58 protein-coding genes and 2 tRNA genes (2 of these 60 cut by a window edge) are annotated in these 54,447 nt (G+C 67.7%); 32 read left to right on the forward strand and 28 right to left on the reverse strand.

Annotated elements, in window-relative coordinates; all coding sequences use genetic code 11:
* On the reverse strand, positions 1-571 hold the 5' portion of the coding sequence (locus tag V7S63_RS12295) for an aminotransferase (protein ID WP_336530421.1). It extends 812 nt beyond the left edge of the window; the window shows 571 of its 1,383 coding nt (coding positions 1-571); the start codon lies at positions 569-571; the stop codon falls past the left edge of the window.
* Positions 572-927: 356 nt separating this feature from the next.
* On the opposite strand from V7S63_RS12295, the gene V7S63_RS12300 reads away from it, so the two are divergent.
* Genes V7S63_RS12300 through V7S63_RS12310 form a run of 3 tightly spaced genes read left to right on the forward strand, consistent with a single transcriptional unit; the run spans position 928 to position 2,918 of the window.
* Entirely contained in the window at positions 928-1,458 is a 531-nt protein-coding gene (locus tag V7S63_RS12300; protein ID WP_336530422.1) for a hypothetical protein, read from the forward strand.
* 17 nt (positions 1,459-1,475) lie between these two features.
* Positions 1,476-1,874, forward strand: a complete 399-nt coding sequence (locus V7S63_RS12305; RefSeq protein WP_336530423.1) for a VOC family protein — start codon at positions 1,476-1,478, stop codon at positions 1,872-1,874.
* An 18-nt stretch (positions 1,875-1,892) separates the two neighbouring features.
* Positions 1,893-2,918, forward strand: coding sequence for a DmpA family aminopeptidase (locus V7S63_RS12310; RefSeq protein ID WP_336530424.1), 1,026 nt, complete (start codon positions 1,893-1,895; stop codon positions 2,916-2,918).
* A 2-nt stretch (positions 2,919-2,920) separates the two neighbouring features.
* On the opposite strand, the gene V7S63_RS12315 is transcribed toward V7S63_RS12310, so the two are convergent.
* The 3 genes from V7S63_RS12315 to V7S63_RS12325 all read right to left on the reverse strand — a co-directional run bounded on the left by V7S63_RS12315 (position 2,921) and on the right by V7S63_RS12325 (position 5,941).
* Positions 2,921-4,384, reverse strand: coding sequence for an amidase family protein (locus tag V7S63_RS12315; protein ID WP_336530425.1), 1,464 nt, complete (start codon positions 4,382-4,384; stop codon positions 2,921-2,923).
* Between the two features lie 232 nt (positions 4,385-4,616).
* Positions 4,617-5,465 (reverse strand): patatin-like phospholipase family protein, encoded by an 849-nt coding sequence (locus V7S63_RS12320; protein ID WP_336530426.1) that lies wholly within the window; start codon positions 5,463-5,465, stop codon positions 4,617-4,619.
* Positions 5,465-5,941 (reverse strand): MarR family winged helix-turn-helix transcriptional regulator, encoded by a 477-nt coding sequence (locus V7S63_RS12325; RefSeq protein ID WP_091837611.1) that lies wholly within the window; start codon positions 5,939-5,941, stop codon positions 5,465-5,467. The genes V7S63_RS12320 and V7S63_RS12325 overlap by 1 nt, the downstream gene beginning before the upstream one ends.
* A gap of 117 nt (positions 5,942-6,058) precedes the next feature.
* On the opposite strand from V7S63_RS12325, the gene V7S63_RS12330 reads away from it, so the two are divergent.
* The 3 genes from V7S63_RS12330 (at position 6,059) to V7S63_RS12340 (ending at position 9,403) form a co-directional block, all read left to right on the forward strand.
* Positions 6,059-7,681: a long-chain-fatty-acid--CoA ligase gene (locus tag V7S63_RS12330; RefSeq protein WP_336530427.1), complete on the forward strand. Its 1,623-nt coding sequence runs from the start codon at positions 6,059-6,061 to the stop codon at positions 7,679-7,681.
* A 99-nt stretch (positions 7,682-7,780) separates the two neighbouring features.
* The gene (locus tag V7S63_RS12335) at positions 7,781-8,530 is read left to right on the forward strand and encodes an SDR family NAD(P)-dependent oxidoreductase (RefSeq protein ID WP_336530428.1); all 750 of its coding nucleotides are present in this window, start codon (positions 7,781-7,783) and stop codon (positions 8,528-8,530) included.
* An 87-nt stretch (positions 8,531-8,617) separates the two neighbouring features.
* Entirely contained in the window at positions 8,618-9,403 is a 786-nt protein-coding gene (locus V7S63_RS12340; RefSeq protein WP_336530429.1) for a bestrophin-like domain, read from the forward strand.
* Positions 9,404-9,999: 596 nt separating this feature from the next.
* Here V7S63_RS12340 and V7S63_RS12345 read toward each other — a convergent pair.
* Both V7S63_RS12345 and V7S63_RS12350 read right to left on the reverse strand, forming a co-directional pair.
* Complete coding sequence (locus V7S63_RS12345) at positions 10,000-10,800, reverse strand: alpha/beta fold hydrolase (RefSeq protein ID WP_336530430.1); 801 nt, start codon at positions 10,798-10,800, stop codon at positions 10,000-10,002.
* 10 nt (positions 10,801-10,810) lie between these two features.
* The gene (locus V7S63_RS12350; protein WP_336530431.1) at positions 10,811-11,677 is read right to left on the reverse strand and encodes a LysR substrate-binding domain-containing protein; all 867 of its coding nucleotides are present in this window, start codon (positions 11,675-11,677) and stop codon (positions 10,811-10,813) included.
* 286 nt (positions 11,678-11,963) lie between these two features.
* Here V7S63_RS12350 and ilvD point away from each other — a divergent pair, with 286 nt between their 5' ends.
* The 5 genes from ilvD to V7S63_RS12375 all read left to right on the forward strand — a co-directional run bounded on the left by ilvD (position 11,964) and on the right by V7S63_RS12375 (position 19,113).
* Positions 11,964-13,805 (forward strand): dihydroxy-acid dehydratase, encoded by a 1,842-nt coding sequence (ilvD, locus tag V7S63_RS12355; protein WP_336530432.1) that lies wholly within the window; start codon positions 11,964-11,966, stop codon positions 13,803-13,805.
* Positions 13,806-13,833: 28 nt separating this feature from the next.
* The gene (locus tag V7S63_RS12360; protein ID WP_336530433.1) at positions 13,834-14,724 is read left to right on the forward strand and encodes a DMT family transporter; all 891 of its coding nucleotides are present in this window, start codon (positions 13,834-13,836) and stop codon (positions 14,722-14,724) included.
* Between the two features lie 102 nt (positions 14,725-14,826).
* Positions 14,827-16,881, forward strand: coding sequence for a caspase family protein (locus V7S63_RS12365; protein WP_336530434.1), 2,055 nt, complete (start codon positions 14,827-14,829; stop codon positions 16,879-16,881).
* 9 nt (positions 16,882-16,890) lie between these two features.
* Complete coding sequence (locus V7S63_RS12370; RefSeq protein ID WP_336530435.1) at positions 16,891-18,228, forward strand: hypothetical protein; 1,338 nt, start codon at positions 16,891-16,893, stop codon at positions 18,226-18,228.
* Between the two features lie 108 nt (positions 18,229-18,336).
* On the forward strand, positions 18,337-19,113 hold the full coding sequence (locus V7S63_RS12375; protein ID WP_091837595.1) for a DUF1499 domain-containing protein: 777 nt from the start codon (positions 18,337-18,339) through the stop codon (positions 19,111-19,113).
* Between the two features lie 108 nt (positions 19,114-19,221).
* Here V7S63_RS12375 and V7S63_RS12380 read toward each other — a convergent pair whose 3' ends face one another.
* Positions 19,222-20,160 carry an MBL fold metallo-hydrolase gene (locus V7S63_RS12380; RefSeq protein ID WP_336530436.1) on the reverse strand — a complete coding sequence of 313 codons (939 nt, stop codon included), beginning with the start codon at positions 20,158-20,160 and terminating at the stop codon, positions 19,222-19,224.
* A 109-nt stretch (positions 20,161-20,269) separates the two neighbouring features.
* On the opposite strand from V7S63_RS12380, the gene V7S63_RS12385 reads away from it, so the two are divergent.
* A complete protein-coding gene (locus tag V7S63_RS12385) occupies positions 20,270-20,896 on the forward strand; it encodes a biotin transporter BioY (RefSeq protein WP_199777420.1) in 627 nt (208 codons plus the stop codon).
* 77 nt (positions 20,897-20,973) lie between these two features.
* Here V7S63_RS12385 and V7S63_RS12390 read toward each other — a convergent pair whose 3' ends face one another.
* Positions 20,974-21,117, reverse strand: a complete 144-nt coding sequence (locus V7S63_RS12390; protein ID WP_158673395.1) for a hypothetical protein — start codon at positions 21,115-21,117, stop codon at positions 20,974-20,976.
* Between the two features lie 226 nt (positions 21,118-21,343).
* On the opposite strand from V7S63_RS12390, the gene V7S63_RS12395 reads away from it, so the two are divergent.
* Both V7S63_RS12395 and V7S63_RS12400 read left to right on the forward strand, forming a co-directional pair.
* A complete protein-coding gene (locus V7S63_RS12395; RefSeq protein ID WP_158673394.1) occupies positions 21,344-21,748 on the forward strand; it encodes a hypothetical protein in 405 nt (134 codons plus the stop codon).
* A complete protein-coding gene (locus V7S63_RS12400; protein ID WP_336530437.1) occupies positions 21,741-23,198 on the forward strand; it encodes a methyl-accepting chemotaxis protein in 1,458 nt (485 codons plus the stop codon). Before V7S63_RS12395 ends, V7S63_RS12400 begins: the two co-directional genes overlap by 8 nt.
* A gap of 376 nt (positions 23,199-23,574) precedes the next feature.
* Here the strand turns inward: V7S63_RS12400 and V7S63_RS12405 are convergent, their stop codons facing one another.
* Together V7S63_RS12405 and V7S63_RS12410 are read right to left on the reverse strand one after the other, a co-directional pair.
* A complete protein-coding gene (locus tag V7S63_RS12405) occupies positions 23,575-23,925 on the reverse strand; it encodes an Ig-like domain-containing protein (protein ID WP_143079735.1) in 351 nt (116 codons plus the stop codon).
* Positions 23,926-24,277: 352 nt separating this feature from the next.
* A tRNA-Pro gene (locus tag V7S63_RS12410) sits at positions 24,278-24,354 on the reverse strand.
* A gap of 192 nt (positions 24,355-24,546) precedes the next feature.
* On the opposite strand from V7S63_RS12410, the gene V7S63_RS12415 reads away from it, so the two are divergent.
* A tRNA-Gln gene (locus tag V7S63_RS12415) sits at positions 24,547-24,621 on the forward strand.
* A gap of 172 nt (positions 24,622-24,793) precedes the next feature.
* Positions 24,794-25,024 (forward strand): hypothetical protein, encoded by a 231-nt coding sequence (locus V7S63_RS12420; protein ID WP_100961822.1) that lies wholly within the window; start codon positions 24,794-24,796, stop codon positions 25,022-25,024.
* A gap of 134 nt (positions 25,025-25,158) precedes the next feature.
* Here V7S63_RS12420 and V7S63_RS12425 read toward each other — a convergent pair whose 3' ends face one another.
* From V7S63_RS12425 to mdlC, 6 genes are read right to left on the reverse strand one after another with little or no spacing between them, the layout of a single operon-like run.
* Complete coding sequence (locus tag V7S63_RS12425) at positions 25,159-26,223, reverse strand: TRAP transporter substrate-binding protein (RefSeq protein ID WP_336530438.1); 1,065 nt, start codon at positions 26,221-26,223, stop codon at positions 25,159-25,161.
* A 46-nt stretch (positions 26,224-26,269) separates the two neighbouring features.
* Entirely contained in the window at positions 26,270-27,604 is a 1,335-nt protein-coding gene (locus V7S63_RS12430; protein ID WP_091837575.1) for a TRAP transporter large permease, read from the reverse strand.
* Positions 27,601-28,149: a TRAP transporter small permease gene (locus V7S63_RS12435; RefSeq protein ID WP_336530439.1), complete on the reverse strand. Its 549-nt coding sequence runs from the start codon at positions 28,147-28,149 to the stop codon at positions 27,601-27,603. The genes V7S63_RS12430 and V7S63_RS12435 overlap by 4 nt, the downstream gene beginning before the upstream one ends.
* A gap of 51 nt (positions 28,150-28,200) precedes the next feature.
* A complete protein-coding gene (locus V7S63_RS12440) occupies positions 28,201-29,124 on the reverse strand; it encodes a ketopantoate reductase family protein (protein ID WP_336530440.1) in 924 nt (307 codons plus the stop codon).
* 8 nt (positions 29,125-29,132) lie between these two features.
* Positions 29,133-30,587 carry an aldehyde dehydrogenase gene (locus V7S63_RS12445; protein WP_336530441.1) on the reverse strand — a complete coding sequence of 485 codons (1,455 nt, stop codon included), beginning with the start codon at positions 30,585-30,587 and terminating at the stop codon, positions 29,133-29,135.
* Between the two features lie 17 nt (positions 30,588-30,604).
* Positions 30,605-32,218, reverse strand: coding sequence for a benzoylformate decarboxylase (gene mdlC, locus V7S63_RS12450; RefSeq protein ID WP_336530442.1), 1,614 nt, complete (start codon positions 32,216-32,218; stop codon positions 30,605-30,607).
* 79 nt (positions 32,219-32,297) lie between these two features.
* Between mdlC and V7S63_RS12455 the strand changes: the two genes are divergently transcribed.
* Positions 32,298-33,224, forward strand: coding sequence for a LysR family transcriptional regulator (locus V7S63_RS12455; RefSeq protein WP_336530443.1), 927 nt, complete (start codon positions 32,298-32,300; stop codon positions 33,222-33,224).
* A gap of 28 nt (positions 33,225-33,252) precedes the next feature.
* Here the strand turns inward: V7S63_RS12455 and V7S63_RS12460 are convergent, their stop codons facing one another.
* Together V7S63_RS12460 and V7S63_RS12465 are read right to left on the reverse strand one after the other, a co-directional pair.
* The gene (locus V7S63_RS12460) at positions 33,253-33,732 is read right to left on the reverse strand and encodes a DUF411 domain-containing protein (protein ID WP_091837565.1); all 480 of its coding nucleotides are present in this window, start codon (positions 33,730-33,732) and stop codon (positions 33,253-33,255) included.
* Between the two features lie 8 nt (positions 33,733-33,740).
* The gene (locus tag V7S63_RS12465; RefSeq protein WP_336530444.1) at positions 33,741-34,121 is read right to left on the reverse strand and encodes a heavy-metal-associated domain-containing protein; all 381 of its coding nucleotides are present in this window, start codon (positions 34,119-34,121) and stop codon (positions 33,741-33,743) included.
* Between the two features lie 81 nt (positions 34,122-34,202).
* Between V7S63_RS12465 and V7S63_RS12470 the strand changes: the two genes are divergently transcribed.
* On the forward strand, positions 34,203-34,751 hold the full coding sequence (locus V7S63_RS12470) for a chromate transporter (protein WP_336530445.1): 549 nt from the start codon (positions 34,203-34,205) through the stop codon (positions 34,749-34,751).
* A gap of 11 nt (positions 34,752-34,762) precedes the next feature.
* Positions 34,763-35,299, forward strand: coding sequence for a chromate transporter (locus V7S63_RS12475; RefSeq protein WP_336530446.1), 537 nt, complete (start codon positions 34,763-34,765; stop codon positions 35,297-35,299).
* A gap of 18 nt (positions 35,300-35,317) precedes the next feature.
* Here V7S63_RS12475 and V7S63_RS12480 read toward each other — a convergent pair whose 3' ends face one another.
* Positions 35,318-35,836 (reverse strand): thioredoxin family protein, encoded by a 519-nt coding sequence (locus V7S63_RS12480; protein ID WP_336530447.1) that lies wholly within the window; start codon positions 35,834-35,836, stop codon positions 35,318-35,320.
* 176 nt (positions 35,837-36,012) lie between these two features.
* Here V7S63_RS12480 and V7S63_RS12485 point away from each other — a divergent pair, with 176 nt between their 5' ends.
* The 3 genes from V7S63_RS12485 to V7S63_RS12495 are packed head-to-tail and all read left to right on the forward strand — an operon-like array spanning position 36,013 to position 37,800.
* Positions 36,013-36,321: a hypothetical protein gene (locus V7S63_RS12485; protein ID WP_336530448.1), complete on the forward strand. Its 309-nt coding sequence runs from the start codon at positions 36,013-36,015 to the stop codon at positions 36,319-36,321.
* Positions 36,318-36,698 (forward strand): ArsR/SmtB family transcription factor, encoded by a 381-nt coding sequence (locus tag V7S63_RS12490; RefSeq protein WP_091837552.1) that lies wholly within the window; start codon positions 36,318-36,320, stop codon positions 36,696-36,698. The genes V7S63_RS12485 and V7S63_RS12490 overlap by 4 nt, the downstream gene beginning before the upstream one ends.
* A 28-nt stretch (positions 36,699-36,726) precedes the next feature.
* Entirely contained in the window at positions 36,727-37,800 is a 1,074-nt protein-coding gene (locus tag V7S63_RS12495) for a YeeE/YedE family protein (protein WP_336530449.1), read from the forward strand.
* Positions 37,801-37,810: 10 nt separating this feature from the next.
* Here the strand turns inward: V7S63_RS12495 and V7S63_RS12500 are convergent, their stop codons facing one another.
* From V7S63_RS12500 to soxA, 3 genes are read right to left on the reverse strand one after another with little or no spacing between them, the layout of a single operon-like run.
* Positions 37,811-38,698, reverse strand: a complete 888-nt coding sequence (locus tag V7S63_RS12500; protein WP_336530450.1) for an MBL fold metallo-hydrolase — start codon at positions 38,696-38,698, stop codon at positions 37,811-37,813.
* Between the two features lie 18 nt (positions 38,699-38,716).
* Positions 38,717-39,328, reverse strand: a complete 612-nt coding sequence (gene soxX / locus V7S63_RS12505) for a sulfur oxidation c-type cytochrome SoxX (protein WP_336530451.1) — start codon at positions 39,326-39,328, stop codon at positions 38,717-38,719.
* 8 nt (positions 39,329-39,336) lie between these two features.
* Positions 39,337-40,170, reverse strand: a complete 834-nt coding sequence (gene soxA, locus V7S63_RS12510) for a sulfur oxidation c-type cytochrome SoxA (RefSeq protein WP_091837544.1) — start codon at positions 40,168-40,170, stop codon at positions 39,337-39,339.
* 171 nt (positions 40,171-40,341) lie between these two features.
* Here soxA and soxY point away from each other — a divergent pair, with 171 nt between their 5' ends.
* The 8 genes from soxY to V7S63_RS12550 all read left to right on the forward strand — a co-directional run bounded on the left by soxY (position 40,342) and on the right by V7S63_RS12550 (position 47,151).
* Entirely contained in the window at positions 40,342-40,806 is a 465-nt protein-coding gene (gene soxY, locus V7S63_RS12515; RefSeq protein WP_100961808.1) for a thiosulfate oxidation carrier protein SoxY, read from the forward strand.
* Between the two features lie 43 nt (positions 40,807-40,849).
* Positions 40,850-41,179: a thiosulfate oxidation carrier complex protein SoxZ gene (gene soxZ, locus V7S63_RS12520; protein WP_091837539.1), complete on the forward strand. Its 330-nt coding sequence runs from the start codon at positions 40,850-40,852 to the stop codon at positions 41,177-41,179.
* A 154-nt stretch (positions 41,180-41,333) separates the two neighbouring features.
* A complete protein-coding gene (soxB, locus tag V7S63_RS12525) occupies positions 41,334-43,031 on the forward strand; it encodes a thiosulfohydrolase SoxB (RefSeq protein WP_336530452.1) in 1,698 nt (565 codons plus the stop codon).
* Positions 43,032-43,074: 43 nt separating this feature from the next.
* Positions 43,075-44,349, forward strand: coding sequence for a sulfite dehydrogenase (gene soxC, locus V7S63_RS12530; RefSeq protein ID WP_336530453.1), 1,275 nt, complete (start codon positions 43,075-43,077; stop codon positions 44,347-44,349).
* On the forward strand, positions 44,333-45,070 hold the full coding sequence (locus V7S63_RS12535) for a c-type cytochrome (RefSeq protein WP_091837532.1): 738 nt from the start codon (positions 44,333-44,335) through the stop codon (positions 45,068-45,070). Before soxC ends, V7S63_RS12535 begins: the two co-directional genes overlap by 17 nt.
* Positions 45,070-45,387 (forward strand): c-type cytochrome, encoded by a 318-nt coding sequence (locus V7S63_RS12540; RefSeq protein ID WP_336530454.1) that lies wholly within the window; start codon positions 45,070-45,072, stop codon positions 45,385-45,387. The genes V7S63_RS12535 and V7S63_RS12540 overlap by 1 nt, the downstream gene beginning before the upstream one ends.
* 35 nt (positions 45,388-45,422) lie before the next feature.
* Positions 45,423-46,697, forward strand: coding sequence for an FCSD flavin-binding domain-containing protein (locus V7S63_RS12545; RefSeq protein WP_336530455.1), 1,275 nt, complete (start codon positions 45,423-45,425; stop codon positions 46,695-46,697).
* Positions 46,698-46,764: 67 nt separating this feature from the next.
* A complete protein-coding gene (locus V7S63_RS12550) occupies positions 46,765-47,151 on the forward strand; it encodes a c-type cytochrome (protein WP_336530456.1) in 387 nt (128 codons plus the stop codon).
* A gap of 6 nt (positions 47,152-47,157) precedes the next feature.
* Here the strand turns inward: V7S63_RS12550 and V7S63_RS12555 are convergent, their stop codons facing one another.
* The 5 genes from V7S63_RS12555 to V7S63_RS12575 all read right to left on the reverse strand — a co-directional run bounded on the left by V7S63_RS12555 (position 47,158) and on the right by V7S63_RS12575 (position 51,742).
* A complete protein-coding gene (locus V7S63_RS12555; protein ID WP_100961801.1) occupies positions 47,158-47,808 on the reverse strand; it encodes an ATP-binding cassette domain-containing protein in 651 nt (216 codons plus the stop codon).
* Positions 47,808-48,554: an ABC transporter ATP-binding protein gene (locus V7S63_RS12560; RefSeq protein ID WP_336530457.1), complete on the reverse strand. Its 747-nt coding sequence runs from the start codon at positions 48,552-48,554 to the stop codon at positions 47,808-47,810. Before V7S63_RS12560 ends, V7S63_RS12555 begins: the two co-directional genes overlap by 1 nt.
* On the reverse strand, positions 48,551-49,474 hold the full coding sequence (locus V7S63_RS12565; RefSeq protein ID WP_336530458.1) for a branched-chain amino acid ABC transporter permease: 924 nt from the start codon (positions 49,472-49,474) through the stop codon (positions 48,551-48,553). The genes V7S63_RS12560 and V7S63_RS12565 overlap by 4 nt, the downstream gene beginning before the upstream one ends.
* A 5-nt stretch (positions 49,475-49,479) precedes the next feature.
* Positions 49,480-50,379 carry a branched-chain amino acid ABC transporter permease gene (locus V7S63_RS12570; protein ID WP_336530459.1) on the reverse strand — a complete coding sequence of 300 codons (900 nt, stop codon included), beginning with the start codon at positions 50,377-50,379 and terminating at the stop codon, positions 49,480-49,482.
* Positions 50,380-50,449: 70 nt separating this feature from the next.
* On the reverse strand, positions 50,450-51,742 hold the full coding sequence (locus V7S63_RS12575) for an ABC transporter substrate-binding protein (RefSeq protein WP_336530460.1): 1,293 nt from the start codon (positions 51,740-51,742) through the stop codon (positions 50,450-50,452).
* A gap of 190 nt (positions 51,743-51,932) precedes the next feature.
* Between V7S63_RS12575 and V7S63_RS12580 the strand changes: the two genes are divergently transcribed.
* Both V7S63_RS12580 and V7S63_RS12585 read left to right on the forward strand, forming a co-directional pair.
* The gene (locus tag V7S63_RS12580; RefSeq protein WP_091837511.1) at positions 51,933-52,619 is read left to right on the forward strand and encodes a DUF2848 domain-containing protein; all 687 of its coding nucleotides are present in this window, start codon (positions 51,933-51,935) and stop codon (positions 52,617-52,619) included.
* A 58-nt stretch (positions 52,620-52,677) separates the two neighbouring features.
* The gene (locus tag V7S63_RS12585; protein ID WP_336530461.1) at positions 52,678-53,343 is read left to right on the forward strand and encodes a GntR family transcriptional regulator; all 666 of its coding nucleotides are present in this window, start codon (positions 52,678-52,680) and stop codon (positions 53,341-53,343) included.
* A 199-nt stretch (positions 53,344-53,542) separates the two neighbouring features.
* Here the strand turns inward: V7S63_RS12585 and V7S63_RS12590 are convergent, their stop codons facing one another.
* On the reverse strand, positions 53,543-54,447 hold the 3' portion of the coding sequence (locus V7S63_RS12590) for an amidase (RefSeq protein WP_336530462.1). It continues 445 nt past the right edge of the window; the window shows 905 of its 1,350 coding nt (coding positions 446-1,350); its start codon lies off the right edge, out of view; it ends in the stop codon at positions 53,543-53,545.

Raw genomic sequence — 54,447 nt, forward strand, 5'->3', positions numbered from 1 at the left:
CGCCCGGCTGTGCAAAGCGATAATGGTGCGGGGACGAGGTGTGCAGAATGCCAGGCAACGGCAGATCGAAATCGGTGTGGTTGGCCGGCAGGCCGGTCAGCGAAGCCGAAGCGACGGTGACGCCGTGATAGCCCTTTAGACGCGAGATGATCTTCTTCTTCTTGGGCCGGCCGAGCGCATTGTTCATGTACCAGACCAGCTTGACCTGGGTGTCGTTCGCGTCCGAGCCGGAGGCGCCGTAGAACACCTTGGAGATCGGGACCGGGGCGATCTCCTTCAGCTTCTCGGCCAGCTCGATCGCCGGGTCGTGGCTGCGGCCGGAGAAGAGATGGGTGAAGGGCAGCTTCTTCAGCTGCTCATAGGCGGTCTCCGCCAGCTCCTGGTTGGAATAGCCGAGCGAGGTGCACCAGAGCCCGGCCATGCCCTCGATATAGTCCTTGCCGGTGGTGTCGTAGACGAAGACCCCCTTGCCGCGCTCCAGCACCAGCGGGCCGACCTCGCGATGGGTGGCGAGGTTGGTGTAGGGGTGGACGAGCGTCTCGATGTCGCGGACGGCGAGGTTGGTCAGCATTCCCGGCTCCCGATGTTTATGCGTGATTTATGCGAGCATAGACCGCGGCCAGCGCAAGCGCTGAGCGATTTTCCTGCAGATCGGAGCAGAGTCTGGCGCGGGGCGGGGCCGGCGCGTCGGATTCTTGAGGCAGCTTCCAATCTGCAGCCCTCATCCTGAGGAGCGATCGCAGATCGCGTCTCGAAGGATGCTCCAGATGGTTCAGGAGCCCCTTGGAGCATCCTTCGAGACGCAGCCTGAAGGCTGCTCCTCAGGATGAGGGCTGAGAGGCGGGTATTGCGGCTGGAATCATTCCAAACCGGCTTGCCAGCCGCCGCGACGATGCGCATGGTTCTGCGCGCTTTCGAGAGAGCCCGATGATCGATCCCGCCCGTATGGTGAACCAGCCGGCGCCCGGCCGCGACTGCGGCACGTGCACATTGTGCTGCAAGGTCTATGATGTGCCGGCGGTCGAGAGCGTCGCCGGCAGCTGGTGCAGGCATTGCCTGCCCGGCCGGGGCTGCGGCATCCATGCGACGCGGCCGGATCATTGCCGGGCCTTCTTCTGCCTCTGGATGACGCAGAACTTCCTCGGGCCGGAATGGAAGCCCGACAAAGCCCGCTTCGTGCTGACCATGGACCCGGCGACCAACTGGCTCTTCGTCCAGCTCGACCCCGGCGCGCCGCGGGCCTGGCGCAAGGAGCCCTATCTGACCCAGCTGCGCCGCTGGGCCGCCGCCGGCAACCGCCCGGTGATCGTCTTCCTGAACAAGTCGGCGACCGCCGTCATGCCGACGCATGACGTGCCGCTCGGTATACTCGCTGCAGACGAGCGGCTGGTCCTGCGCGAGGAGCTCGCAGGCGGACGGCCGCGTGTGACCGTCGCGAAGGTCAAGGCCGCGGCGTGAGCGTGCCGGAACGGCCGATGCTGCATCACCTGTCATTCGGCGTGGCCGATATCGCGCGGGCCGCGGCCTTCTACGATGCCGTGCTCGCGCCGCTGGGTTACGTCCGGGTCTGGAGCGACCTTCGACCCGGCGAGGCCAATCAGGCGGTCGGCTACGGTGTTGCGGGCGGCGGTGACGGCCTGGCGCTGAAGCACCGCCCGGCTGGGCAGCGGCCGCCGGGACCGGGGTTCCACGTCGCCTTCGCGGCTCCCAGCCGGGAAGCGGTCGATGCTTTCCATCTGACAGCTCTCCAGCATGGCGGGCGCGACAATGGCGGGCCGGGCCTGCGCGCCCATTACGGCCCGCACTACTATGCGGCCTTCGTCACCGATCCCGATGGCCACAATATCGAAGCCGTGTTCAACACCGCCGTCTAATCGGAATTGGAGACTCGATTGAGCAAGCGGGCGCGGGACTATGGCCTGATCTGCGGCTCGCTGCCGCCGGGCCCGTTCAATGCGATCACCGATGTCGCCGGCGTTGCCGTCGGTCATCGCACGATCCGCGAAGGCGATATCCGCACCGGCTTCACTGCGGTGCTGCCGCATGGCGGCGACCTCTTCCGCGAGAAGGTGAGGGCCGGGGTCGATGTCATCAACGGATTCGGCAAGAGCGCCGGGCTGATGCAGCTCGCCGAACTCGGCCAGATCGAGACGCCGCTGCTGCTCGGCAACACCTTTGCGGTCGCGGCGGGGATCGAGGCGCTGGTCGGGCGGGCGCTCGCGACCAATCCCGAGATCGGCCGCAGCACCGGTACGGTCAATTCGCTCGTGCTCGAATGCAATGACGGCTTCCTCTCTGACATCCGCGCTCGCCGCCTGACGGTTGCCGATGCGGATGCCGCGCTCGATGCGGCCAAAAGCGGACCGGTCGAGGAGGGCGCGGTCGGCGCCGGCGCCGGCATGAGCGCCTTCGGCTTCAAGGGCGGGATCGGCACGGCCTCGCGATTGGTCCAGCTCGATGGCCGCAGCTTCACGGTCGGCGTGCTGGTGCAGGCGAATTTCGGGAATGCCGGCGACCTTGTCCTGCCGGATGGCCGCCGGCCGGTGCCGCCCGAGCAAGGCACCCAGCCGCCGGAGCGCGGTTCGGTGATCATCATCCTGGCGACCGACCTGCCATTGGAAAGCCGGCAGCTCAGCCGCATCGCCCGGCGCTGCGGCGCGGGCCTGGCGCGGCTCGGCGCCTTCTGGGGCAATGGCAGCGGCGACATCGCCATCGCCTTCTCGACCGCGGGCCGGATCGCGCATTTCGAGGAGGCCGATCTCGTCCCGCTCACCGCCCTCAACGAGAACCGGATCGACCTGGCCTTCCGCGCCGCGGCCGAGGCGACGCAGGAGGCGGTGCTGAACGCAATGCTGGCGGCACCGGAGACGGTCGGCCGCGACGGCAACCGCCGGCCGTCGCTGGCGGATTGTCTGTAGGCTCAGGCCGCAGCGACAGGCGGCACGCGATAGCCGCCGCCCAGCCTCTCCAGCATCGCCCCGACCGCGATCGCCGTCCGGTCCTCGCCGAAGGGTGCGATGATCTGCACGCCGGTCGGCAGACCGGCCTGCGAGAACCCGACCGGCGCGCTCAGCGACGGCAGGTCGGAGCCGGTGGCGAGGCTCGCCCAGCACAGGAAGTCGAGATAGGGCCGCTCTACGCCGTCGATGTCGAGCCGGCGGGCGTGGAAATCGGGCAGATGGTCGTGCTTTTGGCTTGCGACCGGGGCGGGCGGGCAGAGCAGCACGTCCCAGTTCTGGAAAAAGCGGGCCCATTGCCGCTTCAAGGCGAGGCGGCGCTGGTGGAGCTGCTGGTAGAGGCCGGGCGTCATTCTCGCGCCGCGCGCCTGCAGCGCCTGATGCGAGAGGTCGCCCGGCGCGAACTTCGCGGCCTGCGCCTGGATGCGGGCGCGCACCTTCGGCGGCAGGCCATAGGCGACGACAGCGTGATTCAGCAGCGCATAGACCTCATAGGCCTCGCTGAAGCGAAAGCCGGGGCGGGCGGCCTCGTCGACGATGGCGCCGGCCTCAGTGAGGCGTCGTCCGGCTTCGCGCACAGTGTCCGTGACCTCCTTCGTGACCGGCGCGAACGGCTCCTGCGCCCAGACCGCGACGCTCAGGCCCTTCGCCTCGGTCCTGCGCGGGGCTGGCAGGGGCGCTCCCGCTACATTCGGGTCGCGCGGGCCGGTCAGCACCGGCAGGATCAGGTCGAGGTCTTCGGTGGCGCGGGCGATCGGACCGGCGACGACGAGGTCGGCATTGCGCAAGGTGCGCCGCTCCGGCGGCGGCGGGATCAGGCCCCAGGTCGAGACCAGACCCCAGCTGGTCTTGAGGCCGAAGACGCCGCAGGCCTGCGCCGGCCAGCGGATCGAGGAGCCGAGATCGGAGCCGAGCTCGAAGGCGCTCATGCCCGTGGCGACCGCGACCGCTGCCCCGCCCGAAGAGCCGCCGGGCGAATACTCGGGATTCCACGGGTTGTTGGCGATTCCATGGGCCGGGTTGTAGCTCTGGAAGTCGCCGGAGAAGACCGGAACAAGCGTCTTGCCGAGGATCACCGCGCCGGCGGCGCGCAGGCGGGCGACGGCTGCGGCGTCCTCCACCGGGACGCGTTCCTTGTACGCGGGCAGGCCGCCGGAGGAGGGCAGGCCGGCGACGTCGAAGGCGTCCTTGATCGTGATCGGCAGGCCTTCGAGCGGGCGGGCTTGCCCAGTGGCGATGCGCCGATCCGACTCAGCTGCCATCGCCCGCGCGGCGTCGCGATCCTGCGCGACGATGGCATTGAGCGTGGGGTTCAGCGCGTCGATGCGGGCGAAGGTCGCCTCGAGCAGCTCCGTCGCGGTGAAGCGTCTGGCGAGGAGCTCGGCGCGCAGGCTCGTGGCGGAGGCGGTGAGATCGATCGAAGCCATCGGGAGGTCCGGCGGGTAGGGAGTTCGAGTCGTAGCCTAAGGTCGCTGATGGGGACAATGAAACGCGGGATCCCCTCTCCCGGATGGGAGAGGGGTAGGGGTGAGGGCCCGCCGCTGATCACTCAAACGCAACGGCACCGTGGCGCCTTCTGCGGATAGGGCAGGCCCTCATCCCTGCCCTTCTCCCACACGGGAGAAGGGTTCCCCGCGCCCCTCATTCACGTTCGTAGCCTTATCCCGCCTTCCGCCGCTCCATCGCCCTCAGGAAATCCTCGCCGTCCTTGACCCCAAGCTCATAGGCGAAGCGGATGCCCTCCCAATTCCGGATGGTGAACTGGCTGACCGGGATCACCTGCGAGGGCCGGACATAGGTGCGGTTCTGAACCTGCGGCACCTGTGCGAAGGGGCGCGTCAGCAATACCAAAGTCTGTTCGCCGGCCGCCTCCATCTCGGCGAGCGCCCAGGCCGGGGCGCTGTCGACCAGTCCGCCATCGAGCGCGGCGCGGGCGCCGATATTGCCGGCCGGCATGAACGGCGGCACGGCGGCGCTCGCCATCAGCGCGTCGACCAGCTGTTCGGGATCGGCGCAGTCGGCGATGCGGATCAGGTCGGGCCGGAAGCCGAGCTTGCGCCCGACCGTCGGATGGACCGGCCGGCGGAAGCGCTTCTCGAGCTGGTAGGCGCCGATGCCGATCGTGGTGATGACCGGAAGCGGCCAGAAGCGCGGCGGCCGCGAGATCGCGATCAGGAAATCGGCCTGGGCCTTCAGCGCCGCCAGACGCTCCGGCGTGAACAGGCTCGCGAGCATGCTGCGATACATCTCCGCTACCGGGAAGAGCCGGCCGCCACGGCGGAAGGCGGCCCAGTCGACCTCGGAGGTGCGGCCGGTGCAGGCCTCGCGCAACATCTCGCGCACGGTCGGGCCCAGCCCAAGCGCATTGTAGAGCATCGCCCCGGCGCCGGCGCTGGCGCCGACGATGCGGCGCGGCTTCAGGCCGATCTCAGGCGCGACGGTCTCGTAGAAGCCGCCCTGCCAATAGCAGCGATTGCCGCCGCCGGCATAAGCCAGGCCGGCGAACATCAGGGCGCGTCAATGGCGCGGGCGCGCTCGCGCCAGGCCAGGACCAGCCGATCGAGCTCGGCGAGGTCGTCATGCGGGAGCTTGCCGAGTGTCTGGGCGACATAATCGCGCTGCGTCGTCATGCCGGCCTCGGCGAGGCGCCGGCCCTCCGGTGTCAGGTGCATGGCATAGGAGCGCCGGTCGCCGACGATGGCGCGGCGCTCGACGAGGCCGGCCTGCACCAGGCGGTCGACCAGGCCGGAGACATTGCCCTTGGTGACGTAGAGCCGCTCGGCGAGCTCGCTCTGGCTGATGCCCTCGCGCTCGGTCAGGGTCGAGAGCAGGTCGAATTGCGGAATGGAGAGACCGAGCTCGCGGATGCGCGCGGTCATCTGGCCGAGCATGCGCTGATGCAGGCGCATGAAGCGGAACCAGACGCGGTCCGGCTCGATGGGTTCCGGGGCGGGGATTGGGCGCGGCACTGACAAGGCGTTCATCCCTAGATCGTTTACTTGTAAACTAACTCATCTCCTAGCGGGAGGCGAGGGCTTTCGCCGCGAGCCGTCCGCTGGCTATGCTGCCAAAAAGCGAAGCAAGACGACAGGGAGAAACGCATGCTCGGGCTGATGCAGAATTGGCCGCTGCTGATCCATCGGATCATCGATCACGCGGCGATCCAGCACGGCACCCGCGAAGTCGTCTCCCGCAGCGTCGAAGGGCCGATCCGGCGCACGACCTATGCCGATATCCGCCAGAGCGCGCTCAGGATCGGCAAGAGGCTGACGCAGGAAGGCATCCGCCTCGGCGACCGCGTCGCGACGCTCGCCTGGAACACAGACCGGCATCTGGCACTCTGGTACGGCATCAGCGGCATGGGCGTGATCACCCACACCGTCAATCCGCGGCTCTTCCCCGAGCAGATCGCCCAACTGATCGATCATGCCGAGGATCGGCTGCTCTTCCTCGACCTGACCTTCGTGTCGCTGATGGAAGACCTGCAGGACAAGCTGCCGACCGTCGAGCGCTACATCGTCCTGACCGATGCCGCGCATATGCCGCAGACCTCGCTCCGGAACGCCGTTCCTTACGAGGACTGGCTGGCCGAGGCCGACGACGATTTTGCCTGGGCGACGTTCGACGAGAACACCGCGGCCGGGCTCTGCTACACCTCGGGCACGACCGGCGGGCCCAAGGGCGTGCTCTATTCGCATCGCTCCAACGTGCTGCACGCCATGGGCTGCGCCCAGCCGGACTATATGGGCCTGTCGGCACGCACCGTCGTCCTGCCGGTGGTGCCGCTCTTCCACGCCAACAGCTGGTCGCTCGCCTTCTCGGCGCCGATGACCGGGGCGAAGCTGGTGATGCCTGGCATGAAGCTCGATGGGGCCTCGCTGCTGGAATTGCTCAACGATGAAAAGGTGACGCTGACCGCGGCGGTGCCGACGGTGTGGCTCGGCCTGCTGCAGCATCTGGAAGCGACCGGCGGCAAGCTCGACACGCTGAAGCGGGTCGTCATCGGCGGCTCGGCCTGTCCGCGGGCGATGACCGAGGCCTTCGAAAAGACATACGGCGTCACCGTCGATCATGCCTGGGGCATGACCGAGATGAGCCCGATCGGCTCGTTCTGCTCGATCAAGCCGGTCTATGACGGGCTTGAGGGCGATGCGCTCTACGACCTCAAGGTCAAGCAGGGCCACCCGCAGTTCGGCGTCGAGTTCCGCCTGACCAATGACGAGGGCACCGACCTGCCCTGGGACGGCAAGACCTTCGGGCGCCTGAAGGTGCGCGGGCCGGCGGTCGCCGGCGCCTACTACAAGCACGATCAGCCAATCCTCGACGAGCACGGCTTCTTCGACACCGGTGACGTCGCGACCATCGATCCCCATGGCTACATGCAGGTCACCGACCGCTCCAAGGACGTGATCAAGTCGGGCGGCGAATGGATCTCGTCGATCGAGTTGGAAAACCTCGCCATCGGCCATCCCGACGTGGCTGAAGCCGCGGTGATCGGCGTCGCCCATCCGAAATGGGACGAGCGCCCGCTCCTCGTGATCGTGCCCAAGCCCGGCAGGACGCCCGGCCGCGAGGAGATGCTCGCCTTCATGACCGGCAAGGTCGCGAAATGGTGGCTGCCCGACGATGTCGTGCTGGTCGAAGCGATCCCGCATACCGCGACGGGCAAGATCCAGAAGACGGCGCTGCGGGAGATGTTCAAGGAGTATCGGCTGCCGGGGTGAGGGGAGGCCTGCCATGCGCGGGCAGCGGGCGGCGGCCCTTGCGGCGAAGCCTCGCGCCGCAGCTATATAGGCCGGACATAGCAGCAAGGAATCGTCCGCATGGCCAAAGACTTCGCCGGCAAGCGCGTGATCGTCATGGGTGGCAGCCGAGGCATCGGGCGCGCGATCGCGCTGGGATTCGCCGAGCAGGGTGCTTCGGTCTCGATCTGCGCGCGCAATCCGGGGCCGCTCGAAGCGACGCGCCGGGAGATCGCGGCGCTCGGCGTCGCAGCCCATGGCTCAAGCGTCGATCTTGCCGACGCCAAGGCGATCGAGGCCTATGTGCCGCAGGCGGTAGCCGCGCTCGGAGGCCTGGATGTGCTCGTCAACAACGCCTCCGGCTTCGGCCATGCGGATGACGAGGAGGGCTGGGCGGCCTCCCTCAACGTCGACATGATGGCGATCGTCCGCGGCAGCCATGCGGCGGTCCCGCACATGAAGCCGGGTTCGTCGATCGTGAACATCTCCTCGATCTCGGCGCTGCGGGCCTCCTCCCGCTCGGCGCCCTATGGCGCGATCAAGGCGGCCGTAATGCACTACACGGCGAGCCAGGCGAAGATGCTGGCGAAGCAGGGCATCCGGGTGAACGGGGTCGCGCCCGGCTCGATCGAGTTCTCCGGCGGGACTTGGGAGGACCGGAAGACCTCTAACCCCGAGCTCTACCGGGCGACCCTTGCCAGCATTCCCTTCGGCCGGATGGGCAGGCCGGAGGAGGTCGCCGAGGTCGTGCTCTTCCTCGCTTCCGACAAGGCCGGCTGGGTCACCGCCCAGACCATCGTCGTCGATGGCGGGCAGCTCGTCGGGCCCTGATCCGGGCAAAGGCAATGAACGGCTTAGGCAAGGCGAGGCTCATATCGACCGGGCGTCCCGATCCATAGGCCGAGCCAGGGAGATCGCATGGAACTCCTCTTGGTCCTCGCATTTCTGGCGCTGTTCAGTCTGAGCGCGCTGGCAGGCATCGCCTTGCGCAAGCGCCTGCACGAGCGTCACCTCACCAGCGAGAACATGGATTCGATCAGGCTGGTGACCGGCCTGATGGTCACCTTCGCGGCGCTGATCCTCTCCCTGCAATTGTCGACGGCGCGGAGTCGCTTCGACGTGACGAGCAGTCACCGCTCCGCCTATGCGGCTCGGCTCGCCAATCTCGATCAGTGCCTGCGCCTGTTCAAGGAGGCCGCCGATCCGATCAGGCTGAAGCTTCGGCGGTACACGGCTGCGGTGATCGCGAGCACCTGGCCGCACGAGGCGGCGTCGACGGTCGCGGGCATGCCGGACATTGCGGGCATGGCTCTTCGCGGCGAGGACCGGACGCTGTCGCGCTTGATCAGCGAGATCGGGGCAGAGGTGGATGCGCTTCCGACCACGGGCCTCGAGAACACCGCGACGCGCTGCCGTGCAGCCTTTGCGCAGGTTTCGTCCGCCAGATGGAACGTCATCGAGGATGCGATCGCCCCATCCGGGGATTTCTTCATCGGCATATTGAGCTTCTGGCTCAGCCTGGTCTTCCTGAGCTTCGGCCTGCAGATTCCGCGGCGCGCTCTCAGCGCCATCGTGCTGGCGATCGGGGTGCTCTCCGTCTCCAGCATCATGTTCGTGATCGTCGACCTCAGCCTCCCCTATCAGGGCGTGTTCCACGTCCCCAGCACTGCGATGCGCGAGGCACTCGCGGACATGATGCGATAGGGCGACCTCTTCGGCACGACCACGGCCCCGCCGGCTTCCGCCGCGGGGGTCTGAGGGCGAGCGCAAGCCCGAGGGGAGCGCGGGGTCCGGTTGCGGCAGCGTTCCGCCACCATGTCGAATGTCGATGTCGAAGTGTCGAGACGGCAGACGCTCACCGCCTCCGAACCCCGCGCGCGATTCTCTTCAAGGTGCCGCACCGGGCCTTCAGGTCGGGCAGGACCTGGCTTCGCCCGGACGAGGCCCCTCCGCCATTCCAGCCCGCGACGGCTGTTCAGGACGGACACCGCTCTCCCGCCCGGCCGCACGATGCCTCGCGACAGCCCCCTTGGTCGGACGGGACGGGGGGAAGAATACGACAGGTTCCAGGGGCGGGGATTGATTGGGACGTTGTCCCCGGGGTGTTCCCCTTCTCCCCTTGCGGGAGAAGGTGGCGCGAAGCGCCGGATGAGGGGTCGCACTGCCCCTTCGGCGGCGGCCATGACAAGATGCTAACCCCGAAAGTCGGCGCGACCCCTCACCCCAGCCCTCTCCCGCAAGGGGAGAGGGGGGCTGTCACGGTTCCGTCGCCATTTCTGGCGGGGAATGACGGCAGGAGGCTAATCGTCCACCTGCAGAGCCTCGGCCACAAACCCCGCGATCGCCTCAACCAGCACATCTTCCGCCTCGCGATGCGGGACATGGCCGATCCCCGGCAGGATCAGCGCCTCGCCGCGTCCTTCGGCGATACGCTGCGGATGGCGGGCCGAGCCGTATTCGTCGAGCTCGCCATGGATGGCGAGGACGGGGCAGCGCACCCCGGCCAGCGGCCGGTCGATCGTCCAGCTCGCGAAGGCGGGCGAGAGCCAGGTCTCTATCCAGGCGTCGATCACCCAGCGCGTCTTGTCGCCGTGATAGCGCGCCAGCCGCGCGATGTTGCCGGGACCCTTGAGGTCGCGCTGCGCCACCCTGATACCTTCCAGCGTCCGGTCCTCGACGAAGGCCTGGGCGGCAACTGTGACGAGTGCCCGGCAACGCCCCGGCCACTGTGCCGCGGTCTCCACCGCCATGCCGCCGCCGACGCTGTGGCCGCAGGCGATGAAGTCGCCGATGCCGAGCCGGTCGCAAAGCTGCGGGACGGTGCTGCGCCCTTCCTCGCCGACGAAGTCGAGGCCGAGCCTGCCGGGATGCGGATCAGAACGGCCGAAGCCGAGGCGGTCATAGGCGACGATGCGCCGACCGGTTGCGGCCGCGAGCGTCTCCGGGAAGCGGCGCCAGAGCTCGACGCAGCCGAGCGAGTCGTGAAGGAGCAGGATCGGCGCATGTCGGCCGGTTTCAGGGTCGGATGGGATCCAGCTGCGTGCGAACAGCTGGTGGTCGCCGAGCTGGAGGAAGACGTCGTGCTCCTCGATGGTCTTCATGCCGGCAAGCTCATCCGCTCTGGTCCTTCAACGCCTCGGCCAGGAAGCCTGCCAGCGCTCGCACCGCCGGCGTCGGCCGACCCGGAGCCAGATGCAAGGCGATCTCCGAGGCGGGCAGGGGAGGCAGGCCATCGGCCTCGCCGAGCAGGCGCAGCCCTTCGCGTGCCGTGCCGGCCTTGACCACGGTCAGCGCCGCGCCAGCGGCGGCGACCGCCTCGACCGCGCCGATGCTGGAGGAGGAAAACAGGATGCGCCAGGGCCGGCCGGCCTCGTTCAGCGCCGCGAGCGCCCATTCGCGATACATGTTCGGTGCTTTCAGAAGCGCCAAAGGGAGCGGTCCGGCAGGAGGGACGTCGTGCCGGTCGGACCAGGCCCAGGCGGTGCGTTCGCTGCGCAGCACCTCGCCGCTGCCGTCGCCCGCCTTCTGCGTCGCCAAGACGAGGTCGAAGGCCTCGCCGAGGCTGCCGATCAGGTCGCGGGTGAAGCCGGTGGTGACCTCGAGCTCGACTTCGGGATGCGAGCGGGCGAAACGGGCGAGCGTCTCCGGCAGCACGATGGTGGCATAGTCGTCCATCACCGCGAGCCGGACGCGGCCGGAGACGTTTCGTGCCCGAACGACGTCGAGTGCTTCGTCATGCAGCGCGACGATGCGGCGGGCGTAACCGAGGAAATCCTCGCCGGCGCGCGTCAGGAGGACCTCCTGCGGCGAGCGCTGCAGCAGGGTCTGGCCGGCGATCTCCTCAAGCTTGCGCACCTGCGTCGAGATCGTCGACTGCGTGCGGGCGAGCGCGGCGGCGGCGCGGGTGAAGGAGCGCAGTTCCGCAATGGTGACGAAGGAACGCAGCAGGTCGATATCGATATTGCGCAGTGCCGTCACCCCGTTCTCCCTCCGCCCTCATCCTGAGGAGGGCGCGTAGCGCCTGTCTCGAAGGATGCTCCAGCTTGCCACTCGAGCCTCCTGGAGCATCCTTCGAGACGAGATCCATTCGGATCGCTCCTCGGGATGAGGGCTGAGTTTCCATTCGGCTTGCAACCCCTCTCGCGCCCGCAGCATGGACGGCGCCGATCATCCAAATCGAATAATTCAATTTTGGCTCGCCGGGCACGCCCGCTAGCTATAGGGCGAGCCCTTCTGTTCGGACGTAGCGTCAACGAGGTCAAGCATGCCGAGGCTGAGATCCGCCACCACCACCCATGGCCGCAACATGGCCGGCGCCCGCGGCCTCTGGCGCGCCACCGGCATGAAGGACAGCGATTTCGGCAAGCCGATCATCGCGGTGGTCAACTCGTTCACCCAGTTCGTGCCGGGCCATGTCCACCTCAAGGACCTCGGCCAGCTCGTCGCACGGGAGATCGAGAAGGCCGGCGGCGTCGCCAAGGAATTCAACACCATCGCGGTCGATGACGGCATCGCGATGGGCCATGACGGCATGCTCTATTCGCTGCCCTCGCGCGAACTGATCGCCGACAGCGTCGAATACATGGTCAACGCCCATTGCGCCGATGCGATGGTCTGCATCTCCAATTGCGACAAGATCACTCCCGGCATGCTGATGGCGGCGATGCGCCTGAACATCCCGGTCGTCTTCGTCTCGGGCGGGCCGATGGAGGCCGGCAAGTACATCGCCGAAGGCGTGCTGAAGAAGGTCGACCTCGTCGACGCCATGGTCGCCGCCGCCGACAGCAAATACTCGGACAGCGAAGTCGAGGTGATCGAGCGCTCGGCCTGCCCGACCTGCGGCTCCTGCTCGGGCATGTTCACCGCCAATTCGATGAACTGCCTGACCGAGGCGCTCGGCCTCGCGCTGCCTGGCAACGGCTCGACGCTGGCGACCCATGCCGATCGCAAGCGCCTCTTCGTCGAGGCCGGGCACCTGATCGTCGACATCGCCAAGCGCTATTACGAGCAGGACGACGAGAGCGTGCTGCCGCGCAATGTCGCGAGCTTCAAGGCGTTCGAGAACGCGATGACGCTCGACATCTCGATGGGCGGCTCGACCAACACCGTGCTGCATCTGCTGGCGGCGGCGCATGAGGCGCAGATCGACTTCACCATGGCGGATATCGACCGGCTCTCGCGCAATGTGCCGGTGCTGTGCAAGGTCGCCCCGGCCGTCGCCAATGTGCACATGGAGGACGTCCACCGCGCCGGCGGCATCATGGCGATCCTCGGCGAACTCGACCGGGCCGGGCTGCTCGACACCTCGCTGCCGACCGTGCACAGCGCCACGCTGGCCGAGGCGCTGGAGCGCTGGGACATCCGGCAGACGCAGAGCGAGGCGGTGCGCTCCTTCTACAGCGCCGCGCCCGGCGGCGTGCCGACGCAGACCGCCTTCAGCCAGGACCGGCGCTACGAGGAGCTCGACCTCGACCGCGAAAAGGGCGTCATCCGCGAGAAGGCGCATGCGCATTCGCAGGATGGCGGCCTCGCCGTGCTCTACGGCAATATCGCGCTGGACGGCTGCATCGTGAAGACGGCCGGCGTCGACGCCTCGATCCTGACCTTCTCCGGCACGGCGGTGATCTTCGAGAGCCAGGACGCGGCGGTCGAGGGCATCCTGAACCGCAAGGTCAAGGAAGGCGACATCGTCCTCATCCGCTATGAGGGGCCGCGCGGCGGGCCGGGCATGCAGGAGATGCTCTATCCGACCAGCTATCTGAAGTCGAAGGGCCTCGGAAAGGCCTGCGCGCTGGTCACCGACGGGCGCTTCTCCGGCGGCTCCTCGGGCCTGTCGATCGGCCATGTCTCGCCCGAGGCGGCCGAGGGCGGCGCGATCGGCCTGGTCGAGAGCGGCGACGTGATCGAGATCGACATCCCAAGGCGCAGCATCGTGCTCAAGGTCTCCGACGAGGAGCTGGCGCATCGCCGCGCCGCGATGGAGGCCAGGGGCAAGGACGCCTGGAAGCCGGTGGCGCCGCGCAAGCGCAAGGTCTCGACCGCGCTGAAAGCCTATGCGGCGCTGGCGACCAGCGCGGCCAAGGGGGCGGTGCGGGCGATCGACTGAGGCGACCCGAGCCAGCGGAGGCCCCGGCATGAGCGAGCTGTGGGGGGTGGTGGCCGCGGCGGCGTCGAGCGCGCTTGGAGGAACCTCCATCGCCGCGACCCGCTATCTCGTCGGCCATCTCGATCCCCTCGCGATCGGCTCCTTCCGCTTCGGCATCGGCTGCCTGCTGCTCGCGCCGGTCGCCCTGCTCGGCGACCGGAGCTGGCCGGATCGCCGCGATTGGCTCCAGACCGCCGGGCTGGGGCTGCTCTTCTTCGCGCTCTTCCCGATCCTGTTCAACGCCTCGCTGATCCATACGAGCAGCGCGCGCGGGGCGCTGGCGCTCTCGACCTTGCCACTGCTGTCGCTGGTCGTCGGCGCGGCGCTCGGGCGCGAGCGTTTGACAGCGCGCAAGACCGCCGGCGTGCTGATAGCGATGGCCGGCGTCGGCTTCGCGCTGCTCTCAGGGCTTGCCGATGCACCGCCGCAGGCCTGGCGCGGCGACCTGCTGATGATCGCGGCGGCCTTGTGCATGGCGCTCTACGGCATCTGGTCGAAGCCGGTGATCGGCCGCTGCGGGCCGATTCCGTTCACGACGGTGGCGATGGCGGTCGGCGCCGCGGCTCTGGTCCTGATCTCGCTGCTGCGCGGCAGCTTCGCTGCGGTGGCGCAGTTCGCGGTCCCGCAATGGTCCGCGGCGCTTTATCTCGGCGTAATCGGCGCTGCCCTGACCTTCTATCTCTGGGCCTTCGCCCTAGGGAAGGCGTCGCCGACCAGCGTCGCGGTCACCGTCACGGTCAACCCCGTCACGGCGTCGCTGGTGGCCGCCGTGTTGCTGAACGAGCCGATCGGCTGGAATCTCGTCACCGGGATCGTCGTCGTCGGGATCGGCATCTGGCTTGCGACGACGGATGGACAAGGCGTTCGCGCGAGCGGTTAGGCTTGCCCGGCGTCACATCTTCGCCACGGATCGTCCGGACAAAAGCCGCATCGACAAATCGACGCGCCAGCGCGGCACTGCGCTGGCGCTGGGATTCTGGAGGTGGCCTTGCCGGCGTTCCTGATCGTAGCCCTGCTTTGGCTCGGGCTCCTCTCGCCTTCGATCGCGCAGGCGCCGCCGGTCACCCTTTCGGACAACGCCGACTCGATCGCGGTGGTGGTCGGCAACAAGACCTATAAGCAGACCAGCACGGTCGACTTCGCCCATAACGATGCCGAGGCGATCAGGACCTACCTCACCGGCACGCTCGGCTTTCGCGAGCAGAACGTCTTCCTCATGAAGGATGCGACGCTCGGCGAACTCACCCAGATGTTCGGCAGCGAGGCCAATCCACAGGGCGGCAAGCTCTGGCGCAGCGCGGTCGAAGGGCGCTCCAACGTCTTCGTCTACTATTCCGGCCATGGCGTGCCTGATCTCGCCACGCGCCAGCCCTTCCTGTTGCCGCAGGACGGCAATCCCAATGCCAGCGAGAGCGGCTACGCGCTGCAGACGCTCTACCGGAATCTCGAGCTGGTCAGGCAGAAGATCGGGACGCAGCGCCAGCTGATCGTGATGATCGACGCCTGCTTCACCGGCGAGACCGGCCGCAAGGGCGAGAGCCTGCTCGCCGTCTCGGCGCCGGGGTTTACGCCCGCAAAACCGCGTACAGGCGGCGGCATCATCAAGCTGGTCGCGACCTCAGGCACGACTCCGGCCAATTGGGACGCCAACCAGAAGCTCGGCCTGTTCACCAGCCGCTTCCTGATGGGCGCCGCCGGGCTGGCGCAGCCGGCCGGCGCGCCCGAGACCGGCCCGCTCGCCTGGTCCGACCTGCAGCGCTATCTCAAGGATAGCGTCGAGGCGGCGGCCCGGCGCGACAGCGGCCGCGAGCAGGCGCCGGAGATCGACCTCGCCTCGATCGCACTGCCGGTGGCGCAGCCGGTGCCGGCGGTGGCGCGCGCGGTCGCATTGGCGCGGGACGAGGCCAACTGGCAGCGGGCCAAGGCGGCGGGCGAGCGCAGCGCGCTCGAGGGTTACGTCGCGCGCTGCGGCGAGACCTGCCAGTACCGCGAGGCGGCGATGGCGCTCTTGCTTGAAAAAAGCCGCAGTGGCGAGGCCGCCACCGACGAGCAGAACTGGGTCAGGCTCGGGGGCTCCGGGCGCTACGAGGACTATCTCAAGGGCTGCGGCACGGTCTGCGCCTATCGCTCCCTCGCGGAAGGCTATCTCGGCCGGACCGACGCTTCCCGCGATCCGCGCGTGCAGGACTGCGACGAGCTCGCCGGCGATCCCAACGATCCCGACCGGCGCGAGGGCGTCAAGGGCGTGAAGTTCGCGCGGATCGATGCGCGCGCCGCGATCGCGGCCTGCAAGCAGGCGGCGGAGCAGCAGCCGCAGATCAGGCGGCTCTCCTACCAGCTCGGGCGCGCCTACGACAAAGCCGAGCGCTACAAGGACGCACTGGCTGCCTACGACAAGGCGGCAGATGCCGGCAGCGCCGCGGCAATGAACAATCTCGGCGCGCTCTACGAGAATGGGCAGGGCAGCAAGGTCGACCTGCAGAAGGCCTTCGGCCTCTATGAGCAGGCCGCCGGCACCGGCAACGCCATCGCAATGAGCAATGTCGGGCGCATGCTGCAATATGGCCGCGGCCGGCCGCGCGACGAGGCCGCGTCATTGCGCTGGTACCAGAAGGCGGCGGAAGCAGGGGATGCCTTCTCGATCGCCAAGCTGGTGCCAGCCTATCTCGAAGGGCGTCCGGGCTTTCCGAAGAATCCGCAGAAGGGTTTCGACCTGTTCCGCCAGGCCGCCGACAAGGGCGACCCGATCGCGATGGTCTCGATGGCGACGCTGATCGACAACGGCTTCGGCTCCTTCTTTCCCGGGACGAATTCGCTGCAGATGCTGATGAAGGCGCTGGCGAAGGGCGAAGCCGGCGCCGCGGCGATCTCGGCCAGCGACGTCTCAGAGCAGAAGCTGAAGCCGGACACGGTGCGGGCCTTGCAACGGGCGGCACAGAAGGCCGATCATTACAGCGGCGCGATCGATGGCCGCTTCAATCCCGTTTTTGTGCGGGCGCTGGATGGTTATGCGCGGTCGCTGGAGCAGGAGCACTAGAACCCGGCCGTGAGCGGTTTGCTGCGCAGCCTTTTCGTCACCGGACTGCTCGTCTCCGGAGCCGGCGCCGCGCGTGCCGATGCACTGTCGGCCTGGCTCGACACCATCGCCGCCTGCGCCGGCAAGCGCGATCTCTCGCTGGCCGTAGTCGGCTTCGATGCCGGCCAGCAGGTTCTGTCGCGCACCCAGGCCGACGAGGTCCGGCTCGCCATCGAGAGCCGGCTGCAGAGCGAGGGGCGGGTGAGGCTGGCGGCGAGCGCCGACGTCGCTCGCATCAAGACGCTGCGCGACAGCCTCAACCTGCAGAAACCGGGCGAAGCCGAGGCGCAGATCCGGCGGGCGTTCGACGGCGACGCCAGCGTCTTCTTCACCGAGCCGGCGCGGCAGGAGGACAAAGCGAGCTTCCGCCTGCAGGCGATCACGAAGACAGGTGACTGCAAGGCGACGAGCGAGCCGGTCGAGATCGCGATCAGGACCAAGCCCGGCGTGGTCGATATCGACCAGGTCATGAGCCGGGCGGTCGACAACCTCGTGCGGGCCGCGCCGGAGCTGAAGCGGGTCGATATCTGCCCCTTCGCCGCGGCGAGCGGCTACAGCACCTGCAGCGCCGCACTCGGCGAGCGGCTGCTGCTCGCGCTCGACGCCGAGTCGCGCTCGGACGATCGCGTCCTGCGCGGCCGGCCGCTGGAGATCCGCAAGGCCGCGCCCGGACAATGCGCCGCTGTTGGCGCCGAGGTGATGACGCGCGGCCGCTTCGACAGGGATCGCAACGGGCAGAGCTGGATGGAGCTCGAGTTCCGCCGCGGCGATGCCGTGCTGGCCCCGACGGGGCGCAATCGCATTCCGGTCGAGGGACTAGGCTGCGACCCGGCGGTCAGGCCCTTCCTCGAGCATGTCGCCGCTACAGCCGGCTCGGACCGGGCACGGCTCGCTTTGCTGCCGGCGGCTTCGCCCTTTGTGAAAGGGCGGCGGCTCGATGTCCGCATCGAGGGCAAGGCTGGCACGAAACTCTATTGCTGGGTGTTGGCGCCGGACGGCACCGCGTCGGTCGTGCTGCCGGTGCGCGGCGGGGAGGGCCGGAGCGTGCTGCGTGCCGGCGGCCAGTCCTATCCCTATGATTTCGGGCTGACCGACATCGTGCTCGACGCCGCCTTCGAGAACCTCTTTGCCTGCTTCGGCACCGACGCCGAGCTGCCGGCAGCCCTGCGCGAGCGCTGGCTCAAGGCGGCGCCGAGCGCGAGCGAGGACGCGGCGACGCTTGCGCCGGACGAGGTGCTCGACCTGCTGGAGAAGCTGCGGGCTGTGCCGGGCGTGGTCGAGGCGACGGTGCCGATCGTCGTGCGCTGACATTCGGTCGAGGTCATCCCGGGTCTGCGCTGCGCTCCGCCCGGGACGCCCTGGTCAGTTTCAAGTGCTCCCTTGTTTTCTTCCCGAGCCTCAAGCACTTAAGAGCGCATGCACCGGCGGCTTGTCTTCGAAGAGCCAATCTCACGCGCGGCGATCTGGAGCCGGCGGCTGGCGCTGTTCGGGCTGACGGTCGTCGTGCTCGCGGTGCTGATCTTCCGCTTCGGCCAGCCTTCGCTCGAGCGGCTCGCCCCGATCGCCGGCGCCTACGTCTTCGTGCTGCTCGCCTCCCTGCTGGCGCTCGCGGCCTTCGTCAGGATCTGGCAGGAGGGGCATCGCGGCGTCGGCATTGCCGTGCAGGCCTTCCTGCTCTGCCTGCTGTTGCTGGCGCCGGTCGCGTATGGCGGCTTCCAGCTCGCGACCCTGCCGTTCCTCGCCGACGTCTCGACCGATATCGACGAGCCCCCGGCCTTCAGCCGCTCGCGCGTGGCCCTGACGGCGCGCGAGGGGCGGGTGCCGCCGGACGTTCCCGCCGAGCGGCGCAGGGCGCAGCGCCAGGGCTATCCGAAGGCGCTGCCGATCGTGCTCGAATTGCCGGCCGAGGTCGCCTACGACATCGCCCGCAAGGCCTGCGTCACGCTTGGCTGGCAGGTGCTGGAAGGGGCCGCGCCCGGCGGACGCAGCGGGGCAGGGCGGCTCGATGCGATCGCGCGTTCGCGCGTGCTGCGGCTTTATGACGACATCACCATCCGCATCCGGCCACGCGCCGATGGCAGCCGGATCGACATCCGCTCGGCCTCGCGGCTGGGCGGCTTCGATTTCGGCGCCAATGCCAGGCGCATCGCCGCCTTCGAGGAGGAGGTGAAGCTGCTGGTGGAATTGCGCTGAGCTGCATTGCCGTCATTGCGGGCGCCGCGAGGCGATCCAGGGAGAGGTAGAGCACAGCCGCCTCTGGATTGCTTCCTCGCTACGCTCCTCGCAATGCCGGTTGAGCGCTCAAGCCAGCCGGTAGCGGCTCGCCAGCAGCGGCGCCCCGTCGTCGCAGATGACGACGCCACGCTCGACCAGGTCCTCGAGCTGCGCCAGCACCGAAAGCGAGGCGGCGCCGAGCAGGCGGGGTGGCAGCTCCTGATAGATCGGCGGCACCATCTCGGCGATCGTTTCGTCGCCGGCCTGCAGACGGCTGACAATGGCCGCCTCGCGCAGGCGCCGGTGCTGCACTAGCCCGCGCAGAAAGCGCTGAGGCTCCCGCACCGGGCCGCCATGGCCCGGCCAGTAGAGCCGGTCCTCGCGGCCACGCAATTTCTCGATCGAGGCCATGTAGGCGACCATCGAGCCGTCGGGCGGGGCGACGATCGTGGTCGACCAGGCCATGACATGATCGCCGGAGAACAGGGTGGTCTCCTCCGGCAGGGCGAAGGCGAGGTGGTTTGCGGTGTGCCCGGGCGTTTCCAATGCCTGGAGCGTCCAGCCCGGGCCCGAGACGGCGTCGCCCTCGGCCATGATCAGATCGGGCGCATAGTCCCGGTCGGCAGAGGCGTCGAGCGGGTTTATCTCGCCGAGGACGAGTTCGCGCGCCGGCCGGTGCAGGCCGCAGCCGACGATGCGCGCGCCGGTCGCCGTCTTCAACGCCCGCGCTGCCGGGGAATGGTCACGATGGGTGTGGGTGATGACGATGTCGGTGACGGTCTCGCCGGCGATCGCCGCGAGCAAAGCCTCGACATGGCCGGGATCGTTCGGGCCGGGATCGATGATCGCGATGCGCCCGCGGCCGACGATGTAGCTGCAGGTGCCGGTGAAGGTCATCGGCCCGCCATTGCCGGCGATCAGCCGGCGCACCAGAGGCGAGAGCTGGACGAGCTCGCCGGAAGCCGCACCGGGATCACGGTCGAAATCGAGCGGCTCGTCGGTGGTGTCCTTGTCGGCGCTGGTCATCTGCACATCCGGAAGCGAACATGATCACCGGCTTGTCGGCCGGCGGGCCATTTCCTATAGACGAACGAACCGGGCGTCGACGGCGCTCGAAGAAGAAGGACGAGATCCGATGGCCGAGACGCTGCCACTGCCCGCCACCTCCATGGTCAACGCGGCCCTGCCGGCCTTGTCCGATCCGCGCACGCGCGTCCTGCGCAATGTCGCGCTCGCCGTCGTCGGCAGCCTGCTGATCATCGCCGCCGCCAAGGTCAAGGTGCCGTTCTGGCCGGTGCCGATGACGCTGCAGACGCTGGCGGTGCTCGGCCTCGGCGCCGCCTATGGCGCGCGCCTCGGCGCCGCGACCGTCGCGCTCTACATTGCCTATGGCCTGTTCGGCCTGCCGGTCTTCACCAACACCCCGCCGGTCGCGGCCGGCCCGCTCTATCTGCTCGGACCGACGGGCGGCTTCCTGATCGGTTTCGTTGCCGCCGCGGCGATTGCCGGCTGGGCCGGTTCGCGCGGCGCTTCGCTCTGGCGCCTTGCCGGCGGCGTGGTGCTGGCCGAGATCGTGCTGATGGCCCTCGGCTTCGCCTGGCTGGCGCTCGGTGCGCAGATGGCGAGCGGGGCGACCGGCATCGGCTTCGCCAAGGCGTGGGCGGCGGGTGTCGAGCCCTTCCTGCTCGGCGACCTGATCAAGGCGGCGCTGGCTGCGAGCCTGGTCGGTGCCGGCTGGTCGGTGCTGAAGCGCCGCGGCTGAGCCGATAGGCCCAACCGAATCAGAAAGCCGGGGCGTTGCCCCGGCTTTTTTGTTGTCTTGAAGCGTTTCGTGCGGTGTCAGCCGGCCGGCTTCTGGCCGGTGCAGACCTTCTTCACCGGCTGCAGGAACATGTCGAGTTCCATCATGTTGCCGCAGCGGTCGCAGCCGGCGAGCAGCGTCGTGAGGCCGAGGACGGCGATGAGGCGGAAGGCGGATTTCATGCGAGCGCGGCTCCAGATTGCGGCGCGAGCATAGCGAAGCGACCTGCTGCGCGCCACTGCGCGGCTCCCCGGTCCTGGAATGCCGGGGACGTCCTGCTCGGGAGATAAGGCGGTCGAGCGGGGATTTCTCGGTTTCTACCCAGGCTTGCAGGCGAGACGCTGCGGCGAGGCCGTTTGTTCGTGTACATCCAGATCTGGTCAGGAAGTGAACGCTGGTTCACAGTAATTGCTGCCGTTTACCTGTTGTAAAGCCCAGCAGACGCACTCTTTTGGACAGTTTCTCAACTGCGGATCGGATGCCGGGGGGCACGCGATGCGTGAAATCGGCTTCGGCCTGGTGTTCAGCCTGGCCATGGCTTTGAGCGCCTTCCTCGTCGCGGCCTGGCCGGTGCCGGGGCAGCCGATCGCTGCCTTCTTTCCCAACGGCACCTCCCAGCCGGAGATGGCGCGCGCCGTCGCGGAGGCGGGTGGCAGCATCCTCCAACTGGACGCCGCGGCGGCCGTCGCGATCAGCGTCGGCGATGGCCGCGACTATGCCGCTTCGCTCTACCGGGCCGGTGCCTGGCTCGTGATCGACGGTTCGCTGGCTCAGTCCTGCATCCGTCAGGCGAGGAGCCTTGCAAATGGGTGAAGTCGAGCGCCTCAGGACGCGGTTCGCCAGGTTCCTGATCGCGATCCTCTGGGCCAATGTCGGACTGCTTCTGGTCGCAACGCCGGCCGGCGGGCCTGCCCAGTCGAACCTCATCGTGATGGGTGCGGCTCTCGCAATCCTGAGCACCCTTGCCTGGCGCATCGACCGCATCGGCTGGGTCACACGCCAGGTCACCAGCGTCGCGCTCATCGGCCAGGTCATGCTGCTGGTCTATGCCTTCGCCGGACATCCTTACCAGGCCGACCTGCACATGTATTTCTTCGCCATGCTGGCGGTGCTGGCCGGCTGGCTGGACTGGCGCATCTTCCTGCCGGCGACCCTCGCCATCACCGCCCACCATCTCGCGCTGAATGCCTTCAACTCGATGGGCGTGTTTCCCGGCGGCAGCGACATCAAGCGGGCTTTCCTGCACGGCGCCATCGTGACCGTCCAGGCGGCCGCGCTGAGCTGGATCGTCTGGGCGCTGCGGCAGGCGGTGGAATCGTCCGAACGGGAGCGAAGCGAGGCGCTGGCGGCTCGCTCTATCGCCGACGAGGCGCGCCGGGACGTCGCCGAGACGACGGCGCGGGCAGCGCATGAGCGGCGGCGCATCCTGCATGACCTCGCCAACGAGTTCGAGCGCAAGATCGCCGGCATCGCGCGGGCCGTAATCGCCTCGATCGCCTCGCTCAGAGCCGCATCCGTGCAGATGCGGACCGGTGCCGAAGAGGTGTCCCAGCGCTCGGTAGCCGCATCGAAGGCGTCGCGCTCGTCGTCGTCGAACGTCGTCGCCATCACCGCGGCGACCGCGGAGCTCGCCAGTTCCTTCACCGAGGTCGACCGCCAGGTGAACGAGGCCGCCCGGCTCGTCGGCGACACCACACGGCAGGCGCTGACCGTGCTCGACAGGGTCGGCGATCTCTCGCGCAAGGTCGACGAGATCGGCAACGTCACCAATGTCATCTCGACCATCGCCCGGCACACCAACCTGCTGGCGCTCAACGCCTCGATCGAAGCCGCCAGGATCGGCAATATGGGCGGCGGATTCGCCGTGGTCGCCCATGAGATCAAGGGGCTTGCCGACGAGACCTGGCGGGCGACCGAGCAGATCCAGAGCCAGATCGACGCGATCGGCCTCTCCGGCGCCGACGCGATCGACGCGATCGACGCGATGACGGCGACGATCGACACGCTCAACCAGATTTCGATCGCGGTCGCCGCTGTCGTGGAGAAGCAGAACGTGGCGACGGCCGGCATTGCCGAGAATGTCAGGCGCGCCGCGGATGAAACGGTCACGGCAGGCGGGCATATCGACATCGTCAGCCGTGTCGCCGAGGAGACCGGCGAGGCGGCGAATCACGTGGCGGACTCGGCCGATGTGCTGTCGCGTCAGTCGGCCGACCTCGACAATGAAGTCGCCGATTTCCTCGGCCGGATCCGGGCGGCGTGAGGGCGAGCCACCTTGCTGGCGTGCTGCGGCCATAGGAGCCGAACGGGCTGGTGCCGGGATCGCCAGTGTCGGGCGGGCTCCTCGAAACCGCCGGGACATCCGCCCAAAAACGAAAAAAGCCCCGAAGGGCTGTTTCGCAAGGTCTGATGGTGGCCGCAGACGTGCTGGAGCGTCTCCAAGGTCATGCCGAGCAGCCGGGTAGAGCGTAGGGATCAGCGCGATTCTGCATGCTCCAGGTCGCGGCGCATGCGGTACGGGCTCTGGACCATCTGGCGAGAGCTCCCCGCCGTGCGGGTGCTGCCATTGCCGGGCTGGCGCCCCGCGGTCGCCTGGCCCTCGTAAGGGCTGGCGCGACTTTAAGGAGTCGGCCAGGCTCCTACCGGATTGTCGCATTGTAAGTCAGGCGCGCGCAGCCGGAGCCTCTCAGCGAACTACCGCATATGTAAACGACAAACGAGTCTTTCCCTCTGAACCCTTTATTCGGTTTGTAAAAGAACGAGAACTCTCCGGACTGGGAGAGATTCCCGTTTGTCGGCTCCTTCATAATAACGGCTTTCTCAAAAACCATCTCAGTATTTCTGCTATGAAACGGATTGTTGTTAATCGGGGCGAAACCGTATCGGCAGCCATTTTCATCCATTTCGGTAGCAAGCGTTATCTTGCTATTTTCTTCAAAATAGAATGGCGGCCCTTGGGTGTGGCAATTTTCACGATGAAACTGCGCCATGGAATAGGTCGTACTCACAAGTAGAAAAACTACTCCAATGCCCAAAATTCTCAGCATGATTGGCGAGCTCCGATCATGTCGATATTCTTCGCATTTATTTTATAGGGTCAAGCGCCGTGCCGACGGAGAGATCATGCGCCGGGCTGAGATCCTGGCTCAGCAGATACTGAAGCAACGACCGGCAATGAAGCGAACGCCGCGCACTGTTCTGTGACCTGCCGAATGAAAGGACCGGGCCGTCGTCACCGAGAGGTGGCGGCGGTCTCTTCGTTTCTGTCGGCAATTCTGCCGGTCAAAGAAAAAGGGCCGATCCGGCCCTGTCTCTAACTACTTGCGATATCTCGGGAAATTTTGGTCGGAGTGGCAGGATTTGAACCTGCGACCCCCTCGTCCCGAACGAGGTGCTCTACCAGGCTGAGCCACACTCCGATCAACTGGTGGCCGGCTTATAGCCAGCCGCTCGCCGCAGCGCAACAGCCAAGGGCACGGGTCGCGCGATCTTTTTCGGAAGAGCTCCGGCGCCAGGCCCCGGCTATGCGAGGGGCTCTGCGGATGTCACCCCCGGACAGGACGATCCGCTGTTGCGCGTCGCTGCGACGCGCTCTAGAACGCAGCGCAGATTGGGGCGTCGCCAAGCGGTAAGGCAGCGGTTTTTGGTACCGCCATTCCCAGGTTCGAATCCTGGCGCCCCAGCCACGCTCTCCTGACGGTCTTGGCTGGTCGCACGCGACTTTTTGCGCCCTGCGATGTCCGCCTCCGACCCAAAACGGTCATTCGCGAGTGCCATCGCGCCGTTTACAACGTCCGGTCGGCTTGACTCTCTCAGCTCGCATGTTCTCATTATGTTCTCAAATTGAGAGTGAGAACCATGTCAGCGCTGCCAGCCGACCAGCGGGTCGAGGACGCGTCCCTCGACGCCGAAATCACGGGGATGATCGCCGAGTTGCTCGAAGAGCACGGCTCCGAGCTCGCGGCGCTGCGGGCGCTGGCGCACGACTTCCTCGTGCTGCTTGCCGATGCCGATCGCTCGGTGTCGCGTGGCTATCTGCGCGGGCTGTTCTCGGAGGGTGCGCGTCCCATTCACCGAGAGGACGAATGAGGGTGGGGGCGCTCGCGGATGGAGATCGGCAGAAGCATAACGGAGAGGGAGCCCTGACCCCTTCCGCCGCGACGTCCCGATCATCGCCGGCGCCGATGATCGGCGGCCGGCTTTCATCGCAATAGTGCTCCGGCTTACTTGCCGTATTGCTGGATCAGCGCGCGGGCCTCCGCGAGCAGCTTCTTGCCGTCCGCACCCTTGGCGCTGACCTCCTTGACCCACTCCTCCTCGACCGAGGCGGTGGCGTCGACCCAGCGCTTGTATTCGTCCTGCGGCAGGTCATAGAAAACGCCGCCCAGATCCGCCGCCTGCTTCTTGAAGGGCTCGACCACCGCGTCGAAGCCAGTCTCGCCAGCCCAGGCCGAGGTCTGCGGCCCGCTATTGGCGTCGATCACCGTCTTCAGATCGGCCGGCAGGCTGTCGTATTTCGCCTGGTTCATCCCGAACAGGAAGATCGTGTTCGAGATGCGGGGAGCTCCGGCTGGCACGTTGAGATGGTATTTGGCGATCTCGGCGAGCTTGATCGCCGGCGAGCCCTCCCACGGCACCGCCGCGCCGTCGACGACCCCCTTGGCGAGCGATTCCGGGACGGCCGGCAGCGGCATCTGCACCGGGGTCGCGCCGAGCGCGGCGATCATCTTCGAATTGGCGCGCGTCGCGGCCCGGATCTTCAGCCCCTTGATGTCGGCAAGCGTCTTCGGCTGCTTGCTGGTGAAGTGGAAGAGCGCGCCGTCATGGACATGCATGAACAGGCGCTTCACGCCCCTGTACTCGTCCTGCGCGTTCTTCTCGACATAGTCCCAGAAAGCGCTGCTGCCGGCCTTGGCCGTCACCACCATCCAAGGCAGCTCGAAGACCTCGGATTTGGCGAAGCGGCCGGCCGCATAGGTCGGCACGGTCCAGATCGCGTCGACGACGCCGTCGCGCACCTGGTCGAAGAGCTGCGCCGGGGTGCCGCCGAGCTGCATCGCCGGGTAGATCTGGCATTTCAGCCTGTCGCCGGATTCCTTGGCGATCTTGTCGCACCAGGGCTGGATCAGCTTGACCTGCGCGCTCGAGGTCGAGGGCAGGAAATGGTGGACGCGGATGACGACCTGCTGCGCCGAGGCCGGGGTCGCCGCCAGCAGGCCTGCCAGCCCGCCGACAGCCAACAGGCCATTGCGGAACCGATTGAGGATGGACTTCCGTTGCTTGCTCATGCTGCACCTCCCTGCGTGGTTGTTGTCTGCTTCTCGGTGAACGGCCTCACAGCGCGCCGAATGCCTTGACCAGGACGAGCGAGATCGAGGGGAAGGCGACGAGGAGGACGATGCGGACGAGGTCGGAGGCCAGGAAGGGCATCACGCCCTTGAAGGTCTCGACCAGCGGCACGTCCTTGGCGAGGCGGTTGATGATGTAGACGTTCATCCCGACCGGCGGATGCACCAGGCCGATCTCGACCACCATCAGCGCCAGGATGCCGAACCAGATCGACTTGTCCTCGACCGACATGCCGTAGAAATCGAGCCCGACGATCATCGGATAGAAGATCGGGATCGTCAGCAGGATCATCGCCAGCGAGTCCATGACGCAGCCGAGCAGGATGTAGATCAGCAGGATCATCGCCAGCACGAAGAGCGGTGCGAGGCCGCTGTCCTTGACCCAGCCTGCGAGCTCGGCCGGCATCTGCGACAGAGCGAGCGCCGTGTTCAGCATGTCGGCGCCGAGCAGGACGAGCAGGATCATCGCCGTCGCCTGCGCCGTGCCGAGCGCGCTGTCGATCAGCCCGCGCCAGCGCATGCCGCCGCTGATCACCGCGATCGCGCCGCAGGCCGCGGCGCCGATCGCGGCAGCCTCGGTCGGCGTCGCCCAGCCGCCATAGATGCCGACGATCACCAGCACGAAGACGAGGATCACCGGAAACACGCCGGCCAGCACCTTGAGCCGCTCCGGCCACGGCACGCGCGGGCCGGCCGGGCCTGCCTCGGGATTGCGCCGCACGATCAGCTGCACCACGAACATGTAGCCGAACATCGCGATCAGGCCGGGCAGCACGGCGGCCATGAACAGCTTGCCGATCGATTCCTGCGTCAGGATCGCGTAGATCACCAGCGGCACCGAGGGCGGGATCATGATCCCGAGCGTGCCGCCGGCGGCGAGCGCGCCGGTGGCGAGGCTGCCGGAATAGCGGTAGCGGCGCAGCTCGGGCAGGGCGACCTGGCCCATCGTCGCTGCGGTTGCCAGCGAGGAGCCGCAGATCGCGCCGAAGCCGGCGCAGGCGCCGATCGCCGCCATGGCGACGCCGCCGCGGCGATGGCCGATGAAGGCGCTGACGCAGCGGAACAGGCTCGCCGACAGGCCGCCATGGGTCGCAAACTGGCCCATCAGCAGGAAGAGCGGGATGACCGTCAGGTCGTAGTTCGACAGGCGAGCATAGGGAATGGATTTCAGGATATTGAGCCAGGGCGCCCAGTTGCCGCCCATCAGGTAGACATAGCCACCGGAGCCCGCGACGAACATCGCGATGCCGATCGGCACGCGGAACGCCATGAGCGCCAGCAGGCAGGCGAAGATGGTGAAGCCGATCGAGATTCCGCTCATCGACGGGCCTCCTCGCGATGCAGGGCTTCCTGGGCATGGCGTGTCGCCATGTAGAAGCCGGCCAGCGCCAGCATCGCAAAGCCCGGCGCCATCGCGATCTGCGCCCACCAGATCGGAATATCGAGGATCGCCGAGGTTTCGCCATCCTGCCGGGTGCCGATCGCGCCGACATAGACGCGCCAGGTCAGGACGGCTCCGACCAGCCCGACCAGGAGCGAGCCGAAGGCGTCGAGCAGGTGGTTGACCCAGGGCGGGGCCGCGGCGGTGAAGAAGTCGACCTTCACGTCGCCATGGTTGAGGTGGCAATAGGCAAAGAAGGCAGCGGAGGCGGCAGCGGCGATCATCTGCAGGAGCTCGACATCGCCGGGGACCGGGGCGGAGAACAGCTTGCGGCCGACGATCGAGACGATCGACATCGCGACGAGCCCGACGAAGAGCAGCCCGCCGACGATCGCCAGGACTTTCGCGACGGCCAGCAGCACGCGCCCTGACGGCCCGAAGACGATCGGATCGTTCGCCGGTGCGCCCGGCACGGGTTCCTGCATCTGCGCTTCTCCCCTCATTCCTGCCGGCGCGAGTTGTCCCGCGTCCGGTCGTCAGGCGGCGTGCTCCGCCAGTTTCACCAATGCGTAGAGCGTCTCGGTCCGTGGAACGGCGATGCCGTGCCTTTCGGCGGCACGAACGATCGCGCCGTTTAGCGTCTCGATCTCGGTCGGGCGTTTCGCCAGCAGGTCCTGCAGCATCGAGGGCTTGTGCCCGCCATGGTGGTCGAGCGCATGGTCGATCGTCGCATGCGTCCGCTCGGGCAGGACCGCGAGCCCCTCCGCCTGCGCTACGGCGAGAGTCTCGCTCGCGACGGCATGGGCGAGCCGCCGCCCTTCGGCCGCAGCGCCAAGGCCACCGACCGTGCGCTGGGTAACCGCGCACAGGCTGTTCAGCGCCACATTGAAGGCGACCTTTTCCCAGATCGCGACGACCGCATCGGGATCGACCGTGCAGGGCAGCCCGGCCGCGTCCAGCGCTGCCGCCAGCGCAGCGAGTGCGGCGTTCTCGCTGCCATCGGCCATGACGACGCGGGTCTTGCTCTCACCATGCGAATGCACCTCACCGGGCGCGACGAGATCGGCCGGGACGGTGGTCATGCCGATGGCGATGCGCGAGGCGTCGGCGAAGGCCATCAGCTTCTCGGCGTTCCCGAGCCCGTTCTGCAGGCTGAGCAGGCGGGTCTGCGGCCCGATGAGATGCCTGGCAGCCGCGAGCGCGCCTTGCGTATGCATCGCCTTGGTGAAGACGATGAGCCAGTCCGGCTGTCTTGTCGCCTCCTCCGGCCGCTTGATCGGGATCGCGAGCCGGCGCTCGCCGGCATCGTTGCGGATCAGCAGGCCCTGGTCGCGAACCGCGGCGATCTGGGCCGGGTTGACGTCGATGAGCTCGACCGCATGCCCGGCTTCGGCCATGAGCCCGCCGAACAGCGATCCCATCGCGCCGGCGCCGAGTATCGAGATCCGGATCGGGCTCATCTGCACGTTTAGAACGGGTAGTGGCGCTGCGTGGTCTGCAGCGTCAGCCAGCGCAATTCGGTGAAGGCCTCGATGCCGGCGCGCCCGCCGAAGCGGCCATAGCCGCTGTTCTTGACGCCGCCGAAGGGCATCTGCGCCTCGTCGTGCACGGTCGGGCCGTTGACATGGCATATGCCGGATTCGATCCGCGAAGCGACACGCCAGCCGCGCGCCGTGTCGCCGGTGAAGACGGCGGCCGAGAGCCCGTAAGGATTGTCGTTGGCGCAGGCGATCGCCGCCTCCTCGCCGTCGACGCGCACGATCGCCTTGACCGGGCCGAAGCTCTCCTCGCCATAGATCCGCATAGCCGGGGTGACATGGTCGAGCAGCGTCGCCGGGAACAAGGTCGTCTCCGACTTGCCGCCGCAGACCAGCGTCGCACCCTTGGCGAGCGCGTCGTCGATCAGGGCGTTGCAGCGCTGGGATGTCTTCATGTCGACGACAGAGCCGAGCACCACTGGTCCCTTGCGAGGATCGCCGAGCGGGAGGCTCTTTGCTTTGGTCGCTAGCCGGGTGACGAAATCGTCGGCTATCGCACTATCGACCACGATGCGCTCGGTCGACATGCAGATCTGGCCGGAATTGGCGAATGCGCCGAAGGCGATGCCGGTGACCGCCGCGTCGAGATCGGCATCATCGAGGACGAGCGCTGGCGCCTTGCCGCCGAGCTCCAGCACCACCGGCTTCAGATGCTCGGCGCAGAGCTTGGCGATGATGCGACCGACATGGGTCGAGCCGGTGAAGTTGACGCGCCTGACCGCAGGGTGCGCCACCATCGCCGCGACGACCTCGGCGGCATCCTCCGGCGCATTGGTGACGAAGTTGACGACGCCCTCGGGCAACCCCGCCTCCTGCAGCGCCGCGATGATCAGCCCATGGGTGCGCGGGCAGAGCTCCGAGCCCTTCAGCACGACGGTGTTGCCGCAGGCGAGCGGCACGGCGACGGCGCGGGTGGCGAGGATGACCGGTGCGTTCCATGGCGCCATGCCGAGCACGACACCGGCCGGCTGACGCACCGCCATGGCGAGGCTGCCAGGCACATTGGAGGGGATGACCTCGCCGCTGATCTGCGTTGTCAACGCGGCGGCCTCGATCAGCATGTCGGCGGCGAGATGGACGTTGAAGCCGGCCCAGATGGCGGAGGCCCCCGTCTCCGCCGACATCGCCGCCGTGAAGTCCACAGCACGCGCCTCCAGCGCATGCGCGCCCTTGACCAGCAGTTCGCGACGCTTCGCGGGGGGCGTCTGCGACCAGGCCGGGAAAGCACGGGCGGCGGCCTCGACCGCAGCGCGGGCATCGTCCGGCGTCGCCGCGGCGGCGCGGCTGGCGACCGAGCCGTCGAGCGGATTCAGGCGCTCAAAGACGCGCCCGCCGGTCGCCGCGACCGCCTTGCCGTCGATCAGAAGGTTGATGGTCTCGGTCATCTCTCAATCCTCGAAGCTCAGGCGATCACGATGTCGATCAGGTTCGGGCCGGGCGCAGCGAAGGCGGCGCGCAGGCGCGGAGCGAGATCCTCGGGTCGCTCGACCCGCTCGCCCGGCACGCCCTGCCCACCGGCCAATTGCGCGAAATCGAGGCCCGGCAATTCGGTCCCGGCCGGCTTGTCGTTCGGCGCGTAACCGAAGACCGGCGCGAAATCCTGAAGCGCCGCATAGCGACGATTGTTGAGGATCAGGAAGGTCATCGGCAGGTCGAGCTGGGCGGCGCTGTAGAGCGCCTGGATCGAATAGAGGCTGGAACCGTCGCCGATCAGCGCGATCACCCGGCCCGGCAGCTTCATCCGCCGGCGTGCCAGAGCGATGCCGACCGCTGCCGGCATGCTGTGGCCGAGACCGCCGCTCGCCATGGTGTAGAAGCTGTCGGCGCCGTTCATCGGCAGATAGGTCTGGATGGTCGAGCGGGTGCTCGGCGCCTCCTCGACCACGACGTCGTCGGCATGGCGCTCCCGGTCGATCACCGAGAGCGCATAGGCGGCCGACATCGGCACGCCGGGCGAAGGCAGCGGCGGGACGGGGCGGGTCAGCGCCGCTTCGCGCTCGGCGTTGGGAGCGCTCGCGTTGAGCAGCGCCCGCACGCCGAGGTCCAGGCTGGCGACGACGCTGTCGCCGACCGGCGCCCAGGCGGCCTGCTGCGGATCGTCGACGATCTGCGCGAGCTGCGCTCCTGGTGGAACGTGGGGTCCGTCACCCTCGACATGATAGGTGAAGGCCGGCGCCCCCAACACCAGGATGAAGTCGTGCGGCGCCAGGCGCTCGACGATCTTCTCGCGCATCGCCGGCAGGAATCCGCAGAACTGGGGATGACGCTCCGGAAAGCCGCAGCGCGCACACATCGGTGGGACATAGACCGAGGCCTGATGGCGCTCGGCGAGCGCGACGACATCGGCGACGGCCAAATCGCGGGCGACGCCGGCGCCGACGACGAAGGCCGGCCGTTTGCTCGCGTTGAGGCGTTCGGCGATCGCGGCGATCGCATCCGGTGCCGGCGCAAGCGCCTGGCTGACGCGGCGCGGCAGGACGAGTTCGCCCGGCTGGTCCCAGTCATCGGCAGGGATCGAGATGAAGACCGGGCCGCGCGGCGGCTGCATCGCGATGTGATAGGCCCGCGCCAGAGCGAGCGGCAGGTCGGCACCGCGCGCCGGCTCGGTCGCCCATTTGACGTAAGGCTTCGGGAGCTCGGTCGCCTGCACCGAGGCGAGGAACGGGTCGAAGGGCAGGATCGAGCGGGCCTGCTGGCCGGCGGTGATCAGCAGCGGCGTCTGGTTCTTGAACGCCGTGAAGATGTTGCCCATGGCATGGCCGACGCCGGCCGCCGAGTGCAGGTTGACCAATGCCGCATTGCGCGTCGCCTGGGCATAGCCGTCGGCCATCCCGACCACGACTGCTTCCTGCAGGCCGAGCACATAGCGGAAGTCCTCGGGGTACTCGCGGAACATCGGCAGTTCGGTCGAGCCGGGATTGCCGAAGACCGTATCGATCTTGAGCTGGCGCAGCAGGTCGAGCACGGCGTCGCGGACGCTCGGGCGAGAAGGGGAGGATGGGCTGTCGGCTGGCATGCGCGTCCCTCGGATCGCAGACACTGTGGCGGCACACTGGCCATTGCTCAATTAGATGAAGCGACTAAGTATTATTCGCATGGCGAATATCGATGCGATCGACCTGAACCTGCTGAGGCTGTTCGATGCGGTGTACCGCACCCGCAATGTCAGCCGCGCCGCCGAAGAGCTCGGCCTCTCGCAACCCGCGACCAGCCAGGCCCTGACGCGCCTGCGGCTGCTGCTGCGTGACCCGCTGTTCGAGCGCGTCGCCGGCGGCGTCAGGCCGACCGCCCGCTCCGAGCGTCTCGCGCATTCGGTCCAGGCGGGGCTGGCCCTGTTGGAAGCCGGCCTCACCGAGGGCGAGCGTTTCGACCCTGCCACGACGGATGCCGAGCTGCGCCTGCATCTCAGCGATATCGGCGAAGGCCGCTTCCTGCCGCCGCTGATGACGACCTTTCGCGAGATCGCGCCGAACCTGCGCATTGTCGCGCGCGCCTGGCCGCATGAGGCGATCTCCGAGGCGCTGGACAACGGCCAGCTGCATTTCGCGCTCGGCTTCCTGCCGACTGTGGGCGGCACCGCCCATGCGGAAATGCTGAGCGATCGCTACCAGGTCTTCGTGCGCGCCGACCATCCGGTCACCCGCCAGGCCGTCGATGGCGCCTTGAGCGCCGACGATATCGCGAAGCTCGACTTCGTTGCGGTGCGCTCGCATGCCCAGACGCAGCGCATGCTGGAGATGCTGCATCTCGACCCGCGCATCCGGCTGGTCGTCTCGAGCTTCATGGCGCTGCCGCCGATCATCCGCGCTACCGACCTCGCCGTGCTGATGCCGCGCCAGATCGGTCTGCACCTCGAGCCGCTCGGCGCCTTCGCCCTTCTCGAGCCGGCGCTGCCGCAGCGCGATTTCAGCGTCGCGCTGCACTGGAGCCGGCGGCATGCCCAGAACGCGATGCTGCGCTGGGCGCGGGAGGTCATCCTGGAGCTGTTTCGCAATCAGCAGCGAGCCGATCCAGGCGGCTAGGACAGTCCGTTCGCTGGCGTGAGGATCGTCAGATCGGCTGTGATCCGCGATAGCGCGCGAAGACGTTCTGCCGGCCGGCCGAGAAGACCACGACGTCATAAATGTCGGGCGCCTGACCCGGCACTTCCATGCCGGGCGAACCGACGGGCATGCCGGCGACGGCGAGGCCGATCACCTTCGGTCGCTCGGCAAGCAGGCGCTTGATCGCCTGCGCCGGAACATGGCCCTCCAGCACATAGCCGCCGATCTCGGCGGTGTGGCAGGAGGCGAGCGCATCGGGCACGCCGAGCTTCAGCTTGAGCGGCGCGACGTCCGCGACCTCGACCACCTCGACCGGGAAGCCGGCCGCCTGCACATGCTTGACCCAGTTGCCGCAGCAGCCGCAGTTCGGATCGCGCGTCACGACCATCTTCGGCAGCGCCTCGGCGGCATCAGCCGGTCGCGGCAGCGCGAATGCGGCGGCGCCGAACAGCAGTGCGCGGCGGGAGAGGGTGAGCTCGTTGGCCATGCTCCGCCTCAATCGACAAGTTCCTCGCCCGGCGTATAACCGGCCGCGCTGATGGCCGACCTGATCGCGGCGACATCGGCGCTGCCCTGCACGCTGACCAACTTCGACCCGGGATCGGCGGTAACGGAAGTGCCGGGGACCTTGCCCTCGACCGCCTGCTTGATCGCGCCGGCGCAATGGCCGCAGGCCATATCCTCGACGCGAAAGCTGACCGCACCGCCGGGGGTGGGTGTGACAGCTGAAGCGGTGGTCGAATGCTGCTGGCAGGAGCACATGGCGGCAAAGTCCTTCGACTGGTGATTGGCGCACTCTGCACCTTCCAACGATGGCAAGGTCAAGCGCCTTTCGCGCTTTTCTTGCCGGCGCCGGCGACACGCCGTGACGCTCATGCCGGATATGCAGCATGGGGCTGGCCGGGCGGCGCAAAGCCTGCATTGTTCGCGGGAAAGACGAGGCTGCCACGAACGCCCATGTCCGAGCCAGACGTCCCGCGGCCGACGCCGCTGCAGCTCTTTCTGATCTTCGCCCGCATCGGCCTGACCAGCTTCGGCGGCGGGCTCAGCGGCTGGATGCTGCGGGAGTTCGTGCAGCGCCGCCGCCTGCTGAGCGAGGAGGATTTCCTGAACGGCCTCTCGATCGCGCAGGCGCTGCCCGGCGTCAACGTCACCAATATGGCGATCTGGATCGGCTACAGACTGGCCGGGCGGGCCGGGGCCGCCGCCTCCTGGCTCGGCATCGTCGTCCCGGCCGCGATCGTCATCGTCCTGATCGGCAGCGCCTTCGCCTCGATCTCCGGCTACGAGCTCAGCCATGTCGCGCTCGACGGCGCGGCCGCCGCGGCGATCGGCCTGTCGCTGGCGATGGGGCTGACGGCGGCGCGGCGCGTGCCGCGGCGAATCTTCCCGCTCGCCGTCATGGCCGCGACCTTCATCGCTGTCGTGGTCCTGCACTGGCCGCTGCTCTGGACGGTGCTCGGCATCGGCTCGCTCAGCGTCGCCGTGGCCTATCATCAGGCCTGAAGAGGCCAGCGATGCCGCCCACCGCCTTCAGCATCCTCCTCGTCTTCCTGCCGCTGTCGCTGGTCACGATCGGCGGCGGCCAGAGCGCGATCGCCGACATGCACCGCCAGATCGTCGACGTGACCCACTGGCTGAGCGCCTCGCAATTCGTCGACGCCTTCGCCATCGCCCGGCTGGCGCCCGGGCCGGGTTCGCTGCTGGCGACTCTGATCGGCTGGCAGATCGCCGGCTTCTGGGGGGCGCTCGCCGCGACGGTCGGCATCTTCGGGCCGACGGCGGTGCTGATCTATGCGGTGACCAGCCTGTGGTCGCGCTATCAGGGCGCCCGCATCCTCACGGCGCTGGAGACGGGCCTGCGGCCGGTCGCGGCCGGGATGATCCTGGCGGCGAGCTATGTCCTGATCCAGGCGCTCGACGGCGGCTGGTTCGCGCGCGGTCTCGCCTTGCTCTCGACCGCGCTCCTGATGCTGACGCCGGTCAACCCGCTGTTGCTGATCGGAGCCGGGGCCGGCTGCTTCATTGGCCTGCACATGCTGGCGCTGGTCTAGGCGGCCGGGCGTCCGGTTTCACACGCCGTTCCTGACAGCGCGGAACTGGGCGATGAAGGCCTGCGGCTCCAGCAGCGAGGCCATGCGCGCGACCTCGCGCTCCCTTGGCGGCTTCGCCGCGAGCCCGACGGCGCTGGTCGGGAAGAACTGGATCGCCGGCGTGCCCTCGATGCCGTAGTGCTTCGCCAGCGCCTTCTCGGTCAGCTTGCCCCCGCCGAAATCGGTGACCTCGCGGGCGCCGAGAATGTTGAGGTGCAGCACCGCGAAATTGTCGCGGATATAGGTCTCGATGGCGGGGTCGGCGAGATGAACCTCGTGCATGCGCCGGCAGGCCGGGCAGTTGCGCAGGCCCCAGAGGATCGTGAAGCGCTTGCCGGCCTGGTTCGCATTGGTCAGGTCCTCGGCGAGGTCGAGAAAGCTCTCGACATACCAGTCCTCCTGGTAGAGCCCATCCTCGCTGAGCTTTGCCTTGGCGAAACTCGGCGCCGCCGACATTCCCAGCACCGCGCTCGCCAGCAGGCTGCGTCGTGTGATCATGCCGTCGCCTCCGCGCCGAGCTTCATCAGGCTCTGGTATAAACATATGAATACGACTATGTTCGGCGAATGATTGCAAGCGGCAGATATCGGGCAGGGCTCGCGGCAGCGTTCACGTTGTCGCTATTGCTCTCGCTGCCGGCCCTATCGCGGCCAGCCTTCGCAGCCGAGCTCGTGATGTACACGCGCAATGGCTGCCCGTTCTGCTTGCGCTTCGAGCGCGAGGCCGCGCCGGTCTATGCCAGGACGCCCGAAGGCAAGGCGGCGCCGCTGCGGCGGGTCGACCTGCCGGCCGGCGGCGTGCGGGGCGAGGGCCTGCGCGAGCCGGTGATGGCGACGCCGACCTTCGTGCTGATGGAGGAGGGCCAGGAAGTCGGCCGGATCACCGGCTATCTCAACGACGACATGTTCTGGGGTTTGCTCGGGCGGCTGGTTGCTGTCATTGAGACTCCTCAGGTTCAACGATCAGGCGCACAGACCCAATGACCGCGATCGTCTCGAAAGCGCTCGAAACCGAACTGCGCGACGGCGCCGAGTTCTCGCCCGAGCTCGACCAGCTGATGCGCAAGGCCCGCAAAGCCAGCGATTTCCTGAAAGCGCTCTCGCATGAGAACCGCTTGCTGCTGCTCTGCCTGCTGGCCGAGCGCGAGCGGACGGTCACCGAGCTGGAGAACCTGCTCTCGCTGCGCCAGCCCATGGTCTCGCAGCAGCTCGCGCGCCTGCGCCTCGACCAGCTCGTCACCACCCGCCGCGACGGCAAGGCGATCTATTACAGCCTCGCCAGCGACGATGTCCGGCGCGTCATCGCCGTGATCTACGACATCTTCTGCAATCCGCCCGGACCCGAAGCCGGCAAATCGTGAGCGCCAATAGCGGCCAGCGGCGATTGCCATGATCGAGCTGCCGGCCTGGGGCGCGGCACTGGCTGGTGTCGCCGTCGGCGCCGCCTGCGGCTTCACCGTCCGCCGCGCGCGCCTTTGCTCCTTCGGTGCGGTCGAGGATGCCTGGATGGGCGGCGACACGCGCCGCATCAGGATTTTTGGCCTTGCGCTCGCGATCGCGCTGATAGGCACGCAGGCGCTGATCGGGCTCAATCTGCTCGACCCCGCCAATTCCACCTATGTCCAGGCCGCCTTGCCCTGGCTGTCGATCCTCGTCGGCAGCACCTTGTTCGGTCTCGGCATGGCGCTGGTGGGCACCTGCGGCTTCGGCTCGCTGATCCGGCTCGGCTCGGGCGACCTGCGCAGCCTGATCGTGATGATGGTGTTCGGCGCGGTCGCCTATGCGACGCTGCGCGGCATGTTGGCCCCGATCCGGATCGAGGTGCTGGAGAAGGTCTACTGGCCGCTGCCCGGCGGCCTCAAGGGCGATCTCGCCGGCATCCTGACCTATCTCGGCGCTCCGGCCGCACGTGTCCTGATCACTGCTGTCGGGGCCATCGTCCTGATCGCCATCGTTGCGCTCGACCCGCGCCTGCGCCGCTCGCCACGCCTGCTGCTGGCAGGCTTGACGCTCGGCCTCGCCGTCGTCGCCGGCTGGTGGGTGACCGGCATCGCCGTCGATGCCTTCGAGACCGTGCCGCGGGCGCAGAGCCTGACCTTCGTCTCGCCGGTCGGCCGGGCGCTCTATGCCGTGCTGAGCGCGCCCTCGGTTCTGCTTGAATTCGGCATCGGCACGCTGGCCGGCGTCACGCTCGGCTCGTTCCTGTCGGCGCTCTACGACCGGGAATTCCGTTGGGAAGCCTTCGACGACGACCGCGAGATGCGCCGCCATCTCCTCGGTGCCGTGCTGATGGGCGGCGGCGGCGTGCTCGCCGGTGGCTGCACGATCGGACAGGGCATCTCTGCCGGCTCGATGCTGGCGCTGTCCTGGCCGCTGGCGGTCGCCGGCATGATGATCGGCGCGCGGATCGGCATCGCCTTCCTGGTCGAAGGCTCGATCAGAGGCCTGTGGCAGCGCGGCTGACGGCCTGCGATCAGGTTGAGACGAAGCGGTAGGCGGTGCCCTGCTGCTCGACCCGTCCGACCGCACCGGGCAGATGGTAGCCGATGATCTGCCCCTTCTCCTGGGCAAGCCGGTCGAGCAGCTTGCGCCGCGTTGCGACGGCGAGATCTGCGTCGTGGTCGGAAGCCGGGCGCCAGTCCGGCCGCGCGAACGAGATCAACGGATGCGTCAGCGCATCGCCCAGCACCATGACCGGACCGCCGGCCGCCTTTAACGCGAAGGAGACATGGCCGGGCGTGTGGCCGGGCGTCGCCACCGCCTCGATGCCGGGCAGCCACTCGCTGCCGGGCTCCAGCCGCTCGAGCTTGTCGCCGAGCTCCTTGGCGATGCGCTGCGCCCCGGCGGCGAAGGCGTGCCTATCCTCGGGCAGGCGCCCATAGACCTTGGGATCGCTCCAGAAGCCGATCTCGGGCGCGGCGACGAGCCAGCGGGCATTGGGAAAGAGCGGGCTGTCGAACTCGTCGAGCGCGCCCCAGAAATGACCGGGATGGAGATGGGTGAACAGCACATGCGTCACCGCGTCGGGCTCGATCCCGGCCGTCTTCAGGCTCTCGGCGAGCTTGCCCGAGCCGGCGAGGAAGTTGGCGCCCGAGCCGCAATCAAACAGGACGACGTCCTTGCCGCGCTGCAGGCAGGTGACGTTGAGGACCGAGCGTGTCGGCCCGCTCTGCTTCGCCTGCGCGGCGAGCTCGGCCGGTGCGATGTCGCGCGCCAGCATCGACAGCGGCAATTCGAAGCTGCCGTCGCTTAGGATGGTCAGCGTCTCCTCGCCGGAGCCGAGCGTCGCCACGACCTGCGCCAGGGCCGATGAGGCCAGGGCGCAGGCGCCGGCAGTGACGAACAGGCGACGCGTCAGCATGGTCTGCTCCGGCAAAGCCTACTTGTTCACCGGCGATTCCGGATCGAACAGATAGGCCATCACGTCCTTAATCTGCTGCTCGTCGAGCACCTTGTTCACGCCGAAGCGCGGCATGTTCGAGCAGGGCACCACCGCCATCGAATTGTAGATCTTGGTGTAGGCGTCCTTGATCGTCTCGGGATCGTATTTGCGATCCTTGCCGTACGCAGCGAGGCTCGGGCCCAGCGTGCCGTAGCTGACTTCCTTCGGATCGAGCTGGTGGCAGGCGAAACAGTTGCCGCCGGCGACGGTGCCGGGAGGATCGGAGAACTGGCCGCCGCGGCCGTTGTTGGCGACCTGATAGCCGTTCTTCCAGTTGCCGAGGAACTTGCCGTCGGCGGGATAGACCACGCGGGCGCTCTCGCGCTTCAGCATCTCGTCCGACTGCGCCGAAGAGGGGTTGTTGCGGGTCGTGTTGCAGACGGCGAGCGAGTCGTCCGGCTTGATCCTGGCCTGCCATTCGGCCGAGGCCTTGCCGAAGGTCGATTTCAGATAGGCGTCGATCACGGCCTGGGCCGGGCGCTCCTGGGCGCGGGCCGAACCCGCGAGAGCCAGCAGGGCCGCAAGGGGAATGAATGTCCTGATCATCATGTTCCCCCTCAGCGCTTGATCGACGGGACTTTGATCTCGCCGCCTTCAGCCTGCTTCTGCAGGAAGACGGTGAGCGCGGTCAGGGCTTCAGAGCCGTATTCCGGCACGGGCCAGCGCTGCTGGCGATAGCAGTCCCAGAGCCGGTGCTGCATCGTCCGCAGCGCGCTCTGCGAGACGCGGTAGGTCGGCCAGGAGCCCATCGTCTCCTGCGCGGTCCTGCCCTTGACCGAGAGGTTGGGCAGCCCCTGCAGGCGGATTCGCTTGCCTTCCTCGGCATGGCAGGTGGCGCAGGAGAAATCGTTGACGCCGCCGCGGGTATAGAACAGGGCTTCGCCGACCGCCGCCATCTCCTTCTCCTTGGGATGGGAGAGCTGCGGCTGGATCGTCATCTCGCTCGACTTGTTGGCGATGAAGGCGACGAGGTCCTCCATGTCGGAGGCGACGCCCGGCCCGGAGAAGCGGCGCTTCACGACATCGGCGGTGTCGAGGTCCTGGATCTTCTGCATGCACCAGAGCAGTCGCTGCTCGGTGTCCATCACCTTGTCGGCGTCGGCGAAATAGCGCGGCAGCTTGGCGAAGGCGCCCTCGAGCTTGCCCGGACCCTCGCCGAGGTCGCAGGCTTCGAGCGAGACATTCCTGGCGCCGCGCTGGGTCGACCACAGCGCCTCGCCGCGATCGACCGCGAGAAAACCCGGATTCGAGAACGGGTCCGAGAGCATCTGGCGATAGCGCTCGATCTCCTTCTCGCTGTCGTCCTGCGGCGGTGACTGCGCGGTCAGCGGCCCGGCCGCGACTATCATGACGGCCGCCAACGCGGCCGCTCCGATGATCGGAAGCTTCATCCCTCGCCCTTTCGTTTCCTCCGGCGGCGCTTATGCTGCGCCCCTTGGCGGTAGCCCTCTCGGGGGCTTTACATTCACAAAAAACAATATCACGATACGTGCAAATGATTGGCGACCGGGCGCGGCGCCGTCAAGCGCTAAAACGAGACGAATTCCAGGGAGGAGCCCCGTATGCTGATCCAACCGTCGACGCTGTCGCGCCGCGATGCGATGAAGGCCGCCGCCTGGGCGCTCGCCGCCGCCGCGATCGCACCGAAGCTCGCCTTCGCCGACGAGAAGGCGGTCGCTGCCGAGATCAAGAAGCTCTACGGCGACAAGCCGATGGCCTCCGGCAAGATCAAGCTCGACGTGCCGGAGATCGCCGAGAATGGCCTGGTCGTGCCGATCAATGTCGAGATCGAGAGCCCGATGACCGAAGCCGACTACGTCAAGGCCGTGCACGTCTTCGCCGAGGGCAACCCGCTGCCCGGCGTCGTCAGCTACCAGTTCACACCGGCCTGCGGAAAAGCCTCGGCCGCAACGCGCATGCGGCTCGCGCAAACGCAGGACATCATCTGCGTCGCTGAGATGTCGAACGGCACGCTGCACACGGCCAAGGCCAACATCAAGGTCACGATCGGCGGCTGCGGCGGCTGAAGCCGCTCATCGTCATCGACCAGAACAAGGCGAGGAAACACCCATGACGACCAAGCCCACGCCCCGCGTGCGCGTTCCGGCCAAGGCCACGGCCGGCGAGATCATCGAGATCAAGACGCTGATCTCGCACGAGATGGAATCCGGCCAGCGCAAGGATGCCAAGGGCGAGACGATCCCGCGCAAGATCATCAACAAGTTCTCGGCGAGCTTCAACGGCAAGCCGGTCTTCTCGGCCGATTGGTTCTCGGCGATCTCGGCCAATCCCTACCAGTCCTTCTTCTTCAAAGCCACGGAATCGGGCGAGTTCACCTTCACCTGGAAGGATGACGACGGCTCGGAATACACGTCGAAGAACAAGCTGACGGTCGGCTGACGCCAACCGTCATTGCGAGCAAAGCGAAGCAATCCGGTCTCTCAGAGCTCTGCCGCTTCTGGATTGCTTAGTCGCTTCGCTCCTCGCAATGACGGCCAAAGCTCCACTTGAAGAGCCCCTGGATCGCGATGTGCGCGCATCCAAAGGATGAGTCATGATCTCGAGACGAGACTTCCTGCAGGCGACGGCCGTCGCCGCGGCCTTGACGACAACCTCCGGTCTCGGCCCGCTCGGGCGCGCCGCCGCCCAGCAGACGCTGTCGCAGGCAGACATCCTGCGCTTCGAGCCGCAGGGACAGGTCACCATCCTGCATGTGGCCGATATCCACGCCCAGCTGATGCCGCTGCAGTTCCGCGAGCCGGCGGTCAATCTCGGCGTCGGCGAGGTCAAAGGCCTGCCGCCGCACCTGACCGACGCCGCCTTCCGCGAGCATTTCAAGATCGCCGCCGGCTCGGCCGATGCCTTCGCGCTGACCTCGGACGATTTCGTCGCGCTCGCCCGCAATTACGGCCGGATGGGCGGGCTCGACCGGATCGCGACTTTGATCAAGGCTGTCAGGGCCGAGCGCGGCGACGACAAGGTGCTGCTGCTCGACGGCGGCGACACCTGGCAGGGCAGCTGGAGCGCGCTCCAGACCAAGGGCCAGGACATGGTCGACGTGATGTCGGCGCTGAAGCTCGACGCGATGACCTCGCATTGGGAGTTCACGCTCGGCGCCGAGCGGGTCAAGCAGATCGTCGAGGCCGCGCCCTTCGCCTTCCTCGCCCAGAACATCCGCGACAAGGAATGGAACGAGCCGGTCTTCGAAGCCCGAAAAGTCTTCGAGAAGGGCGGCGTCAAGGTCGCGGTGATCGGCCAGGCGCTGCCGCGCACCGCCGTCGCCAATCCGCGCTGGATGTTCCCGGACTGGGAGTTCGGCATCCGCGAGGATGAGTTGCAGAAGCAGGTCGACGAAGCCCGGGCCGAGGGCGCCGCGGTCGTCGTGCTGCTCTCGCATGACGGCTTCGACGTCGACCGCAAGCTGGCGAGCCGGGTCAAGGGCATCGACGTCATCCTGACCGCCCATACCCATGACGCCATGCCCGGGCTGATCCGGGTCGGGCAGACCGCCCTCGTTGCCTCCGGCTCGCATGGCAAGTTCGTCTCGCGCCTCGACATCGCGGTGAAGGACGGCAAGGTCACCGATATCCGCTTCAAGCTGATGCCGGTCTTCGCCGATGCGATCGCGCCCGATCCGGAGATGGCGGCGCTGGTCACCAAGCTGCGCGCGCCCTATGCCGCCGAGCTCGCCAGGGAGATCGGCCGCACCGACTCGCTCCTCTACCGGCGCGGCAATTTCAACGGCAGCTTCGACGACCTGATATGCGACGCCATGCTGTCGCAGCGCGACGCCGAGATCGCGCTGTCGCCGGGCTTTCGCTGGGGCGGCTCGCTGCTGCCGGGCGAGGCGATCACCTGGGAGGCGATCAGCAATGCGACCGCGATCACCTATCCGAACTGCTACCGGATGGAGATGACCGGCGCGCAGCTCAAGGAGATCCTCGAGGACGTCGCCGACAACATCTTCCACCCCGACCCCTATTTCCAGGGCGGCGGCGACATGGTCCGCATCGGCGGCATGGGCTACGCCATCGATGTCGGCAAGCCGATGGGCAGCCGCATCTCCGGCCTCACGCACCTCAAATCCGGCAAGCCGATCGACGCCTCTCGTAAATACGTCGTCGCCGGCTGGGCCAGCGTCAACGAGGGCACGCAGGGCCCGCCGATCTGGGACGTGGTCCGCGACCATGTCGCCGCGGCCAAGACCATCACCATCAAGCCGAACGACGCCGTGAAGGTGAGCGGGGCATGAGCGCCTCCGCCATCACGCTAGTTAAAGAGCAAGGAGACGAGGCATGACCTCTCCCGCAAAGCCCGGTCCGCTGAGCCGCCGCCACTTCCTCGGCGGGGCGGTGGTCGCCGGAGCCGGTCTCGCCGGCACCAGCATTGCCCGCGCCGAGCCGGGGAAGCCCGATCCGCTGATCACCGAGGTCCAGGACTGGAGCCGTTATCTCGGCGAGGGCGTCGACAAGCGGCCCTATGGCACGCCGTCGCGCTTCGAGAAGAACGTGATCCGCCGCGATGTCTCCTGGCTGACGGCCTCGCCGGAATCCTCGGTCAACTTTACGCCGCTGCACGAGCTCGACGGGATCATCACCCCGTCCGGCCTGTGTTTCGAGCGCCATCATGGCGGTATCGCCGACATCGACCCGGCCAATCACCGCCTGATGATCCATGGCCTCGTCGACAAGCCGCTGGTCTTCACCATGGAAGACATCAGGCGGATGCCGCGGCAGAACCGCATCCATTTCCTCGAATGCGCCGCCAATTCCGGCATGGAGTGGCGCGGCGCGCAGCTCAATGGCTGCCAGTTCACCCACGGCATGGTCCACAACGTCATGTATACCGGCGTGCCGCTGAAGCTGCTTCTGGCCGAGGCGGGGGTGAAGGCCAATGCCAAATGGCTGCTGCTGGAAGGCGCCGATTCCTCCGGCATGAACCGCTCGCTGCCGATCGAGAAGGCGCTCGACGACGTGCTGATCGCCTTCGCCATGAACGGCGAGGCGCTGCGCCCAGAGCAGGGCTATCCGCTGCGTGCCGTCATCCCCGGCTGGGAGGGCAATCTCTGGGTCAAATGGCTCCGGCGCATCGAGGTCGGCGACCAGCCGTGGCAGGCACGCGAGGAGACCTCGAAATACACCGACCTCCTGGCCGATGGCCGCTCGCGCCGCTTCACCTTCTTCATGGACGCCAAATCGGTGGTGACCAATCCCTCGCCGCAGGCGCCGCTGAAGCAGAAGGGTCGCAACGTCCTCTCCGGCCTGGCCTGGTCGGGGCGCGGCACGATCAAACGCGTCGACGTGACCCTCGACGGCGGCAGGAACTGGCAGCACGCCAGGATAGACGGGCCGGTGCTCGATAAGTCGCTGACCCGCTTCTACGTCGATTTCGACTGGGCCGGGCAGGACCTCCTGATCCAGTCGCGCGCCATCGATTCGACCGGCTATCTCCAGCCGACCAAGGAGGAGCTGCGCAAGATCCGCGGCACCAACTCGATCTACCACAACAACGGCATTCAGACCTGGCATGTGAAGGCGAACGGGGAGACCGAAAATGTCGAGATCGGTTAATCCCGTCCTGCTCGCGGGCCTGGCGGCGCTCGCCGTGCTCGCCGCCGCGCCGCTGATCGCCCAGACCAAGCCGGCGGCCAAGCAGGCGCAAGCCCATCTCCCGGCCAAAACCGCCCAGGCTCCGGCCCCGGCGGCCAAGCTCGGCCTCGGCCGCGAGGCGCTGCCGGAGGAGATCAAGGCCTGGGACATCGCGGTGCGGCCTGACGGCAAGGGCCTGCCGCCCGGCAAGGGCACGGTCAAGCAGGGCGACGAGATCTTCCAGGCGCAATGCGCCAGCTGCCATGGCGAATTCGGCCAGGGCAACAACCGCTGGCCGGTGCTGGCCGGCGGCATGGGCTCGCTCAGATCCGACCGGCCGGAGAAGACGATCGGCTCGTTCTGGCCCGATCTCTCGACCGTGTTCGACTATGTCCGCCGGGCCATGCCCTATGGCAACGCCCAGTCGCTGTCGCCGGACGAGCTCTATGCCGTCACGGCCTATTTGCTCTATCTGAACGACATCGTGAAGGACGAGGACTTCGAACTGTCCGATAAGAACTTTACCAGTGTGAAGCTGCCGAACGCGGCCGCCTTCTACGATGACGACCGCGAGACCACGGAGAAGGCCTTCTGGGGCAAGGAGCCGTGCATGACCAATTGCAAGCCGGAGGTGAAGATCACCGGACGGGCGGTGATCCTCGACGTGACGCCGGATTCCAAGACGGCGCCGAAGGTCGACTGATGCGAGGAGCCGGCGCCGTCCGTCTCGCGGTGCTCGGGCTGCTACTGGCCTGTGCGCCGGCGAACGCCGCCGGCGACAAGGCGCTGGGGGAGTATCTCTCGTCCGAATGCACGAGCTGCCATCAGAGCAGCGGCAGGCAGGTCGGCGGCATTCCGGCCATCATCGGCCATCCGGCCGAGCAGTTCGTCGCGCTGATGAACGCCTATCGCGAGAGGCAGCGCGACAACCAGGTGATGCAGGCGGTCGCCGCCAGGCTCTCCGGCGAGGAGATCGCGGCGCTTGCCGCTTATTACGAGAGTCTGAAGCCCGGTCCTTAGGGCTAGCCGTCACGAGCGGAAGGGGAGAGGGAACCATGTCGACCAGTCGCCGCACATTCCTGACCGGCCTCGCCGCCGCCGGCGGCTTTGCCATCGCCTCGCCGGCCGTGCTCGGCCAGGCCAAGCCGCGCGTTGTGGTGATCGGCGGCGGAGCCGGCGGCGCGACCGCTGCGCGGTACATCGCCAAGGACTCGAACGGCGCGATCGCGGTGACGCTGGTCGAGGAGAACGAGGTCTACCAGACCTGCTTCCACTCCAACCTCTTCATCGGCGGCTTCAAGAGCTACGACGAGATCAGCCATCGCTACGACGCGCTGGCGAAGAACCATGGCATCACGCTCGCCCGTGCCCGCGCCACCCAGATCGACCGCGACAAGAAGGAGGCCGTGCTCTCCACCGGCGATCGCCTGCCCTATGACCGGCTCGTCGTCTCGCCCGGCATCGACCTGAAATACGATTCCGTCCCCGGCTGGTCGAAGGAGGCCGAGGAGGCGATGCCGCATGGCTGGAAGCCCGGCCGGCAGACGCAATTGATCCGGCAGAAGCTCGACGCGGTGCCAAATGGCGGCACGATCGTGATGATCGCCCCGCCCAATCCCTATCGCTGCCCGCCCGGCCCCTATGAGCGGGCATCGATGTTCGCCCATCTGCTCAAGGCGAGCGGCAGGCGCGACTGCAAGATCCTCATCCTCGACCCCAAGGACAGCTTCTCGAAGCAGGGCGTCTTCCAGGAGGGCTGGGAAAAGCACTATGGCGCGATGATCGAGTGGCTCGGGCCGAAGGTGCATGACGGCATCAAGTCGGTCGATCCCAAGACCAACACCGTCGTCACCGGCTTCGAGACCTACAAGGACTGCGCCTTCGTCAATGTCATCCCGGCGCAGATGGCCGGCGAGATCGCCCGCTCGGCGGGCCTGGCGCCGGCCGGCGGCTACTGCACCATCGACCCGGCCTCGATGAAGTCGGCCGTCGATCCCAACATCTTCGTTCTCGGCGATGCCTGCATCGCCGGCGATATGCCGAAATCCGCCTTCTCCGCCAACAGCCAGGCCAAGGTCGCGGCGATGGTGATCCGTGGCGAGCTCGCTGGCGGCCGCACCTTCCCGGCGCGCTACATCAACACCTGCTGGTCGTTGATCGAGACCGACGACACCATCAAGGTCGGCGGCCGCTACGAGGCCAAGGACGGCAAGATCGCTGCGACCGAGACCTTCGTCTCGCAGCCGCGCGAGAGCGCCGAACTGCGCAAGGAGAACCAGGCCGAGAATGTCGGCTGGTACGCCGCGATCACCGCCGACATGTTCAGCTGAAGCCTTCACCGCGCCGTCGCTTCGCGCGGCGGCGCCAACTCACTCTCCTTATCAGGGTCCAAACCGCATGAAATTGCCTGTCGTCGCCGCTGCCTTCGCCGCTGCCTTTCTCACGACCAGCGCGAAGGCGCAGGACATTTCGGCCGGCGAGCGCTCCTGGAATAAGTGCCGGGCCTGCCACCAGGTCGGCGAAGGCGCCAAGAACCTGGTCGGCCCGCAGCTCAACGGGCTGTTCGGGCGCCATACCGGCGCGGTCGAGGGCTACAGCTATTCGACGGCCAACAAGGGCGCCAACATCACCTGGGACGAGGCGGTCTTCGCCGAATACATCAAGGATCCCAAGGCCAAGATTCCCGGCACCAAGATGGTCTTCGCCGGCATCAAGAACGACAAGGAGATCGCCGACCTCACCGCCTTCCTCAAGCAGTTCGACAAGGACGGCAAGAAGATGTGAGCCGGCTTAGTTTATGGCGCCGCGCTCGATCTGGAGGGTCTCGTCGGCGATCGCATCGAGCAGCGCCGGCGTCGATTCCGTGATCAGGATGGCAAGGTCCGGCCGGCCACGCCTGAGCTCGCCGAGCGTGCGCGCGTAGTCGAGCGCCAACGCCGGGGCGAGCCCCTGGAAGGGTTCGTCCAGCAGCAGCGCCGTGCGGGCGACCATCAGCGCCCGGCCCAGCGCCACCATCTTGCCCTGGCCGCCGGAGACGCCCCCGCCCGGGCGCCTGCGCATGGTGAGGAGCTGCGGCAGCAACGCATAGACCTCGTCGAGCCGCCGTGCCCGCTCGGGCGCCGGCAAGGAGAGCGCCAGCGCCGGCAGCAGGATGTTGTCCTCGACCGTGAATTCGGGCACCAGTCGGCGGTCCTCCGGCGCGTAGCCTATGCCCTGCGCGGCACGCTGATAGGCCGGGGTCGTGCCGATCTCCTGTTCGCCGAGATGGACCGCGCCGGCCTCGACCGGCAGAAGCCCCATGATCGCCCGCAGCGTCGTGGTCTTGCCGGCGCCATTGCGGCCGATCAGGATCGTGGTCCGGCCGGAGGTCAGCCCCAGCGACACCGATCGCAGCACCTGCACGCCAGCGATGGCGACGGTCACGTCTTCCATGCGCAGCATCACGCCACCCCCACGACATTGCGCAGCACGCGCTCATCCTTGAACACCTCGGAGGGCGGCCCTTCCGCCATCACCGAGCCGGAATCCCAGACGACGACGCGGTCGGCATAGCGCTGCACCACATCCATGTCGTGCTCGACGAACAGCGCCGTGACCTTGGCGCGGCGCAGCGCGGCCATCAGCGTCTCCATCAGGGTGAAGCGCTCGATCGTGCTGACGCCGCTGGTCGGCTCGTCGAGCAGGACGAGGCGCGGCTTCAGCGCCAGAGCGATGACGATGTCGAGGAGCTTGCGCCGCCCCTCCGGCAGCGCGCCGGCGAGCTGCCCGGCCTCGCCGTCGAGCCCGACGAGAGCCAGCAGCTCTTCGGCCTCGCGCCGGCGGCCATCGGCGCCGAGCGCCTTGAACGGCACCCAGATGCCGCGCTTGGCCGCGACCGCGATCATCAGGTTGTCGAGGACCGTCTGGTCGAGGAAGAGCTGCGGGATCTGGAAGGCGCGGGCGATGCCGCGCCGCGCGATGGTGCGCGGCGCCATGGCGGTGATCGGCTTGCCGTCGAGATAGACCTCGCCCGAGCTCGGCCGGAGATAGCCGGTGCAGAGATTGAGGAAGGTCGTCTTGCCGGAGCCGTTCGGGCCGATGATGGCGAGGAATTCGCCCTCGCGGATCTCGAGGTTGACGCCGTCGGCCGCCTGCACGCCGTAGAAGGCAATGCGCAGGTCCTTGGCCTGGAGGAGGGGCGTCGTCATGCCGGTTCTCCGCTGCGGCGCCGGAGCAGGCCGTAGAGCCCGCTCGGCAGGAGGAAGATGACGCCGATCAGCGCGACGCCGATGATCAGGTTCCAGGCATCGGTGACGCCGACCGCCAGGGTGTGCAGCACTTCGAGGAAGAGCGAGCCGATGAAGGGGCCGGCGACGCCGCCGATGCCGCCGAGCACCGCGACCAGGACGAGATGGCCGGACGCCGTCCAGAAGGCGAATTCGGGCAGGATATGGCCGATCGCCATCGCCGCGATCGCCCCGCCGATGCCGGCGAGCGCGGCCGAGACGGTGTAGGCGATCAGGAGCACGATCCGGACGGGAACGCCGAGATATTCGAGCCGGAGCTCGTTGGTGTGCACGGCGGCGAGTGCATGGCCGAGCGGGCTCGCCAGATAGCGCTGCACGCCGTAGCCGACGCCGAGCATCAGCACGAGGCCGGCATAGTAGAGCGCGGTGTCGAAGCTCGCCTTGTCGAGCGTCAAACCGAAAAAGCGCGGTACTGCCAGGCGCAGGCCGTCGGTGCCGCCGGTGATGCCGTAGAGCTTGGAGAGCAGTGCGTAGAGCACCATCGACATGGCGAGGTTGAGCATGGCGAAGAAGATCGCGCGGTAGCGCACCAAGAAGGCGCCGACGATCAGGCCAGTCACGGCCGAGGCGAGCGTGCCGAGCACGAGCAGCACCACGAACTCGTTGAGGCCGGCCCGCGCCAGGAAGGCGATGGCATAGGCGCTGACGGCGTAGAACATGGCGTGGCCGATCGAGATCAGCCCGCCGCGCAGCAGCACGGCGACGCCGAGTGCGGCAAAGCCCTTGGCGACGGCGAGCGTCAGCACGAATAGCAGCCAGGGCGCGGCGATCGGCGCGAGCGCCAGCGCGGCGAGGGCGACGAGGAAGAGGGCGGCGCGCATGGCGGTCAGATCCTCCGGGTCGCCGCCTGGCCGAACAGTCCGTAGGGGCGGACCAGCAGCACGACGAGCATGACGATGTAGGGGGCGACCGCATCGAGCGACGGCGCGAAATAGATGGCGAGCACGCGGGCGAGGCCGACGATGATCGCCGCCAGCGCTGCGCCCTCGATCTGGCCGAGCCCGCCGATGGCGGCGACGGCGAAGGCGAGCACCATGGTCTCGGCGCCGAGGCCGGGTGCTGCGCCCGCGGTCGGTGTCGCCAGCGCCCCGCCCAGTGCCGCCAGGAAGACGCCGAGTGTGAAGGAGAGGATGAAGACGCGGTTGGTGTTGATGCCGATGCTCTGTGCCATCTCGCGATCGGCCACGACGGCGGTGACCAGCCTGCCGATCCGAGTCTTCGTGAGCATGATGCGCAGGCCGACGACGACGATGACGGCGAGGCCGATCAGCAGGAGCTGGTAGTTGAGATAGACGACGCCGCCGATCTGCGTCGAGCCGAGCAACTGCATCGGCGTGTCTTCGGCGAGCGAGCGCACGCCGAAGACGATGCGCTGCAGGTCCTCCAGGATCAGGAACAGGCCGAAGGTGACGAGGATCTGGATCGCTTCCGACTTGCCATAGGTCCAGCGCATCAGGCAGCGCTCGACCAGCGGGCCGAAGATCGCCGCGACGATCGCCGCGCTGAAGACGAGGGCCGGGAAGGAAAGCCAGGGGTTCAGGTTCGCGCTGGCGATCCACAGGCCGATGGAGGCGGCGACATAGGCGCCGATCGCATAGAAGCTGCCATGCGCGACGTTGAGCACGCGCAGCACGCTGAAGACGAGGGTCAGCCCGACGGCGACGAAGAAGATCAGCGCCGCGCTGGCGAGGCCGTCGACGGCAAGCGGAATCAGGGTGTCGAGCATTGGCGGCACCTGGGATTGATGATGTGGGAATCAGGCGGGAGGGCGCGGACGCGCCTCCCGCCTGCGGGGATTACTGGTAGCTGCCGGGCTTGGGCTGGGTGGCGAGGAAGGCCGGGGTCAGCGTTCCCACCCATTTGATCGCATCGTCGCCCTGGGGCGGCATCAGCGTGTCGCCCTTGTAGCGGACCATGCCGCCGATCACCGGGAACTTGTAGTCGGGCGACTTGGCGGTGACGCCGACGACCTGGTCGACGAGGCCGTCATTGTCCTTGCGGGTCACGGTGGTGCCGGTCAGCGTCTTGACCGTGCTGCCGCGCATGGCATCGGCGAGTTCGTCGCGGCTCGGCCATTTGCCTCCGGTCTTCTTCAGCGCGGCCTCATAGGCGGCCTTCATGTAGATGATCGCGTTGGCCATCTTGACCGACGGGAAGACCGGGTACTCGCCATAACGCTTTTCATAGGCCTCGACGAAGGCCTTGGTCACAGGATTGGCCCTGGCGTCGGGCGACATCCACCAGCCGTCACCGAGCACGCCGACGATGACGCCTTCGGGCAGGTTGGCGCGCTGGAGCACGGTCTCGCCCAGCGCCAGCACGACCTGGCTCGAGGTGAACAGCCCGCGCGGCTGGGCCTGGCGCACGAAGTTCTCGAGATCGGCGCCCCAGAGATTGGAGAACACCACATCCGGCCGCGAGGCGGAGAGCTTCGAGATCTCGGTCTGGAAATTGGCCGAGCCGAGCTTGGGGAACAGCTCCGCCACGACCTCGACATCCGGCTTCAGCGCCTTCATCGCGGTCTTGAAGATCAGCGCCGCGTCATGGCCGAAGGCGTAGTCGGGATTGACGATCGCGATCCGCTTCACGTCCGGCTTGCGCTGCAGGAGATAGAGCGCATAGGCGACGAATTCCGGGATCGTGTTGCCGTTCGGGCGGAAATAATACTTGCTCTTGCCGTCGAGCAGGAGCTGGTGCGTGTCGCAGTTCCAGCCGATCGTCGGGGCCTGCATCTGCTCGGCGAGTGGGGCCAGCGCCAGGCAGTTGGCGCTCGACAGCGCCGCGATCATCACCTGGTTGGACTTGTCTTCGGCGAGGCGGCGATATTCGGCGATGACGCCCTGCGTGCCCTGCGCCTCGTCGACATAGGTCGCCTTCAGCGGCACGCCGCCGATCCCGCCGCGGGCGTTGATCATGTCGATCATCAGCTCGGCGGCATTCTTGCCGGGGACGCCATAGGCGGCTGCCGGGCCCGAGGTGAAGGTCATGACGCCGACACCAAGGGATGCCGGCTTCTCCTGCGCGACGGCCGGGGCCGCAACGGCGCCGAACGAGACCGCCAGAGCGGCCATCCAAGCTGATCTGATCATGGTTTTCCTCTCCGTTTCCGATCGGCGTCCTGTCCGGGCGCCGTCGCCGTCCCCGCGCAGCTGCGGCGCTTGGAAATCTCTATGAAAATCCTTGTGAAATTTCACAAGGATTTTTATAGAGGCATCTCGAAGTTTTTTTGGGCAGGCTGCCCGGCGAAGGGGCAGCGCGATTTCGGGAAGGCGAGAGGCGATGAAGACCCTGGCACTGACGGTGGAGAGCCGGACCGGCTCCAGCCCGCTGACCGCGGCGATCGACGAACTGGTGATCGGCGGCTGGGCCGGGCGCGACAAGGCGGCGATGGAGCACCACATGGTCGAGCTGGAAGCGCTTGGCGTGAAGCGGCCGACCTCGACGCCGGTCTACTATCGCGTCGCCGCCGCCAGGCTGACCACCGACCCGGTCATCGAGGATGTCGGCGCCAACAGCAGCGGCGAGGTCGAGGCCGTGCTGCTCTCCTGCGGCGGCCAGACTTATGTCGGCGTCGGCTCCGACCATACCGACCGCCAGGTCGAGACCTATGGCATCAGCGTCTCCAAGCAGGTCTGCGACAAGCCGGTCGCTGCGACCGTCTGGCCCTATCAGGAGGTCGCCGGCCATTGGGACGAGCTGATCCTGCGCAGCTTCGCGGTGATCGACGGCGAGCGCCGGCTCTACCAGGAGGGGCCGATCTCGGGCCTGCTCGCTCCGGAGGACCTGATCCGCGGCTTCAACGGCACGGGCGCGCTGCCTGACGGCACGGCGATCTTCGGCGGCACCATGCCGGCGATCGGCGGCATCCAGATGGCCAGCCGTTTTGAGGGCGAACTGGAGGACCCGGTCCTGCGCCGCAGCATCCGCTTCGGCTACGACCTCAAGATTCTGCCGATCCGGGGTTGACGCCGCTGTCTCCGGAAGGACGATGGCGGCAACCTCAAACCGCGCGGTGCGACGTAACGTGACGCTTCTGGAAACGCCCAAGGACGCGCAGCGGCATGTCTCGCTGCGCGACCAAGCCTATCATGCGATCAAGCGCCTGATCATCACCACCGGCCTGCGTCCGGGCGAGATCCTGAGCGAGCCGGCGCTGAGCACGCAGCTCGATATCGGCCGCACGCCGATCCGCCAGGCGATCGACCGGCTGCTCAATGACGGGCTGGTCGAGGTGATGCCGCGCAAGGGCACGATCGTGAAGCCGGTCAGCCTGGACGAGATCCTCAACATCATCGATGCGCGCATCGTCAACGAGACCTTCTGCGTGCGCGTCGCCGCCGAGCGGGCCAGTACCGAGGTGCCGGCCCAGCTCCGGCGCAATCTCGAGGCGATGCGCGAGGCGGCGCAGGCGCGCGACATCGAGACGATCGCCGATCTCGACCAGGCGTTTCACGCGATCATCGCCGGCTCGGCCCGCAACCCGGTGATGAGCGACCTGCTGCGGAACCTGCACGAGCGCTCGGCGCGGATGTGGTTCATCTCGCTCAGCACCAACGAGCAGCATTCGCGCATCTGCGACGAGCATGCGGCCATCGTCGACGGCATCGCCCGGCAGGATCCGGACGCGGCCGAGCGGGCGATGCGAGCCCATATCGAATCCTTCCGCGCCAACATCACCCGCCAGGGCTGAGGGGGCATCAGACGCTGCGGGTCGTCATCCAGAACATGCGCGGGTCGTCCCGGGCCGAGCGCAGCGTAGACCCGGGACCCATTCCGGAACCTCTTTCGGAAAGGCTCGGGAATGGATCCCGGATCGGCGCCGCTGCGCGGCTTGTCCGGGATGACAGCAGGGTGGCTGTGGAAGCCCAAACTAGTGAAAAGCTGTGCGGTCAGCGGTCGCCCGCCAGCGCCGCTTCGGCTGCCGCTGCGATCTCGAACAATACCGAATCCTCACCGCCGGCCCGCGCCAGCATCAGTCCGGTCGGCGCTTCGCCAGCCCGATGCATCGGCAGCGAGATGGCGCAGCCATCCATCATGTTGATCAGGGTCGGATTGCGCAGCATCGAGAGGTTGAGGCGGGTGAAGGCCTCGTCGTCGGCATCGCATTCGGCGATGGTCGGCGCCATCGTCGGCACGGTCGGCAGCGCCAGCACGTCGAAGGCGCTGGTCTCCTCGCGCAGTGCGGCGACGAAGGCGGCGCGGGCGCGCAGCAGCTCGATATAGTCGGCGCAATCCTGGTTGGCGCCGCGCAGGATGCGCAGGCGCACGCGCGGATCGTAGCCCTCGCCCTTCGCAGCGATCAGAGCGCGGTGATGCGCGTAGGACTCGGCCGCGGCGAAGCCGCCCTTGGCGTTGATGCGGGCGACCTCGGCGAAGCGCGCGAAAGGCTGCTCGACGATCTGCGCGCCGGCCCTGGACAGGGTGGTGAGCGCCCGGGCGAAGTCGGCCACGACGGTCGCATCGAGGCCGTCGAGCGCGACCGTCTGCGGCACGGCGATGCGCAGGCCGGCAAGGCCGATCGCGTGCCTGGGCAGCTCGGTTCCGCTCATGATCTCATGCAAGGCGCGGCAGCAGGCGACGCTGCGGGCGAGCGGGCCGATCGAGTCGAGGCTCTGCGACAGCGGGAAGGTGCCGTCCAGCGGTACGCTCGCCGCGGTCGGCTTGTAGCCGGTGATGCCGCAGAGCGCGGCGGGGATGCGGCAGGAGCCGCCGGTGTCGGAGCCGATGCCGGCCGCCGCCATCCCGTCCGCGACCGAAACCGCTGCGCCCGAAGACGAGCCGCCGGGGATGCGGC

Origin of the sequence: Allobosea sp. CCNWLY174 (assembly GCF_037120455.1) — a bacterium.
GTDB lineage: Bacteria > Pseudomonadota > Alphaproteobacteria > Rhizobiales > Beijerinckiaceae > Allobosea > Allobosea lupini.

Coding starts and splice junctions, on each gene's coding strand:
- V7S63_RS12385 (WP_199777420.1), top strand. CDS start 20,270: ATGGCCGAGACGCTGCCACTGCCCGCCACCTCCATGGTCAACGCGGCC.
- V7S63_RS12540 (WP_336530454.1), top strand. CDS start 45,070: ATGCGAGGAGCCGGCGCCGTCCGTCTCGCGGTGCTCGGGCTGCTACTG.
- V7S63_RS12500 (WP_336530450.1), bottom strand. CDS start 38,698: ATGCTGACGCGTCGCCTGTTCGTCACTGCCGGCGCCTGCGCCCTGGCC.
- V7S63_RS12495 (WP_336530449.1), top strand. CDS start 36,727: ATGATCGAGCTGCCGGCCTGGGGCGCGGCACTGGCTGGTGTCGCCGTC.
- V7S63_RS12480 (WP_336530447.1), bottom strand. CDS start 35,836: ATGATCACACGACGCAGCCTGCTGGCGAGCGCGGTGCTGGGAATGTCG.
- soxC (WP_336530453.1), top strand. CDS start 43,075: ATGACCTCTCCCGCAAAGCCCGGTCCGCTGAGCCGCCGCCACTTCCTC.
- V7S63_RS12560 (WP_336530457.1), bottom strand. CDS start 48,554: ATGACGACGCCCCTCCTCCAGGCCAAGGACCTGCGCATTGCCTTCTAC.
- V7S63_RS12465 (WP_336530444.1), bottom strand. CDS start 34,121: ATGAGCGTCACGGCGTGTCGCCGGCGCCGGCAAGAAAAGCGCGAAAGG.
- soxX (WP_336530451.1), bottom strand. CDS start 39,328: ATGATGATCAGGACATTCATTCCCCTTGCGGCCCTGCTGGCTCTCGCG.
- V7S63_RS12445 (WP_336530441.1), bottom strand. CDS start 30,587: ATGACCGAGACCATCAACCTTCTGATCGACGGCAAGGCGGTCGCGGCG.
- V7S63_RS12330 (WP_336530427.1), top strand. CDS start 6,059: ATGCTCGGGCTGATGCAGAATTGGCCGCTGCTGATCCATCGGATCATC.
- V7S63_RS12300 (WP_336530422.1), top strand. CDS start 928: ATGATCGATCCCGCCCGTATGGTGAACCAGCCGGCGCCCGGCCGCGAC.
- V7S63_RS12580 (WP_091837511.1), top strand. CDS start 51,933: ATGAAGACCCTGGCACTGACGGTGGAGAGCCGGACCGGCTCCAGCCCG.
- V7S63_RS12405 (WP_143079735.1), bottom strand. CDS start 23,925: ATGGCGCAGTTTCATCGTGAAAATTGCCACACCCAAGGGCCGCCATTC.
- ilvD (WP_336530432.1), top strand. CDS start 11,964: ATGCCGAGGCTGAGATCCGCCACCACCACCCATGGCCGCAACATGGCC.
- V7S63_RS12475 (WP_336530446.1), top strand. CDS start 34,763: ATGCCGCCCACCGCCTTCAGCATCCTCCTCGTCTTCCTGCCGCTGTCG.
- V7S63_RS12375 (WP_091837595.1), top strand. CDS start 18,337: ATGCACCGGCGGCTTGTCTTCGAAGAGCCAATCTCACGCGCGGCGATC.
- V7S63_RS12325 (WP_091837611.1), bottom strand. CDS start 5,941: ATGAACGCCTTGTCAGTGCCGCGCCCAATCCCCGCCCCGGAACCCATC.
- soxB (WP_336530452.1), top strand. CDS start 41,334: ATGATCTCGAGACGAGACTTCCTGCAGGCGACGGCCGTCGCCGCGGCC.
- V7S63_RS12440 (WP_336530440.1), bottom strand. CDS start 29,124: ATGAGCCCGATCCGGATCTCGATACTCGGCGCCGGCGCGATGGGATCG.
- V7S63_RS12545 (WP_336530455.1), top strand. CDS start 45,423: ATGTCGACCAGTCGCCGCACATTCCTGACCGGCCTCGCCGCCGCCGGC.
- mdlC (WP_336530442.1), bottom strand. CDS start 32,218: ATGCCAGCCGACAGCCCATCCTCCCCTTCTCGCCCGAGCGTCCGCGAC.
- V7S63_RS12320 (WP_336530426.1), bottom strand. CDS start 5,465: ATGTTCGCCGGCCTGGCTTATGCCGGCGGCGGCAATCGCTGCTATTGG.
- V7S63_RS12470 (WP_336530445.1), top strand. CDS start 34,203: ATGTCCGAGCCAGACGTCCCGCGGCCGACGCCGCTGCAGCTCTTTCTG.
- V7S63_RS12430 (WP_091837575.1), bottom strand. CDS start 27,604: ATGAGCGGAATCTCGATCGGCTTCACCATCTTCGCCTGCCTGCTGGCG.
- V7S63_RS12490 (WP_091837552.1), top strand. CDS start 36,318: ATGACCGCGATCGTCTCGAAAGCGCTCGAAACCGAACTGCGCGACGGC.
- V7S63_RS12575 (WP_336530460.1), bottom strand. CDS start 51,742: ATGATCAGATCAGCTTGGATGGCCGCTCTGGCGGTCTCGTTCGGCGCC.
- V7S63_RS12340 (WP_336530429.1), top strand. CDS start 8,618: ATGGAACTCCTCTTGGTCCTCGCATTTCTGGCGCTGTTCAGTCTGAGC.
- V7S63_RS12345 (WP_336530430.1), bottom strand. CDS start 10,800: ATGAAGACCATCGAGGAGCACGACGTCTTCCTCCAGCTCGGCGACCAC.
- V7S63_RS12315 (WP_336530425.1), bottom strand. CDS start 4,384: ATGGCTTCGATCGATCTCACCGCCTCCGCCACGAGCCTGCGCGCCGAG.
- V7S63_RS12335 (WP_336530428.1), top strand. CDS start 7,781: ATGGCCAAAGACTTCGCCGGCAAGCGCGTGATCGTCATGGGTGGCAGC.
- V7S63_RS12485 (WP_336530448.1), top strand. CDS start 36,013: ATGTACACGCGCAATGGCTGCCCGTTCTGCTTGCGCTTCGAGCGCGAG.
- V7S63_RS12555 (WP_100961801.1), bottom strand. CDS start 47,808: ATGCTGCGCATGGAAGACGTGACCGTCGCCATCGCTGGCGTGCAGGTG.
- V7S63_RS12565 (WP_336530458.1), bottom strand. CDS start 49,474: ATGCGCGCCGCCCTCTTCCTCGTCGCCCTCGCCGCGCTGGCGCTCGCG.
- V7S63_RS12305 (WP_336530423.1), top strand. CDS start 1,476: ATGCTGCATCACCTGTCATTCGGCGTGGCCGATATCGCGCGGGCCGCG.
- V7S63_RS12380 (WP_336530436.1), bottom strand. CDS start 20,160: ATGACCAGCGCCGACAAGGACACCACCGACGAGCCGCTCGATTTCGAC.
- V7S63_RS12360 (WP_336530433.1), top strand. CDS start 13,834: ATGAGCGAGCTGTGGGGGGTGGTGGCCGCGGCGGCGTCGAGCGCGCTT.
- V7S63_RS12570 (WP_336530459.1), bottom strand. CDS start 50,379: ATGCTCGACACCCTGATTCCGCTTGCCGTCGACGGCCTCGCCAGCGCG.
- V7S63_RS12455 (WP_336530443.1), top strand. CDS start 32,298: ATGGCGAATATCGATGCGATCGACCTGAACCTGCTGAGGCTGTTCGAT.
- V7S63_RS12425 (WP_336530438.1), bottom strand. CDS start 26,223: ATGAGCAAGCAACGGAAGTCCATCCTCAATCGGTTCCGCAATGGCCTG.
- V7S63_RS12435 (WP_336530439.1), bottom strand. CDS start 28,149: ATGCAGGAACCCGTGCCGGGCGCACCGGCGAACGATCCGATCGTCTTC.
- V7S63_RS12550 (WP_336530456.1), top strand. CDS start 46,765: ATGAAATTGCCTGTCGTCGCCGCTGCCTTCGCCGCTGCCTTTCTCACG.
- V7S63_RS12420 (WP_100961822.1), top strand. CDS start 24,794: ATGTCAGCGCTGCCAGCCGACCAGCGGGTCGAGGACGCGTCCCTCGAC.
- V7S63_RS12400 (WP_336530437.1), top strand. CDS start 21,741: ATGGGTGAAGTCGAGCGCCTCAGGACGCGGTTCGCCAGGTTCCTGATC.
- V7S63_RS12390 (WP_158673395.1), bottom strand. CDS start 21,117: ATGAAATCCGCCTTCCGCCTCATCGCCGTCCTCGGCCTCACGACGCTG.
- soxA (WP_091837544.1), bottom strand. CDS start 40,170: ATGAAGCTTCCGATCATCGGAGCGGCCGCGTTGGCGGCCGTCATGATA.
- soxY (WP_100961808.1), top strand. CDS start 40,342: ATGCTGATCCAACCGTCGACGCTGTCGCGCCGCGATGCGATGAAGGCC.
- V7S63_RS12535 (WP_091837532.1), top strand. CDS start 44,333: ATGTCGAGATCGGTTAATCCCGTCCTGCTCGCGGGCCTGGCGGCGCTC.
- soxZ (WP_091837539.1), top strand. CDS start 40,850: ATGACGACCAAGCCCACGCCCCGCGTGCGCGTTCCGGCCAAGGCCACG.
- V7S63_RS12460 (WP_091837565.1), bottom strand. CDS start 33,732: ATGGCCAACGAGCTCACCCTCTCCCGCCGCGCACTGCTGTTCGGCGCC.